Origin of the sequence: Halobacteriovorax sp. HFRX-2_2 (assembly GCF_043196705.1) — a bacterium.
Classification (GTDB): Bacteria; Bdellovibrionota; Bacteriovoracia; order Bacteriovoracales; family Bacteriovoracaceae; genus Halobacteriovorax_A.
The window spans coordinates 35,663-93,333 of the sequence record NZ_JBEBMT010000002.1; the positions used below are offsets into that span (position 1 = coordinate 35,663).

Genomic DNA, 57,671 nt, shown 5'->3' on the forward strand with positions numbered 1-57,671 from the left:
CGCTCTTTTTGAAGCAGGTAATACTGATATTCTAGGTCAACTTAAGTCATACCTTTCTAAAATAGTGGTGATGACGTTTACAAAAGAAGCGGCCGGAGAGTTACAGTCTCGTATGTTTGATCGTTTTTCAAATGTAGACGATATCACAAAGAAGAAAATAATTGATGAAGCACTAGAGTCTCTTGGAATTTCAACTATTCACAGTTTTTGTTTAAAGTTAATTAAACGTGGTTATATTTTTGGTGCACCTGCAAATCTTGATATTGTTGATCGTTTCAAAATTAATGTGAAAATTGAAGAACTAACCAAACAATGGTTCGCTCGTAACTTGAAAGAACAAAAGATTGAGATTTTCTTAAAGAATATCGATGCCCTAATCAGTTCGATGCAATTTGTTTTCGCTAGTCCTGAGTTAAGGTATGAATGGTCTAGTATCGATGTGAATGATGTCTCGTTCAATGAGAGTGAGTATTTCGATAATATATTAGGTTTACTTGGTTGTAACGAAGTCTTCAGTAATCACTATTCAAGCGATACATACTCTGATGAACATAGCAAGAAAGCTTGGTGGAAACACCTTAGTGCGTCTGAATCTTTTTTCTTGTCTAAAAATTATAGCTGGGAAAATATAAAACGTTTTTGTGAAATCTATAAGTCTAACAAACCTCGAAAATCGAAGGGAATACCTTTAGAGGTTGGAGAGCTTATTGATCAATGTAACTCTCTATTGAAGTTCTATGATAAGGAATCTGAAAACTACGATGCTTTCTTTGAAAATAAAGAAATATATCGTGAGTGGCTAACTCTATATAAAGAGTTATTTAATTATATTGAAGAGCATTATTATAATTATCCTGGTATTGATTTTTCGGATATTGAATACTTAACACTTAAGTCATTAGAAGAGAGCGAAGAGTCACGTAGGCTATGCCAAGAAAACTTTGATTATATTATTGTCGACGAGTATCAGGATACCTCTCCAGGCCAGTATCAAATTATTAAACATGTTATTGGTGAAAATTTTAATCGCTTAATGTGTGTTGGAGATAGAAAGCAGGCCATCTATGGATTTAGAGGTGGGGAAATTGCTGTTTTTAATCAAACTGAAAAAGTTATTCCTCAAAATCTTTATATGTCTAATAACTATCGATCTGAAGAAGCTGTTGTAAATTTTAATAACCAGTTCTTTGAAACGATTTTTGGCCTAGGGGAAAAGTATCAAGGTCATGATCAGTATAGTGTAAAAGTGGATTATCAAAACTTTCCAGATGTAAAAGAAGCAGGGCTTGGAACTGTAAAAGGTCACAAGGTAAATTTAGAGCTTGAATTAGAAAAGAAGTCTTCCACTGTATATGACAATATTGAAGCTGCAGCAATTTGTGAGCTAATTAAACAAAAGCAGAGTGAGAATCCTAGTGAAGAGATATGTATTTTGTATCGTACTCTTGCCCCCTCAAAGCAGCTGATCTCTAATCTTATGTCGGCTTCAATCCCATTTGTGGCCCAAGTTAAAATTCCATATGGTGAAGATCCTCTTGTTATTATTTTTAAGGCCTTTGTGAATTTCTTAATTGAAGGTGTTAAAGAAGGTGCTGACGAAAAGAGGCTTCAGGCAATAGCTCGATACTATAATTTTATTATTGAAGGTGTTTGTAGCCACTACTATGAATCATACAAAAGTGTAGATGTATCAAATTTAATAAAGATGAAAGATACTTATCTCAATAGTAATATTGAATATGCATTTTGGTCATTTGTTTTTGACCTAGGTCTATCAAGCTCTGCTTACAAGAATAACTCCGAAAAAATAAATGGAATTATTGGAGGAGCAAAGGGTGATATTGATCAAATATATAAAATTCTTAAATCTCTAGAGAAGGACTCTTACAGTGCGAGCTTTTCTTATCTTTCTCAACCGAAAGTGAGAATTATGACGACACACGCTTCTAAGGGATTAGAATTCGATACGATCATCTTAGGTGGTATTCACACAAATGGACGTACTGTTGTGGATAAATCAAAGTTTGGTGCACTACCTGGAGCATTGTCTTGGAGTGCTGATATCAATAGTAAAAAGTTGAATTCATCACCTAATCTGATTTTAGAGAAGTTAATAAAGAAGCAAAAAGAGTTCTCTGAATCGAAAAGACTCTTCTACGTTGCCTGTACAAGGGCCGTCGAAAATATTGAATATTTCGATATTAGTATTAATGGTGATGATGTTAAGCATTCGGATAATAGTTGGATTGTCCCACTTAGAAATTATCAAATGAAGGCAGTTTCTCTTGATAGCTTTGAGTTAGAATATAAAGTTGCTGAAGCAACGCGACCACCAATTTACTTTATGGATCCTTTAGGAGTTAAGAATATTGAAAACAAAGTGGATATCGGTCTAATTTCTGAGCTTTCAGTTACTAAATTATCAGAACTAGCTCTTTGCTCTAGAAAATTCTACTTAAATCAGGTTTTAAAATTAGAGGATGATCTCAAAGAGTTTGCAAAAGAAAAAGAAATTGAGCTACCACATATTCAAGGTATTTCAGATGTTGATCGTGGAAACCGACTTCACTTTCTTGTGGAAAATTTAATTAAAGGACGAGATTTAAAATTCAATAATACTGATGAGGTTGAAATTGTCGGTTGGGTAGGTGATGAGATTAAAAAATCATCCCACGATAAAATTTTAAGTGAACACCAAATTAAATTCTCTTTCTTTGGCCAGATGATCACTGGAATTATTGACGGACTCCTTTATCAAAATGGTCAGGTAATAGAAATTTGGGACTTTAAGTCAGGTTTAATTGATGATGATAAGTTACGATCATACTTCTTCCAATTAAAGACATATGCGCTTGGTCTGGTATTAGTTGGTGAGCAAGTTACTGAAAAAATTAAGTTAAAGGTTCTCGCTCTCGATCAAAAACGTGTGATCGAGGAAGAAGTTTCAGTGGCCGGCCTTGAAGCTGACTTATTTGCGACATGGCGAAACCTTACTGACTTAGTCGGAAAAAGGATTCCACACTGTTCATCATGCACGTATGGAAATTTATGCCACCAATAAGCGACTTAAATTGTAGTTAACATCTTATGTTAAAATAATCTCTGTAAATCCAACTATTTGAAAGGCAGGACGCTAAAATGATTAGGATGATCTTTGTATTATTTTTAACTTTTATGACGATTAAAACTTTCGCAGCAGAAAGTGATCTCTACAATTTTTCATGGCTAGATAAAGATAAAGAAATTTACGTACTTCAAAATCGTAAGTTCAAAAAACAGCAACGCTTCTTTGTGAGTGGGGGCTTTGGTAAGACCCTTTCTGGTGCATTCGTTGACTCAACTTCAATGCAGTTAAGAGCTGGTTATTTTTATAGTGAAGAACTTGGTGCCGAATTTATCTATTCTTCAAATTCAGGTGAAGAAAATGATACGGCCGCTTCAGTTAGAAATAGTAACGGTGGAGGAAGTGGTTCCATTCCATTTAGAAGAATTGTAAATGACTATATTGGTGTTATGGCAACTTGGGCACCTTTCTATTCTAAAATTAATACATTCAACACTATTTTATATGTCGATTGGATCTTTGGTCTAGGTTTCGCAAAACTTAACGAAACAAATAACGGTCCAGAGGTTAGGGCCGGATCTCCAAACCCTGGTCTAACGATTGACGAGTCTCACACAGGACTAATGTGGGATGTTTCAACTAAATTCTATATTAATCAATCTTGGAGTATTAGAGCAGATATAAACGGAATCCTATATCAAGCAGCACCTGCGAGGGAATCTGGTTCAGAGAGTGATCAACTATATTCAAATATTGATCTTACTTTCGCTGTTCAGTTTGACTTATAAAGGAAGCTATTGTGTTTAAGAAAGCGCTTATAACATTTCTAATATTGGGTCAGGCTTACGCTCTTGAGTCAATATGGACTGATTTAACGAAATCAAAGAATCGTATTACTCGTTATCCAAATATCATTAAGCAATTAATTGATAAAGAGATGTATCACACAGCAGTACCTTATGTGAAAGAGTACTTGGTTACATACAAAGGAAGAACGAATAAGAATTTCGAATATCTTTTTGAGCAAGTTGTATCAAAGGTAGGGGATAGACAGTTTATTCTGTTACCGGAGAGCTATCTTAAGAATATTGATTCCCCAACACTAAAGTACTTACTTGCAAAAAAACAACTTAAGAGAAGAAAGTATAAAGAAGCATTACAAACATTAAATGGAACAATCCCATCGGCCCACCCGGTTAAACCATTTGCCTTACACCTTGAAGGTGTAGCGTTTACGATGCTAAGAAGTTTTAAAGCAGCAGTTGGTGCATTTGAAAATTGTATTGATCAATCTACAAGTAGTAATGATGAAGTTCGTGCAAGGCAACTACAAATTAATCAAGACTACTGCTTGGCCGGTATCGCTCGAGTAAAGTATGAGCAAAGAAATCTAGAAGCTTCAGAACTTGCCTTTATTGATATTGATAAAAGATCATATATATGGCCTGAGTTACTAATTGAAGAGGCTTGGAATAGTTATTACAAAGGAGACTATAACAGGACTCTTGGTAAGCTTGTAACATACAAAGCTCCTGTTCTTAGTTACGTTGTAAATCCTGAGATTAATGTTTTAAAAGCGCTTAGTTATTATAAATTATGTCTTTATGATGATATGTCCAATATCATTGATGATCATTACAAAGAATTTGATAAGTCTAAGCAAGTTATTGATAAGATGCTTGCTAAGAAACACTCACTTGAGTGGTACTTCAAATTTATCAATAGTTATGTTGATGGAAAGAAGTATTACGATTCATTAACGAATAAACTTCTTGAGAACGTAAGAAAAGATCCAGCATTCATCCAGCTTTATAAGAGTTATAAAGATGGACTGAGAGAAATTAAATCAATTAAAAAAGTTAGAAATAGAAGACTGAGAAAGATTCTTGCAATCAACCTAAAAGATTCACTGTTTTTACAGCAGAAGCTTATCGGGTCATATGTAAAGAAGGTTTTTAAGTTAACTTCTGCTCAGTTAGAAAAATCATTTGTTGGTTTGAGTTACTTAAGACTCGAAGCTTTAAATGCAAGAAAAGCGCGTTTATATAGTGGAATTACAGATACGGGTGCAAGGGGTGACATTAAGTACCTTAAGAGAAACTCAAAACAATACTTTTGGTCATTCAATGGTGAGTTTTGGGCCGATGAATTAGGTGATTATGTATTTGCTCTTCGATCGGAGTGTCAGAAATGATTAAGGTTTTATTATTTGCAACTCTAATAAGTTTTAATTCTTTTGGTATCAAACTTAATACCAAAAGAGATCGTATTGTTTCAGTAATCGATATGGAGCTTAAAGAGCTTGTACGTATGAAACGATATTCAAAAAATGATACAATGCTCGATTTACGTATGGCCGAGCTAAACTTAGAAAAAGGGCGTATCATTCGTGAACAAGAGAATGAAAACTTCTTCAATTTAGACATTAAGGATAAGAAGCGTATTGATCGCAAGAAGTTCTTTGCTGAATCTAGCTCATACTATAATCGTGCGCAACAAATTGGTCTTGCAATCTTAAAAAAGAGACCAAATGCAAAGGCCCGCTCACATATCTACTATATCCTTGCCTATAATGAACTTGAAAATGTTCAAATGGATCGCGCAAAGTCATTATTTGTTAAGTCCGTTAAATCGGCGCCAAAGAATGACCTAATTGGTGTAAAGTCTCGTCTTGCACTAGGTGATATCTACTATCGAGAAGGGGACTTTAATAAGTCTAAGAGATACTACGATACTGTCATCTATAAAATTAAAGATGATAAATGGTATACAAAGTACTTATACAACCTAGCTTGGTCAAACTTCAGAGTTGGAAAGAAGAATACTGCGATTAAGCAGATGAAAGAAGTTCACAGCCTATCTAAGAGTCCAAAGTATATTGATAAGAAAGATATGGCCGGACGTGATGTCGGTTATTTCTATGCTGATAAAGGCGACACAAAAAGAGCTCTTCAGTTTTACCAGAATGAGAAAGGCACACCTGAGAAAAACTTCTATGATATGGGAATGTTTCTTCTTGATAAACAAAAGTACTCACAAGCCGCTGGCATGTTTAAGTCTGCCTTTAATGGAAAGAATGAAGAATATAAGGCGAAGTCTTTAGTTCAACTTCTACAAATTTACGATAAGTATAATAATAACAAGAACTTTCTTGTTTTCGCTCGAACAATTACTAAAACAAAACTGAATCCCGAACAAAGAAAAGAAGCACTTTTTTATGTAACAAAGAGGGCAGCTCATCTTCAAAAAGAATTAGGGATGTCACATAATAAAAAACGTCCAAAAGTTATGAGGTTTAAAGGGCGTATTGCAGCAGAACTCTACTTCATTTCTCAGGAAGTTGACCCTAGCTTAAGTGAGAGAGCTCTCTTCTACGCAGGTGAGTCTTACTATGCAGCAGCTGAGTATAAGCAAGCACTCTTTATGTATGACAAGGTTATTTCTTCGGATAAGACGGATAATGTATACTTTAAACGCTCTCTGGCAGGTATGATTGTCGTACTAAATGATAAGAAAACATCTGCATCAATTAGATCAAAGTACTTTGAAAAAGTTTTTTCAACATATATTAAGCATGAGGACTCAAAGGTAAAAAAGAATAAGGCCGTTGAAAAACTATTCTCTTATTATGTCGATGAACAAAAAGACGCGAAGAAGGCGCAGAACTTATTCTTTGTTTATGCCAAGGAAAATCCAAGAGCAATTTCAAAGAATGAGGCAATGATTGGCCGAATTGTTGATCTACATAAGTCTCAAAAGAATAAATCAGAGCTTATGGGCTTTGTTGGTGAATTAAAGTCAACAGGGATCCCTCTTAGAAGAGGCTTTATTACTCATTTAAATAAAATTATTCTTGTTGCTCAATTCTCAGATATTCAAAAGGCGAACCAAAAGGGTGATAAGGTAACGGCATTAAAAGGTTACTTGTTTATCTATAAAGATAAAGAGAGTACTGCTGAGGCCAAAAGAAATGCTGCTTATAATATTGCGGTTTTATTCTATGAATCAGGTAATGTGGATCTTATGTCTAAATGGTTAGATCGTGCAATTGATGAAATGCTTGTTTCTGAAATTACGAAGTTCTACGAATCATTTAATAGCATTATTAGTGAATTGTTTTTAAGACAAAGAGTTGATGCTGGTATGGGCCTAACTCAGAAGTTATTATCGAAAACATGTTCGATTAGAGATAAGAATAAAGAAGGCCTGCTTAAGAACTATATCGTCATGGGACTTGCTACTCGAAAAGATAGTGCTGCTGTTAGCTTTGTTGATGAACAATCTAAGTGTCGATTCAAGAATTCAACTTTGTTAGCATCATATGAGCAAATCTTTGATTACTATATTGATTTTAAATTACTTAGTAAGGCCGATACGATATATCGCCAACGTTTAAGTGCTTATACAAAGAGTCTATACAAAAAGTCGGAGTATGTAGGGAAACTTTCGAAGCTTTCGAGATCGCAGAAGAATAACTCACGTTATGCAGGAGAGCTAAGCTATATCTACCGTAAGGTGAAAAAGAAGAAGAGTCTAGCAATTGAAACAATTGATGAAGTCGCACTGATGGAAGTTGATAAGTTAGAAAATGAAGTTAATAACTTTAATTCTATCTCACTTAGTTTTCCAGAAAGTAAGTTTAACAACACGATGAAGTTAAAGTTTAATCGCTTAGATCGTATTCAAGGACAGGTCGCAGAAATCGTAGCAATGGGTTCTGGTGAGGCAATGGTTAAGAGTTACTCTCTTTTAATTAACTCTTTTGATCAATTCTCATCTGATGTAGGTACTTTCTCACCTACAGGTAAGTCTGCTGAATATGTGAAGTCTTTTAAGGCAAGTATGGCCAATGTTTCAGCAAACCTCGCAACCAAGTCACGTCAGTTAAAAAGAGAATTAGATAACCTAATTAATAAGAACGACGTTCTAACGCAAAATTTTGGGACGTTGTCTCGACAAGGCCTGGGTCTTCCAACGATGACAGGGCCTGTCTTAATGGATAAGAGGGGGAATCGTTAATGAAGTATTTAGCTATTCTTTCAATGCTACTAATGGTTTCTTGTGCTTCTTCGAAGAAGGGGACAACTCAGCAACTAGAAGATGGTGAGCAGATCGAAAACCTAACAAATGCTGATTTTAAACCAAAGAGTCAGATTCGCTATAATGCAGAAGCTGATTATCATTTAATTAATGACTTAGTTGATGATGTTCTAGAAGATGAGTCTCTGGACAAGGTTAAGTTAGATAAACTAGAAGAAATCGATTCTAAGAAAACGGGACTAGTTGGTCTTTGCTATATGGGAAATACGAAAGAAGGACTAGCTCAACTTGATCAAATGTATGAGAAGTACAAGGCCAATCCATCGTATTGGAATCAACAAGGTATCTGTTCTTATAAGTCTGGCAATAAGAGACTTGCAAAAGTGTACTTTAATAAAGCGGTTGCTTTAGACGATAAGTATATTCCAGCAATTAATAATATTGGTGTCGTCTATGTAGACGAAGATAAGGATGCGAAGGCCATTGCTGCCTTTAAGCAAGTTCTGATTCTAAAAAAGAATAATAAGACGGCAATGTTTAATCTGGCCAATATCTACATTAGATATGGACTGTATTCAAAGTCGATTTCACTACTTAAGCGTCTATATTCAGTGAATAAGAATGATCGTGATGTTATTAACTCATTAGTATATTCATATTTATTTGATGCTAAACCAAAGTATGCTTATACAATTCTTAAGGAAATGAATTCGGATTATATTGATATTCCAAGTCTTAAAATTGCTCTTTACTACTCTTTGAAGCAATTAAAGAGTGAACATGCAATTACAATACAAAGTGATTTAGATAGTACTGATATGAATGCTAAGGATAAGGCCTTCTATCAACAAGTTAGGAAGATGTAATGATGAAAGTATTAATGTCTGCCATTTTATTACTATTTGCTACTCATGCTTATGGACAGAAGTCTGTTAAGGAAAAAGTAGTTTATAAATATAAGAAGTTTGAACAATTTAATCTTGAAGAGATTAGTGTTGATGGAGAACTTGGAGCGCCAGGCGAGATCACTGTGTCGAGTCGCTACCTTCGTCAATTTAAAAATAAATTACCTTCAAAACCAAATTTTCATCTTGAAATGATGAAAGGTTTGGATCGTATACGCTAGGGAGTAGAAGTGGATCAAGGAAGATCATTTTATTTAAAAGGTAAAAAAGATATTCGTCTACCTCAGAAGAATCGTATTATTTTAGGAGCAAGTGACTCTTGTGATGTGCGTATGAGAGGTGCTGGGATTGATGATATTCATTGTCTAATTGAATTTGCTGACAAGGTATCAATCTATAGTATGTCTTCTTCAAAACCAGTATTAGTTAATGGTGAAGAAATTGTTACAACTGAACTTAAGGGTGGGGAGTCTATTACAATTGGTAATTACTCATTCACTTTTGATTCAACTGCTCAACTCCCACCACAGCAACTAATTCATCCACAAGAGGTTGTGAAGAATTTACCAAAGCAACCTAAGTTTAATGATGAGAGAATAAAAAAAGATGAAGAGTATCAAGTAAATTATCCTCTAAGTATTGATGATAATGTGAAATTCTCTGAGTATATATTTGAAGAACCAGATGAGATTTATCCTATCTTTAAATATAGTATTGATAAAGAAGCAGCTGAAGTCATTATTCTATTTAATGGGAAAATCGTTTCATTAGATTATATTCCTCACAAAGATGGGAAGTTCTATTTAGTTGGTTCAAATGCTCGTGGGAATGATATCGAATTCCCATACCTAGGTAAGAAAGATAAAGTTGAACTTCTCGATATTAGAAAGAATGATGTTGCAGTTGGAACTATTCCTGGATTTGAACATCGTACATTCTTAAATAATAAAAACGCTAAAAGCTCACTTCGTCGTGATGATATCCATATTTTTGAAAAGGATAACTTAAAGGTTTTCATTAGAGGAACTGAAGCTCCTCCAATCGTTAAAACGGCTCCGATCTTTAGACGTGATAAAGAATTAAGAAAATATCTTATTTTCTGTCTTCTTTTCTTTATCGTTTTTGCAGCTGGAATGCTGAATTTTAAAGTTGATAAAGAAATCGAAAAAGAGAAGGTTCCTGAAAGAATCGCAAAAATTCTTTATCGACCAAAACAGCTTCGTGTCACTAAGAAGAAGAATGTTGTTAAAAATGAAGTTAAAAAGAAAGTTGAAAAGAAAGCACCAATTAAGCAGGCCGTCTCTAATGTTGAGAAGCCAAAGAAGGTGACAAAGAGCAAGGGTGATCCAAGACAAAAGTCTACGTCCACTCCTAAAAAAGGGAAGGCAAGACAAGGGAAGCCAAATGATAAACAAGTTGTTAGGCAAAAGAAAAAGAAAGCATCTAAGCCTGCACGTACAACAAATAAGAAAACAACAGTGAAGAAATTGGCGACAAATAGAAAAAGTCGCGGGAAAGTTGATGTCTACAAATCAACATCTTTTACATCTTCAATGAACTCTCTTATGGCCAAAGGTGGTGCTCTAAATTCTTTTAAAGCAGGCTCTGGTGCAAGTGAAAGTTTTGCAGATGATAACTCTGCATTATCAACTGGAGATTCTGCACAAGTTCAAAAAGCAGATGTTAAGGCAGAAGTTGGATCACTAAGTAGTAAGACGAGTGGAAAACTTTCATCATCGTTTGGAACAGATGGACTTGTTCAGAAGAAACAAGTTTATATTGCAGGTGTACCATATCGTGAGGTAATTTTAGGTTCTATGGATCGAAATGATATCATGAGAATTCTTATGGAAAACGTTCCACAGTTTAGATACTGTTACCAAAAAGAACTTGATGTACAACAAAAAGGTATCTCGGGAGTTCTTGGAATGGAATTTGTTATCGGTGCCTCAGGTAACGTGACAAAAGCAAGTGTTGCCAAAGCTGACCGCGGTGTTCCGCCAAGTGTTAAAAATTGTGTTGTAAATCACTTAAAAACGATTCAATTCCCACGACCAAAAGGTGGGGCCGAAGTTGGTGTTCACGTACCACTTAACTTAAATTCAAGCGCTTACTAAATTCATCAAAAAATGCTAACGCCCCTTGTTGTAAAATAAGGGGCATATTTTCAATAATTTAATGAATCCATTGTCATTATCACGAGTAAATGTTCAATCATTGTGTTGTGAATGCTACTATCTGATGGGAAAACATACCGAAAAAACACGAGGTTTCTAATGAAGATAGTTAAACTTTTATTAATGTTATTAACACTTTCTGTATTTGCTAATGATAAAGGCCTAGAGATTGCTAGGAAAATGGATCAAGCGAATAAGGGTTATATTGGTGACACGTCAACGATGGAGCTTGTCCTAGTTGATTCAAGTGGTGTTGAAATTATCCGCGAAATGCTAGGGGCATCAGGGGAATTTGATGGTGTTGATAAGAGCTTAATGGAGTTTAAAAAACCATTAGATGTTAAGGGAACTAAGCTACTTACTTGGACATGGAAAAATGAAAAAGATGATGACCAATGGCTTTATCTTCCGTCTTTAAAGAGAGTTAAGAAAATCAATTCACGCTCAAAGGGGAGCTCATTCATGGGTTCTGAATTCTCGTTTGAGGATATCGGTGGTCAAACAATTGAAAAATACAATTATAAATATCTAAAAGATGACAAGGTTGCAGGACAAAAAGTTTGGGTACTTGAAAGAGTTGCAAAGGCAAAGAGTTCTTACTCTAAGGTAGTTCTTTATGTTTCTCAAAAGTACTTAGCACCAGTTAAGTCAGAGTATTACAACAAAAGAAATGAACATATAAAAACTTCTACAATGGATGACTTCAAATCTTACACTGTTGGTAAGAGAAAGATGTGGCGTGCTAATAAAATTCTTATGCTAAATCTTAACAATAAGAAGCAGTCGATTTTTAAGTGGAAGAATAGAGTTATTGGTAAGGCCGTTAATGAGAATGATCTTACTAAGAGGAAGTTAAAGTAAATTGAAAACACTAATATACGGATTAATCACAGGTGCACTTACTCTATCAAGTCTTAGCTCTCTAGCTGATGGTAGAGGAGAGGTTTCATTAAACTTTAGAGGTTATGTTGATGATGCTCAAACTCTTTTAGGAGAGGATCAACCAAATGAACTGGCCTTTGTTAAAGTTGCTCTAGAAGATAGAGGTGACTGGAGCGGATGGGAGTATAATCTTTCTCTTATCGGCCGTGCTGATGAGAAGTACCAAGACAATAGCTATGTTGACTTCAATGAGTTTAATATTGGCCGTAGTTTTGGGAATTGGCAGGCATCAGTTGGTCAGCATATGTTTATGTGGTCACGTCTTGAAGCATATCATGTTGTGGATGTTATCAATTCTCGTATCAACGACGGTAATATTGAGAGATTTGAAAAACTTGGTGAAACTTCTGTTGTTCTAAGTCACTACACAAGTATTGGGACGATGAAGTTTATCTATATGCCATATTTTAAAGAAGGTTTCTATCCTGATTCTAAAATGAGAATCTTTGATGGCCTTAGTCCTCAAAAACAAAATGTTGTTAAAGGTAATAAGATAACGGACTCAGACGAAGATAATCAATTTGATCAATTCGCAGTTTACTATGCTCATCAGTTTGGTGATCTAGACTTAACTGTCTTTGCAATGGATCATATCGATCGTACTAGACCTATCTTTGCAGCTGCATCAGTACCGGATCTCTTAGCAGGAAATATCAATGCGTATTATCTTGATGTTGCTGATTATGGTACTGCTGCTACTTATTTTTGGGGTGAGCAAACATTTAAATTTGAATACCTTTATTCAGACTTTAACGTAAATGATTCAGTGTCAATTATTGATTATACTGGTGGGCAAAGAGAGATCTTTAATTATCAACTAGCTTCTATTGGTCATGAGTATACTTATAATTACGATAATAACTGGAGTTCAGGGTTCTATACTGAATACCAACGTGTTCTAGGTGTTGGTAAGGATAAGAGAAGCCAAGCTCAAATCTTTCAAAATGATCTTTTTATTGGTCATCGCCTAGCTCTAAACGACGCGTACTCTAATGAGTTTATGCTAGGTCTTTATATTGACCTTGAAAGAGCAGGGGAGACTCTATACTACTTAAGTTATGAGCGTCGCCTAAACAATGCTTGGAAGATGAAGTTAAATTTCCGTGGAGTGACTATCGGAGATGATGCAAAAGCTGATAATCGCGGACTGTACGTCCTTGATGGGGATGATGAGTTTGGCGTTACATTAACGAGATTTTTCTAGTTTGAATAAAAAAGGCTCCGAATGGAGCTTTTTTTATTCTACTCTTGTCCTAAAACAACGAATTTATACTGTTGAAACCCTGCCTCAGCAGCAGTGTGCATAAGCTTCTTAACATAGTTATACTTCAACGACTTATCAATGACGAGATTCACAATACCCGAGAACTTTTTCGCATTAGGTGTCATTTTTGCAAGATCATCAATTTCTTTCTTCTTAGCAACGAGCTCATTATAAAGTGGAACAATAAGCTTCCCACCTTGAGAGTAGAGTTGTCCTTTGAAAGTCTCAGTATTAAGGACTTCTTTATCATCAACCCAAACGATCTTTGTCGAAACCTGGACAACAACACCTTGCTCATTGATAGACTTTGAAGCAGAGTGTGGGATTGTAATATCTTTTGGAATATTAAGAATTACACCTGTTGTATCATAGCTTCGAATTAGGAATACAAGAAGAATAACAAGAATGTCGAGAAGGGAAGTGATATCAATATCAAATGGTTCCTTCTTTCTTCTAATTCCTCTATTTCTAATTGAACGATTTCTCATAATAAACCTGATTCTTTATTTCTACGACTGCGTATCGCCAAAAATAATATTGTTAAATAGCTCAAGAACTTTTACGTCCTGTCCATCTCTCTTTGTCCAAACTTCTGGGTCTGTTTTCTTGATATCGCGAACAGCATCCATAATCTTAATTAATTCTTCGTAAGAGATATTTGCATTAGGGATAAAGATAACTTCTTTTTCATCCACATATCTCTTCTTAAGATCAATTAACTTTTCTCTTAGTTTGAATAGATCGTACTCACCATCAGCTGTTTTACCGGCCGTGAAAATACGTCTCTCATTTGGTCCAGAGTGAAGAGTGATATTACTCGTGTTAATCTTTAGAGTTAGGTCTAATCTTTCTTTTTGCTTCTTTGGTGGAGTTGAGTTTGAAATGATAGGAACATCAGAACCAATCTCATAAATTCTCACAAAGTTTGCAGACATTAAAAGAAAGAAGATAAAGATGAAGACCGAATCTAAAATTGGAATTAGATTCAGTCTCTCAACTTTCTTATTCTTATATTTTCGACTCGGCTTTCTATACATAATTACTTACTTTCTTCTGTATTTAAGATGTCCATTAACTTAACTGAATACTCATCGATCTCATTGATGATCTTCTCTGACTTTGAACTTAGGAAAGCGTGAATGATCATAATTGTGATAGCAACTAGTAGACCTAGGAATGTCGTGTTCATCGCTTGTGAAATACCTTTTGCAAGAAGCTCTGCTTTTTGCGTAGGGTCTGCAGCAGCAACGGCCGCAAATGAAGCGATTAGACCTTGGATCGTTCCCAGTAGTCCAAATAGTGTTGAGATATTTGCAATTAGCTGTAGGTAGTTAAGTCTTAGTTCTACTTTTGGAATGACTTCTAAAGCTGTTGCATCGATTGCATTTTGAATTTGCTCTGGTTTAGCAGAAGCTCTTTCAAGTCCACTTCTTAATACCTTTGGTAGGGCAGCGCTTGATCCTGAACATACACGTGAGGCACCCTCAACATCATTTGCCATAATATAGCGACGAAGTTCATTCATAAATGAAGCTCCATCAACATCAAATTTAAAGCTTAGTTTAAAGAATCTTTCTAATCCAATAGCTAGACCTACTGCCCAGATAAAGAGAATGATCCACATGAAGATTCCACCGTTTTGAAAAAAAGCAGCGATCGTGTTTACCGATGATACAGCTGTGCCTTCCATTTATAGCTCCTTAAAATTATGTACTAACTTAAGAATATTTTAACTCATATTCGCGTCAAGCACTTGATTTTAAAGACTTGGAATAAACTGCCGATTCTTTCTCGTAATTCTTTAGTAATTTTGAGGGAAAACTTGGCGCTCAATTCCCTCTATGAACGTATGAATAATTTTAATATGCATTTCTTGAATTCGATCAGAAAGATCAGCTTCAATAACGATAGGGAAGTCCACAAGATCCTTCATTTTTCCACCGCCTTTTCCAAGAAGACCGACAACTTTCATCCCTTTTTCATGAGCTGATTTTACGGCCTCAAGACAATTTGGTGAATTACCTGAAGTTGAGATGGCAAGAAGGACATCTCCTTTGTGTCCATGGGCCTCAACATATTTTGAAAAGATATATTCAAAACCATAGTCGTTGGCCACACATGTGATATGAGAAGAGTCGGCGATAGCAATAGCTGGCATTGCTGGGCGATCTTTACGAAAACGTCCTGTTAGTTCTTCTGCGAAGTGCATAGCATCGCACATTGAACCACCATTTCCACAACTAATAACACGTCCTCCACCTTTTATGGCCGTAACCATTTCATTAATCGCTTTCTCCATAGTGGCGAAGTTTTCTTCGTTAGCGATAAATTTTGTTAGAGTTTCTTGTGCGTGATTAAATGCGTGGGAAATAAAATTAGACATAAATTCCTTCTCAAAAAAGAAAAGCCTCTATCGTAGAGGCTTTTATTACATAAGTTCTTCTAAAGACTTCTTAATTTCTTCTTTTGTTTGAACACCAACTAGAGTCTTCGTTGCTTGACCGTCTTTAAAGAAGATCATTGTTGGGATCCCTCTAATTCCGTATTGTTGAGCAAGTTCTCCGTTGTCATCAACGTTCACTTTTAAGATTGTTGCAGTTTCACCAATTTCTGATGCTACTTCGTCAAGTACTGGTCCAAGTGTTTTACAAGGTCCACACCACTCTGCCCAGAAGTCTACTAGAACTGGCTTCGCGCTTTTTAGTACATCAGATTCAAAATTTGTTACGTCAGTTTTACCAACAGTACTCATATAATTATCCTCCAGAGCGTATGTGCTCTATTTAGTCTCAGTCTAAAGTTATATATTAAAATCCTATTTTTGGCTATTAATCAAAGTCTATTGACTGATAGAGAAGTTAAGCATTTCTTTAGTTAATATCTATTGTTTGGACTAGGTGCAAAAAATGCCTTGTTTTCTAATAAAATTCATAGGATAAGATAGTTATATGGATAGAAAGTACCTTTTAAAGTCGGCCATTAAGGTTGCACGTTATTCACGCATACTCGCTAAGGCAATTGACCTTTTTATTGTCGTCGTCTTGTCTCTATTCTTATATCCAATTGGTATTCTTCTTTCGATCGTCTATCTAACTTTTGCTGACTCAATTCAAAATGGACAGTCTGTTGGTAAGAAGTTTATCGGCTTTAGAGTAATTTCTTTAGTTGATGGAACACCTTGTTCACTTAAGCAAAGCTTTATTAGAAATCTCCCTTTTATCATTCCATTAGTATTTGCCATCATTCCTGTAGCTGGTTGGTTTATGGCCGTCATTGTAGGAATTCCAATTGTGGGGATAGAGCTATATCTCCTTTATAAGCTTGATTCGGGGCATCGCTTAGGTGATGTTATGGCCGACACTACTGTTATGGCAAATGACGATACAATGCTTGCAATTAAGAAGCGTAAAACAAATTGGTTTGAAGACCAGGGGACTCAGGCTTAGGCAAAAACAGTATTGATAATCTCTTCTAAATTAGATTTATCAATTTCATTGAAGCTTGCAAGTGAATCGCTATCAACATCAAGAACTGCAATTAATTTTTTATTTTCAAAAACCGGAATAACAATCTCTGACTGACTCTTTGGGTCACAAGTGATGTGGTTGGCAATTGCATGAACATCTTCAACGATTTGTGTTTCAAGAAGTTGAGCAGCAGTTCCACAAACCCCCTTACCAAAAGGGATGCGAAGACAGCCAAGAGTTCCTTGGTATGGGCCAACGACAAGCTCTTGTTCTTTATTTGGGTCAACCATGTAGAACCCGCACCAGTAATAATGGGAAAATGCCTGTTTCAAAACACAAGAGATTGTGGCCATTTTTGCAATTGTGCTACTTTCGCCTTCACAAATAGCAAAGATATCTCGCTTTACTCTAGTATAAATTTCGATCTTTTGTGCATTGTCCATAATCGATTCTCCACATTAATCATTAACAGATTCAACATAATTGGCTAGATTTATAGCATAAATTGGAGATTATATGTCAAAGAAAAGATTAATCGTCGTCGACGTCAGTAACTTTATATTCCGTGCATTTTTTGCAATTCGTTCAATGAATGCGCCAGACGGAACACCTGTTAACGCCACTTATGGTGTGCTTTCAATGCTATTGAAAATTATGGCCAATTATAGGCCAACTCATATGCTTCTTGCTCGCGATACTTCGGGCGGATCTTTTAGAAATGAACTTTATGATCAGTATAAGGCCAATCGTTCTGAGCCACCTGAAGAACTTGTCCCTCAGTTTGCACTCATTAAAGAACTTATCGACAAGATGGGTCTTCTCAATGTTGCAAATGAAACATATGAGGCCGACGATATTATTGGCTCAACTGTTGTTCAATGGAAAAATGACTTTGATGAAATCCTAATTGCCTCAGGTGATAAGGACCTTATGCAATTTGTTGGTGACAATATTAAGATGCTCGATACGATGAAGGATGTTACTTACGACGAAAAAGGTGTCTTTGAAAAGATGGGTGTACGCCCAGATCAAATCGTTGATTACTTATCAATGGTGGGAGACACTTCGGATAATATTCCAGGAATGCGTGGTATTGGTGCAAAGGGAGCTGCAAAGTTACTTGCGGAGCATGGAACTCTTGAGAAGTGTTTTGAAGTTTCAGATACATTTAAAGGTAAGAAATTAACAACTGCTTTCACTGAACATGTTGAGGATGCAAAGCTCTCAAAAGAACTAATTAAAATTGTTACAGATATTGATTTAGAATGTAAGGCAGAAGATTCTGAGATTAAGTTCTATCCTTCAGAGGAGCTTCTAACTTTTCTAAAAGACCTTGGTATGAATTCAATGATTAAGAGAATGGAAGATCTTAAATACCAACTTTCTATTGCTAATGGTGAGGAAGGGGAAGGTGAAGAGCTAGCATCTCCATTTGAGCATAAGGTTACGACTCTTGAGGAATTTAAGACGATTATTAAAGATCAAATGGCCCTTGCAGTCCAAACAGAGTTTGATAGTGAAGATATTCATGCTCGTAATCTTGTAGGCTTAAGTATTTCATTTGATAATAATTCTTACTTTGTCGAAGTTAATGATTCTAATGAAAAAGAGTTACTAGAGTTAATCTGGGGTAATGAGTCGATAGAAGTGTATAGTGAACACTCAAAGCGTGACTACTCTCACTTACTTCGACGTGGACTAGAGTTTAAGGCCAAGAATTTTGATGTTACTTTGGCCCACTATAATGTAAGCCCAAGTACGAGACATAATCTTGAAGTTATCGCATCTAATGTAAATGTAAAGGTAACGACTCTTGATAAAAAGACTCCTTTTATTACCTCACTTGAAACGAGTGAAGATAAGGCATCTTATTCGGGCCTAAGATCAATTGCAGTCTTTAGGCTTGCAAATCATTTAAAAGAAGAGCTTAAGGAAAAAGAACTCGTTAGTGTTTATGAAGATATCGACAATAAGCTTATTCCAATCTTAGCTGAAATGGAGTTTGAAGGTGTGCACTTAAATAAAGAATACCTTTATGAAATGGCAAAAGATCTACAAGAGTCTTTAGATAAAATTCAAAAGAAAGTTGATTCATATTCAATGAATGACACAATTAACTTGAATTCTCCAAAACAAGTAGGGGAGTTCTTATTTAATGAGTTATCATTCCCTGTTGTTAAGAAAACGAAAACAGGTTACTCAACGGATTCTTCTGTACTAGAAGAGCTTGATTCAAAAAATATTAATGAGGTCCCAGGTTTAATTCTTCAGTATCGTGAATTAGGAAAGATTCTTTCGACATATGTAAAGGCCCTTCCTGAAATCGTAAATCCTAAAACAGGCAAGGTTCATACAAGCTTTAATCAGCACGTTGCTCAAACTGGTCGACTTTCAAGTGTGAATCCGAACCTACAAAATATTCCAATTCGTTCTGAAACAGGACGACTTGTGAGAAAGGCATTTATAGCGACACCTGGTAACTTACTTTTAGCTGCCGATTATTCTCAAGTAGAACTTAGAATCCTTGCTCACTACAGTGAAGATCCAACAATGATTAAGGCATTCAATGAAGACAAGGACATTCACGCACAAACGGCAAGTGAAATTAATGGCATTGCTCTTGAGGAAGTTACAAGTGATGAGCGTTCAAAGGCAAAGGCCGTAAACTTTGGTCTTATGTATGGACAGTCTTCATTCGGTTTAGCTTCGGCCCTTAAAATCTCTAGAAAAGATGCTAAGGCCTATATTGAAAAATACTTTGAGAGATTTTCAAAGATCAAAGGCTTCTTAGATGGACTTAAGGAAGATGCTGAGAAAACAGGTTATTCAATTACAATGTATGGAAGAAAGAGGTTCCTTCCAGATATTCATTCTAATAATCGCACAGTCAAAGCAAATGCTGAGCGTATGGCAATTAACTCGCCAATTCAAGGGACTGCAGCTGATATCATCAAGTGTGCAATGATTAATATCGATGCAGAAATGAAGAAGCGTGGACTAAAGTCTAAAATGATTCTTCAGGTACACGATGAGCTTATCTTTGATGTTCTTGAGTCAGAGCTTGATGAAGTGAAGACTCTTGTCAAAGAAGGCATGGAAAACGTCGTCGAATTAAAAGTTCCACTAAAAGTCGATCCTGCATTTGGTGTTAACTGGTACGATCTAAAATAATTGTGCAGTATATATTTCCTCTCCGCAGTAAATAAGCTCTGGAGAGGAAAATGTATCAGCATATCCTCTTTTAAAAAAAATAATTGCATCGTGCTTATTCGGGCACAAATCTTTATAAAGTAATTTCTTAATTTCCATCGAGCGACTTGAGACAAGATCATAGGGAGAGTTGTAGTTGATTGAGATAAAATCTGCTGTGTAAAGGTAAGTGATAAATTCATCAAGAGTTATCAACTCATTTGGATGAAGATAGGTTGTTATATTATTGAAGATAAATGTAGAGTTAACTGAATCAGAAAAACATTCATCACAAATAGCTTCTTCAATAACGTCTGAGCTTTGGCCATCAAGACAGCCAATATTAGAACACTCTAGGTGTAGCTCTTTTGTAAAATCTGGTGTCCAAATAATATTAACACTTAATGCATAAGTACTAATAATTGGTAAGAAAAATAATAGTATTATTGCTCGCATGATGAAAATAACCTCGCAAAATTTTGCTCCACCCTAACAGTTAAATCATTTTTACATTCTCTGACTTTAAATTTGTAACCATTTACAACTCTCTTTGAGGCGAATATTGTTAAGTTTTTCTCAAGAACTGCCTCTATAGCTAGTTTCTCATCTTGATTACTTAAACAGTGGTTTCCATTTAAAAGAGTCGAACGGCACCTCTTAGGAATCTCACCAAAGCGTTGATAAGTCGTTTTAAGTTTTTCTAAGTCTAGCTCCCATCTTCTAGGGATATTATCAAAATCAGTTAGGCCCTTGTATAAGCTATATAAAGCTCTTGCTACATAGAAGAAGGGTCCAAGTTTTGAATTAAAATAAGTAAGTGTATTTGAAATACCTTCAAAGTTGATTCGACATGCAGCACATGCCGCTCTACGTGTTGGGTCTTGTGAAGACACGTCTGAGCCACTATTGGCAATGACGTCACCACCGCTACGATCAAAGCAAGCACCAACAGAGATGCCTCTGAAATGATATAAATTCGTTGGACTCTTAGTACTACCTGTAATTGAAAGGGCACAAGGAACTCCAATTAATGGCCCAAATTCAGTAATTAGTTCAACGTTAACTTTTGATTTTTCATAGTCTTTATTAAATTCAATTTGGCCATCTTTAATCATCTTATTAAAAGAAGTGACGTAGCCAGGTGTTAAGCTCACTCTTGTATATAGAACACCTGGTGTGAAGAAACTCATCAGTCCCTGGCCAATATCTGACACAAATTGAGTCATGACTTGCTTTGTCTTAAAGTAAGGATCATATACCTTGCAAGAGACACGATCTGCGTATGGGTTAAATAAGTCTGCCGAAGCTTGTGAGAACTTCGCCTTCCAGAAGAGATCACCATAGTAGCTAGCACGAGAAGTTTCAATAATATTGATAATAGATTTTCTTAAGCAATGACTTATTGAGCGACAAATAACGTCTCCATTCTCATACGTTATAAAATCTTGTGAGAGAGCATCACTCTCGTAGTGCTTTTCTGGAAATGTTTCAAAAGTTTTTGCTGCTCTGGTCTTATCGATATACCACTGATGAAAACCTTCGTATTCGATATCAAATTCATCATTCCAAATATTCTTTTGATCTAGACTCTTACAGTAGGCACGAGTTTCATCCATTAGGGATTTATAATAATCGATAACATCATCATAAGGCTTCTTTGAAAAAATAAGGTCAAGGTTATCGATGAGATCTGTTCCTTTAAGGCCTTCAATATGTTTCTTTGTGAAACTAAAGATATCATCCGAGATAACAGAAGCTTCTGCACATAAGTAATAAAGATCATTTTTGATCGTATTACCATCTAGATTTCTAAAATAAAATGCGAGCTGTTCTTTAACTTCTTCTGGCCTAAGGCGATTTCTCACGAGGGAGAAAAAAGTTAATGAATCAATAAGTTTATTTTTAACGTAGTTCTTTGTTTGAGTCTGATTCTTGAATATATGCTCTATCCACTTATCAGCATCGTTATACGAGGCGATATCGAGAATATCTTGATTGACACTGGCAAATGGATCTTTAAGAAGGTCATTTTGAACCCCCTCTGAAATAGGCGCTAAGATGTCGAGTTCTAGAGCATCCTTTTCAAAATTCTTGCGAGAGAATTCTCTAAATGAGTTTTCTGCGAGTCTCTTATTATTACAAGTAGGAATGATATCGCTCTTACATCCACTCGGAGAAAAGAGAATATAATCTTGGGTATTCGAATTTCTAATGATTTGTTCGTACTTAGAGTTTTCAACTTTCAAATTCCTCATTGCCCAAGCGAAATAGAGTTTCATTGAGTTCCAATAATCAAATCCAACTTCTTTTTCCCAATATCTTTCTTTGATTCCCTCGATATCAAACTGGTAACCAGACACTTGTAGGTTATCAATCTGGTCGATATCTTCTAAGCGACAATCAGATACTCTTTCATCTAAATCTAATAACTCTTGTGCGATACGGTTAAGGTCTTGAACTGATGGTTTTTGGCCGAAAAGATTTGCTTGTAGTGGACCAAATTTTTTTATCCTAATGCACTTAAACGTTTCATTTCCTTTGACATATTTTTTCTGAATATAATTACTGTCTTCAAAGCTATCATATAGTCGATGCTTTAACTTATGAGAGTTTGTCCAGAGGGCATCCATGTAATTATTGAGTTTTGGACACTCTAGCTTGCCATAACACTCTTTTAAGATCTTTTGATACTTGACGGGAATATTGTTTTCACTATCTAGGTAGGGGAGAAGTGGGAGTTCTTGATGAATTAGCTTTTGATGAATTTCATAAAGAAGTCGAGTTACTTTATTTCGATAATCCCTAATTAATTCTTTAATCACTTTTGTTTTGTCCTGACCTGTTCGATTTGCTAAGCGATATGCTGCTTTGGCCGGAATCGTATTATTTAAGAAAACAAACATTGATGTTGTTGGTTTCTTTGAATCGATTGCACAGGATGCACGGTTATTTAAGTCGATTGTTGTTAGTGGCGTAATCAAGTCATTTAGTTCTTGATGTTGCCAATCATGCCATTTGATTTTCGCATGGGCGGTAAAAGTAATTAAAAATAGAAATAAAAAACCTCTCATCATAGAGAGGTTTTATAACTTTGAATTTTCCTTAACAATTAAAGAAAAGCTTAATTTTTTTAGCTTCCATTATTTGCTGTACAGCCACTTGCTCTTCCTATGATCGTCGTATAGAAAAGGATCATTGCTTCGTCAGCAGGAGTGAAACCACGGCGTGTATTACCATCTGTGTCAAGTAGACCATACATATAACGATTAATAGCAATGTAAACAGATTTAGGTACTTTAATACGTTGAGTACACTTACCGTTGTAGTATCTAACGTTAACTCCCCAGTATTCTCCGCTGATCTCTCCACCGTATCCTCCAGTGTAGATATTTACACCACTTCCAGCTTGTTGATTCATTCCTTCGCCAATATTAAATCCAACTTCAAAACCGGCAAATTTATTCTCCGTAGAGAAGAGGGTACATTCTCCCTTACGGCAAGAAACTTTAATGTCTTCTTCAATTCTTAGTAGGATTTCTTCATTTGAAAATTTTTCAAACTCAAATTGATCCTCTCCGCCTCCAAACATGTTGTCGACATCATTTGCATACACAGAAGCTGTCATAATTAATAATACTAATAGTAATCTTTTCATCCTTGTTCTCCTCAATTCCATGCTGTTAAAAGTCTATGTCACCAATATCACCGTTATCATCCCAGTCATCATCGTCGTCATTAGGATCTGTACCTGGTTTCATACATGTCGAAAATGGTGGTTCATAAGCTTCGATTAATTTGTTCCCTTGTACGTTTGATAATTTGTTGTATGTCAAATACTCCACTTTAAATTTATTTTCATTCTTCGATACTTTGAATTGTACCTTTAATGTAAGTTGGTGATCTTTAGTTTTTATACATTTTTCATTATGGCAGTATCTCTGTATATATGGTGGCCATAAGAAGTCTTTAAATACTCGACTGATTGAATTAACACTATTCTTCACAGCTATATGCGTATTACCTGTAAATCTTAAATAGTCGAATACAGGAAATTCTGGAAGTGATTGAAGAAGTTCGATACTATTGAATTCGTTTAGTGATCTAAGTGCTCCAGCTTCTCTATCAATTTGAGGAATCGTTTTATTATTTAATTTTAGTCTACTCGTTATACTATTTTTAAACATGAGGTAGTAAAACTCTTGATCTTCTAGATTGATTTCTAACTCATATACTGCATCATCTTTGAAAGTTGACTTTGGTAGTAGATGTCCTGCTCCATTAAGTAAGCCGGACCAATTACTTGGTGTAATTCCACCATCATACCAAAGGCTAATAAACTCTCTTTCACCATCTTTTTTTACTTCGCTTAATAGGTACTCACCAACAACTGGTTGAGTATAACTACATGGTGATGAGCATAGGCCATTAACGCATGTTTTTTGACATGTGTTGTTTATGAAAACACTTGAATCTAGCTTTATTGATTCATTCCCATGTCCACTTACCTTAATTTTACCCATTTCTATATTGTTAACATGCCACTCAATTGGCCACTTCGGATCATTTTCGAGTACCGTTTTCTCACTCTTAATGATTCCTTCAGCAGTCGCAGTAAATCTTAGCTTGTAGTCTTCTACGAATCTTAGTTTTGGTGAACTACCACTATCATCTCCAGAAGTATAGAAGTCTAAAGTTGCAAGAACATCTTGTAGTTCGATTTTTCGTTCTCGGTAAAATTCTTCTTTTAGACACTCGTCTTTTACTGAGAAATCTAACACGAATTTCGAGTCATCATGAGGCTTTGCAAAACAAAAATAGCCTTCAAAAATTGCCGTTTGGTTATTGATTTTATTTACTATACATCCATTCTGCTTGAGAGAGATGTTTAAACCTTTTTTTGAATGATCTGTTATTCTAAGCTCAGTACATTTGCTTATTAATTCTCGTCTGTTTAGTAAACGTTTGTGTAAGAAATCAACGCTAACAGATAGGTTGTCATTGTATTTGTCTTCAATTCGACAATACTTTGTGTTTTTACTATTTATCGTGTTCATGTCATTAATACTGAAAGTTTGAACACTATCATCGAACATATTATTTTCAACACCTAAGCTTATCATAAGATATTCATCGTTTGCTACCGTTGTTGCACAGTCAGTTATATCAAACTTAATACCATCCTTAAGTTCGCTCCCCTTTTCATTGTAAATAAACTTTGAACTTTGAAATGGAGAGAAGGTGATATTTAACTCTTTATTAAGGGAGTTGACTTTACAAGCAAAGGCCATTGAAAATAATGTATGAATAATTGTTATGATAAGTATTTTCATTTCCCCACCCCATAGATTTTTTGAAAAAGAGGGCAAGGGGTTAGCCTTGCCCAGTGTACTTTTAATTAATTCTTAGATTAGTAAGATAAGTGTGTAGATGTGATAGCTGTATCAGTACAGATGTTTGCACCGTGAAGCTTCCATCTTCTTACTGTATCAATTGGATCTCTACCACGAGTTTTTTCTTTGAAAGTATATCTAACCATACAACCTTTTAGGTCGCTTTTGTTGAAGATATCAGTAAAGTCTGCAATATCATTTACAGAAAGATCTTTCTTAGCAAAACCTAGAGAGTAGTGACCACCGTAACCTTTATCAACACAGAAGATTTCTGATTTAACTTTTAGGTTAGCAAGTTCTTGGTAAGTTTGGTTTGCCCATACATCACCATAACGTGGGAACTTGTCACCAGTGTAGTCATATGGACTCTTAAGGTCTGTAACAGTTACTTTTCTTTCAAACTTGTATTTTGGCTTCTTGTGACCAAAGTCGATCTGAGTTGCTCTGTAACAGATGTCAACGAAGTACTCTGCACCATATCTTTCTGAAGATAGGTTAACCGTAAGTTCTTTGATTCTATGATCGAATTGCTTAACGTGTGGTAGAAGTGTTGCATAGTTACCAGTGTGATTGTTTGCAACAGCTTTCTTGTACCATGAGTAACCTTGTGGATCACCGTGATCCTTCCATTTTGTGATTTTTGCTTTCATGAAATCAATTGTTGCTTCATGATCCCCATTTTGTTCACCTGTACAGACACAGTCACAGCCTTCACCTGTTTGAGGGTCACACGAACCGTTGTAAGACTCTGGCTGAGCATCAAGTCCTGCAAAAAGATTGTCTAGCCCATCTCCATCTCCGACTAGAGGCTCTGCTACACCATAGCCACCACCGCGTTTCGGCGTACATGACTCATAGGTATTTGGGTTATAACAAACTTGTCCTCTTGGCTCTTTGTGCTTAATACCGGCATTACACGGATAAATTGATGAGCCTGATGAATATACATCAAAATTAAATTGTACTCGAGCCGCTTGCGTCGAGAAAGCTCCCATTAAAAGAGCCGAAGCTAGTAGTAATTTTTTCATTACCCTCTCCTTTTTAGTTAGGTTGTTAGACAAAAAATATTGATGAATAAATTTGTAGCAACCGAATTTTTGAAAGTCGAGAGGGGTCAAGGGGGGAAGGCCTGAATTTGTACTTAATTAACCGGCTTTTAAGAAAAGGTTAACTGTTGGCTTCGTTTTCTTTTGATTCTGTTATCTGATAACCGAATTGTTTTACGATATCTTTTGGTGTGAGAATACCAATGATTCTTTTTTCGTCAAGTCTCGAGACGACCGGTAGGCGGGAGATTTGGAATCTTTTTAATCTGTGAAGAGCAATATATAAACTTTGATCTGGATAGATTTTTATAATTTTTTTCTCGCAGAATTGTTCAATCCTTATGTCGCCATTTCCTTTTGCAAGTTGAACTCTAAGTTCTGACGTTGACATCATTCCAAGTAATCTTCCATTTTTTAAAACAGGAAAACCTTGAAGATCTGGATTGTATTTTTGAATGTCTTTTAATGTTTCACTAACTGTTAAAGTAGCACCGTATGTAACGATATCTTTTATCATTGCATCTTCAACATGAAGTTGATCAAGCACTTCTAAATCATCACGTGTTGGTAAGTGAATTCCATCTTGTGCAGAAATTTGTTCGTAGATTGATTCATTCTCTGTTGGTTTAGAAGAGAGCATATAGGCGATGATATTTGCAATCATCAGTGGCAGAATAATATTGTAGTCTCTCGTTAACTCAAACACGATTAGGATAGAAGTAAATGGAGCACGAATAACTGTTACAAAGAATGCTCCCATTCCAACAAGTGCATACGCACCCGTATTCGTCGTAATTTCTGGAAAGAAAACACTTGCAAGGGAACCAATTAAACTTCCTAGTGTTGCTCCCATTAAAAGTGTTGGCATGAAAAGACCACCAGAAATTCCGGCCGAGTAACATAGAGATGTTGCTAGGAATTTTAAACAGAACATTAGGAATAAAACTTTCGGGTCGAGAATAAGTGAAAGTAATGTGTCTTCTAAAGTTCCGTGTCCACTTCCAATAACACTTGAGTGAACTTGAGTCATCAATGCAATGATTAGAAAAACAATCATCATATAAGTTAGCTTGTGACTCTTCATATGTTTTCGATTGAATTCTCTAAAGGCCAAAACAGACTTCATCCAAAGTGGTCCAATGAAAGCGCAACTTATTCCTATGAGTAAATAGAAAAGAAGTTCACGATGATCGTGCATCTTATAATAAAGTTGCTCAAACATGTGATGCTGTCCTGTAAGCATTTGCCCTGTAATTGATGCCACTACTGATGAGATTACAATCGAACCAAGAACTTTGGCATTAAGATCACCAACGACTTCTTCTAATGTAAAAACAACTGCTGAAATAGGAGTTGCAAATGCAGCCGCAATTCCGCCCGCTGCTCCAACTGCAACAAGGGCCTTTACTCGCTTCTTTGAAATATGAAATGAATAACCAAGCCAAGAGGCGACACCTGAGGCAATGGTAACGGTTGGCCCTTCTCTTCCAAGAGAGACACCTGAGCCAAGTGCAAGCAGCGTTGTCACAGCTTTAGCAAAAGTATCTTTTAAACTAATTCTTCCGTGATCAACAACAAGGGCCGCGCGAACTTTTGGGATACCTGATCCTTCAGAGAAAGGAAATTTACGAGTTGTTAGCCAACCAGATATAAAGAGAGCAGCTCCTCCAAGAAGGACTGATTGCCATGTAAATGTTGTATCTGTTTGAAGGATTTGTTGAATCCAGTGAACACCTTTTTGTAGACCGACGGCGATAAGAGCTGATGTAACACCTGTAATTAGCGTAAGGACAAAAAATGTTCTTTCCTCTGCGGCTTCATTTTGCAGGAATTTACCTAAAAGTTTTTCATTAAACTTTAGTTTCATATGCTAATTATCGGAGCGACTCCTTATAAAGATAAGTTAACTGGCTAATTTTTTTGGAATATCTCACAGTTTTAAGCTTCCGTGAAGGATAATTTTGCTTTGCGCTAAGATAAATGTGAAAAAATATGATTTTTTCGCTTTGGCAGACCTTGACATGTATCCGTTCACTACCACCTTGTGTATAAATAATTAGTAATTAAATAAAAAATGTATTTAACTGGAGGATTTATGCAAGTTAAACCATTACAAGATAGAGTTCTAATCAAAAGAATTGAAAATGAAACAAAGACAGCTGGTGGAATTTATATTCCAGATAACAACTCTGAAAAGCCAAGTGAAGGTGAAGTTATTGCAGTTGGGCCAGGATATCGTCTAGATAATGGATCAGTTGCTGAACTGGCAGTGAAAGAAGGTGACAAGGTTCTTTTTGGTAAGTACGCCGGAAGCGAAGTTAAGCTTGATGGTGTTGAATACATTATTATGAAAGAATCAGATATTTTAGGAATTTTAGTTTAATCAAATTGATTAATAGATAGGAGATAAAAATGGCAAAAGAATTAAAGTACTCAGAAGAAGCAAGAGGACTAATCTTAGAAGGTGTAAATCAACTAGCGAATGCTGTTAGAGTTACTCTAGGGCCTAAAGGTAGAAACGTAGTTATCCAAAAATCATTTGGTGCTCCACACATCACTAAAGATGGTGTTTCTGTTGCAAAAGAAATTGAACTAGAAAATAACTTCCAAAATATGGGCGCTCAAATGGTTAAAGAAGTTGCTCAAAAAACAAACGAAGATGCAGGTGACGGTACGACAACTGCAACAGTTCTTGCTCAAGCAATTTATACTGAAGGTGCTAAGCTTGTAACTGCAGGTCACAACCCAATGGATCTTAAAAGAGGGATTGATACAGCTGTAGAAAAGATCGTTTCTGAACTAAGAACTGTAGCTAAAGAAATCAAGACTAATGAAGAGATCGAGCAAGTTGGAACAATTTCAGCTAATAATGATAAAGAGATCGGAACTCTACTTGCTGAAGCAATGGATAAAGTTGGAAAAGATGGTGTTATCACTATTGAAGAGTCAAAGACTGCAGAAACAACTCTAGATGTTGTTGAAGGGATGCAATTTGACCGTGGTTACCTTTCTCCATACTTTGTAACTAATTCAGAAAAAATGGAAGTTTCATTTGATAATGCAAATATCCTAATTACTGATAAGAAAGTTTCTAATATGAAAGAGCTTCTTCCAATCCTTGAAAAAGCTGTTCAAACTTCAAGACCACTTCTAATCATCGCTGAAGATGTAGAAGGTGAGGCGATCACTACTCTTGTTGTTAACAAGCTAAGAGGAACATTAAACGTTGCTGCTGTTAAGGCTCCAGGTTTTGGTGATAGAAGAAAAGAAATGCTAAAAGATATCGCAGCACTTACTGGTGGTACTGTGATTTCTGAAGAGCTTGGAATGAGCCTTGAGACTGCTGCTCTTGAGCACCTAGGTTCTGCTAAGAAAATCTCTATTGATAAAGAAAATACAACGATCGTTGATGGTGCAGGTGATGAAACAGCTGTTGAAGCACGTGTATCTCAAATCAAAGCACAAATTGCGGAAACAACTTCAGACTACGATAGAGAAAAATTACAAGAAAGACTTGCTAAGCTTTCTGGTGGTGTAGCTGTTGTTAACGTTGGTGCTCCAACTGAAACAGAAATGAAAGAAAAGAAAGATCGTGTTGAAGATGCACTAAACGCAACAAGAGCCGCTGTTGAAGAAGGTATTGTTGTTGGTGGTGGATCTGCTCTTGTAAAAGCAGCTCAAGTTCTAGCTGATCTAAAAGCAAATAGAGAAGAAGAAATGCACGGAATTAAAATCGTTCAAAGAGCTGTAGAAGCTCCACTAAGACAAATTGCAACTAATGCAGGCCTTGAAGGTTCTGTTGTTGTTAACGAAGTGAAGAAGAACGAAGATGCAAAATACGGATTTAACGCTCGTGACGAAAGATACGAAGATCTAATCGCTGCAGGTATCATTGACCCTGTTAAAGTTACTCGTTCAGCTCTTCAAAATGCTGCTTCAGTTGCAGGTCTTATGCTGACAACTGAAACAATGATTGCTGATATTCCTAAGGAAGACGGTCCAGCGATGCCTCCAATGGGTGGCGGAATGGGCGGAATGCCTGGCATGATGTAGCCTTTTGAGCAAAGCTCAAAAGTCTAATCAGCCAGGCAGTATGCCTGGGAAGCGACCGCGAAATTGACTGGCTAAGGCCAGTCTATTGTTCGCGGCGCTAGGCCTCATTGCAAAAGAAATTAAACTATTTCAACAAGCCGGGTTCAAGCCCGGCTTTGTTGTCTCTAGGCCAATGGGAAAGCCACCGCAAAAAAGAAGCGACACTTTAGCGGAGCTAAAGTTAGCAGCAGACTTTCTCACATGACCGAAGTGAAAGTTAGCAACAGACTCTCTTATGGAAAAAGCCAACTCTTCAAGGCGCCAATTTCCAAACCCTCTCCGTCTTACTCTTATAATTTTCAATCCCTTACACCGCTTATCTTAAGTAAATAAAGTATTTTAATCGAATTCCGATATAATATTTATTACGAAAGAGTTCACTTTAAGGGGAAAGTTCATGGAGTATTCAAGTATCAAAGCACTTGTTGTTGATGATCTCGATTATATTAGAAACTCAGTAAGAACCATTTTAAATGATATCGGTGTTGAGAATATTCATGAAGCAGTTGATGGTGCTTCAGCTTTGAGCAAAGTTGTTGAGGCACATGAAAACGGCTCTCCTTATCAAATTGTATTCTGTGATGTTCATATGCCAAATTCCGATGGCCTAGACTTTTTATTTCAATTAAGAGCGGATGAGAGATTGGTAGATCTACCTGTTGTCATGGTTAGTTCAGAGAACTCTGTTTCTATCATTAAAAGAACAATCGAATTGGGTGCAAATAATTATTTATTAAAACCTTTTTCTGCAAATGTCCTAGAAGATAAAATGAAGTCGGTTCTAAATATAGAAGCGGCCCTTTAGGCCGCTTGTGATATGAGTAATTTCTACTGTTCTTGTTTTCTCAATTCATAGCTAATGTCACTAAAGTTGCGATTTACACAGCTTATGAAAGAGTAGCTTACACCTCTTCCAATATTCATACAGTGACTTAGAAACATTCCAAGCTCACTTTCAATCCTTCTGAAATTATTATTTACACAACTTTCAAATGAGAAGCTCAGGTCATCTCCAAAATTATTGCAGTATTGGAGAAATAGGTTCGGAAGTTCAAATTCGGCTCGCCTAAAATTTGAGTTGATACAACTTGTGAATGAGTAGCTTACTTTGTCTCCAAAATTTGAGCAATGTGACGGGAAGTATGCCTCCTGTTCACTTGATGCACTTACATTGAAAATAGTAAAAACTAAAAATACAATCGATACTAAAGTTGATTTCATAATTCCTCCCTACAGTTATATGAATAATATTATTTTATGCAGTTTTATGAAGGATGTGCAACCAAAGTGTCTAACGCAATTAGCCTTATACTTTTTAGAGACAACTCGTTATAATTTTTTAAGTTAATAAAGTGAGGAAATATGTTTAATAAAACGCAAGAAGTTGAGGAGCAGAAACCTGCTTTTCTTTCAGGTCAATGGTTTAAAGACGAAGCACTATCATGGATTAAAATTATTTTAATCGTTTTTGGTTTTAGATCGACTTTTATTGACCACTACCACATTCCAACAGGATCACTACTTCCAACAAATGCGATTGGTGACTCGATTGTTGTAAATAAGATGTCTTATGGATTTAAGGTTCCATTTACTGAATTTTTTAATCCGATCTACATCGGTGGACAATCTCTTCCTGAGCGTGGTGATATTGTTGTTTTCGAATATCCAATAAATCCTTCAATTCTTTTTGTTAAAAGAACAATTGGTCTACCTGGGGATACAATTGAAGTTTATGAAAATGAACTGTTCATTAATGGTAAAAAGGTTGAGAAGACAGCAGTCGAAGCTGAAGAAGATAAAGAGCTAAGAAGTCTATATGATAAAGAGCCTTCACTTAACCCTGAAGATATGAAATTTTATCATCAAACAATTGGTGAGAAGAAGTTCACTGTAGGTGAGAACCCAACATTCTTTAGACACCTAAATCAAGAAAAGGTAACTGTTCCTGATGGACACGTTTTCGTTATGGGTGATAACAGAGATTATTCAAGTGATTCTCGTGTTTGGGGATTTGTCCCAATGAAGAATATTCGCGGTAAGGCATTCATGGTTTGGATGTCGATGGTGTACCCTTGGTCAGATAAACCATTCCACTTTAGACCAAGTCGAATCGGTACATCTCTTTAAATTTTCCTGACAATAAATTTGCTATGGGGCCACAAAGGAAAGTACTCAGGTACTAGTTCCTTTTTGGTCCTATGCTAAGTGGCTGTTTTTGTAGGACCACTGATCTTTCTATAGTGCGGCCTGTGGGGCATTTTGCACACTTCAATTGTAAAGTTTTTGTAAGTTATTGAATCTATTATTTGCCAGTTTTGGCACGCTACCTGCTTATATATAAGTATCCAGAGGCCAGGGGGCCTCCCCAGGATTAGGACGATTTTGGGATTTAGCAATAGGACGTTGCTATGGAAACTGAGAGTTACACTTATGAATGTAAGGTCGCTTTCAGGAAAAAATGGGCCTAGAGGAAAGGGCAACAGAATTGTAAAAAGCAAGAAGCTTAATCAAAACCACCTCTAGGCCCCTTTTAAAAATTTGTTGTTTATTTAGAGTGTCCACGGAAGGACACGAAGAAAACATGGAAGTTTATAGATAAGCTTTGGAGACATCCCTCTCTCCCTATGATTTGACCCAAAGCTTATAGAGGCCGAGAGTAACGTGTGTGGTTTTAAGAAAGGAGTACTCTCGGCCTTTCTACATTCTAGGGAATTATTTTCCTCCATCTCTTTCACCTTTAACTAACACTTGCAATGAACCGATGGGATCATTGTGAGAAAATCAAACTATGTCATCTATTTACAATTTGAACGAGCACTAGGAGAAGAGTTTCTCTATATGTCTCGCGTGTTTTCAGAATTTGGAATGAAGCTTGTACCAATGAAGCTTGATGATTTTAAGTCCATAAGAATGAAGGAACATCAATTTGTAATTTGTTGCGTTCGTGATATTCGAGCACTGATCAATTATCAAAAGTTATTAAAAAGATATATGAACTTCATGCTTAGGCAGGGAAGTATCACTTTATTTGAATATAGCTCATTTGCTATTACTCACGACGATGCCATCCTAAAAACTAAGAAGGTCTTTCAAGAAAGACTTCCTGTCAGTATGTTTCGTATGGCCGATCGTGCAGGACAAGAGATGTTCAGCAAACTTGTGACAAACTCTTCTCGCTGGCCAGGTGGGAAAAGAGCAAAATTACCTGAGTATTAAAAGGGATTGAGAGAGAATGAGAGTTTCAAAGGAAGTAAGTCGTTTACTTATTATTCTAAGGCAAGATGCTGCCAGACTTGCTGATAAAATCATTCACCGCGAAAGAGAGTATCTGCAAATCTTATCGATGAAGCGCACCCGTGAACATTTCAATGCAATTTTTAGATCAAATTTTAAAACCATAACAGTTGCACAGCTTATGCTTCTATCTGAAGAGCTGATTGTTAATCTTGAAGATTTCTATAATACCGTGGATGATCTCCATTGGTACCTTGCGCATACAGAAGATATGCCCGCAACTATTGAAGATAAAGTCCATGCTATGGTAAAAATGGTGAAAAACAAGTATGAACAATTAAATCTTTATCTAAATGCGGAGCTTGAGACTCATGAAGAAAGCGCTAGTGCTTAAATTCATCATTATATTATCTTGTCTATTTCAGGATGCTTTCGCACGCCAGAGTATTTCTGGTTCTCGCTATGAATTACTGACTGGTCAAAGGGTCCAAGAAAAAGCCTCAAATATGTGGGATAAGAAATTTGCCCAACATGACTATATCTATGGAAAGTCCCCAGCTCACTTTCTAGCAAAAAACTATCAGCAGATCCCTAGAGGTGCGACTGTTTTAGATATAGGAATGGGTGAGGGGAGAAACGCTGTCTTCCTTGCTTCAAAAGGTTATAAAGTAACAGGCGTCGATATTAGCTCAGTTGCTATCGATAAATCCCTAAGACTTGCGAGACAAGCAGGTGTTCGTATTAAGACAATTCACAAATCAGTTGATGATTTAAAAATTGCAAATAACTCACTCGATGCAATTATTTGCTTCTATTATGTTGATAGAGAAGTTTCTGAAAAATTGAAGAAGTGGCTTAGACCTGGTGGAGTTATTATTTATGAAGGCTACACGACAGATCACAAGAAGAAATTCAAAGAGCAGAGCGTAGATTCTTATTTCTTAAAACCAGCAGAACTATTAAGTATGTTCAGTGATTTCAAAATCCTTAAATATGAAGAGCCACGTCACAATGCCGAGCTAACTCAATCAATCATCGCTCAAAAGCCCGAATAAAAGGCATCTCTTTCCCGCAACTATCTAAAATAATTTAATATGGCACAATGGAAAGAGTGAAGTACTTCATCTTAGTTGCTACATTCTTGAGTGGAATTGTTTGTTATGCAAATATTCTCGAATTCAATAAAGACCTAGGTTATTTTTCCGGCAGGGTTTCACATATTGAAGGGAGTGCGAGACTTGTTCGCTTTAAGGTTGATTTTGATAATATCAAATACATTAATAAATTAGATGAAGTCGACCTATGGGGACTTCATCAAGAATCCTCAAAATGTAAGGCCATTGTTATGGGCCGTACGAGTCATTATTTACTACTACGCATTTCAAGATATGATGAGTGCAATCGTAAGTCAGCTTTTTCAACTGGAAGATACTATAACTTTTATTCACAGGATCTCGTTAATAATGTTGCAATGGGTAATGAGTTAATAGAAATTCTTGCTAAGAAAAAATTGGCCCTTGAGTCAAAAATTAGCCGCAATAAACAAGATATTACGACCTATACGCAAAGAGTCGAAACTATCAATGCACGATACGATTTGTTGCGTCAGAAACTTGAGAAGGAGTGGCGTGATGAGCTGCGTCGACTCGAAGATGACCATCAACAGCTCGTTCGTAACACCGAAGGCATTCAAACTCGTTTAAATGAAGTTGATTATAAATTACAGCAGTATCGCATCGAGTCTAAAAATCTCAAAGAAGACCGATGGTCTTTAGATCCAAGGAATTACATCACAAAATAATTATCTCTTTTGTAAATAATTTTAGCATCTAGACAGACGAACGCGTACGTCCTAATGTGCATTCTAGCCATTTGGTGTAAAATTTTATATTGTGACTCGCTAAATATAAAAAGGATAAGTTTATGAAAAAAGGAATCTTTTTACTTCTTTTAAGTACACTTCTATTGTCTGTAGTAGGGTGTAATAAAAGCGGTGGAGCTAAAAAATCAAACAACACTTTTTACTACAATCTAAGTGGTACTCCAACAACTCTGAACCCGTTATCATCAACTGATGCATACTCATCAAATGTTCATAGTTATGTACTTGAAGGTCTTTTAACTAAAGACATTGAAACAAATGAGTGGCAACCAGGTCTTGCTGAATCATGGTCAATTGAGAACGATGGTTATGATTTTGTTTTCAAAATTAGAGAAGGTGTTAAGTGGCATGATGGAAAGCCTTTCACTGTAGAAGATGTAAAGTTTTCTTTTGATGCGGTAACTCATCCAGAGAATAAGTACAAGACTGCTCACATGAAGTCTTACTTCGCAAACTTTAAAGAAGCAGTTGTTGAAGGTCCAAGAACAATTCGTTTTAAGGCCAGCAAAAAATACTTTGGGAACCTAATGTCAATTGCTAGTGGTGGATACCTTGCAATCGTTCCAAAGCACATCTATGAAAACCCAACAAAAGAGCAAGAAAAAGAACTTAATAAGACTCTTATTGGTACAGGTCCTTATATCTTTAAAGAGCTTAGAAGAGGTAAAGGTATCTCTTTAGTTCAAAATAAAGATTGGTGGGGATATAAAACTGATCTTCATAAAAACGAATACTCATATGGTGAGATCTTCATGAGATTTATCAATGAGTCTTCTGTTGCTATCCAAAGACTTGAAAAAGGTGACTTAGACTTCAATTCTCTTTCACCTGAAGAGTATGAGCAAAAAACAAATGGCCCAAGATGGGGTAAAGATGTTTTAAAAGTTAAAACAGAAAATAAGTCAGTAAAAGGTTACGGATTTGTTGGTTGGAACTTTAAGAGCCCAATCTTTAAATCAAAAGAAGTTCGTAAAGCAATGAACTACCTAATGAACCGTGAAGAAATGAATAAGAAATTCCGTTTTGGATATTCTGTTCTAGCAACTGGTCCACTATACGTTCAATCTGAATATGCAAATAAAGACGTTAAAGCGATTCCTTTTAATGTTACAGAAGCAATTAAGATCCTAAAGAACGATGGTTGGAAAGATTCTGATGGTGATGCTGTTCTTGATAAAATGATTGATGGAAAGAAGACGAAACTTGCTTTCACAATCTTAAACCCTTCAAAAACTTTCTCTAAATACCTAACGATGTATCAGCAAGATGCAAAGAAAGCTGGTGTTGCGATTGAAGTTAAGTATATCGAGTGGAACTCATTCATTAAAGCTCTTGATGAAAGAAACTTTGATGCTGTTACTCTTGCATGGTCTGGTGGATCACTAGATTGGGATCCAAAGCAAATCTGGCACTCAGATTCAGCTGCTAATAATGGATCTAACTTTATTTCTTATTCAAATAAAGAAGTTGATAAGCTAATTGATCAAGCGCAACTTACTCTTGATAAAGAAGCAAGAAAGACAATGCTTAAAAAAGTATACAAGCTAATTGCTGAAGACTACCCATATATTTTCCTATTTAATGACCGTTACACTTTCTACGGACATACTAAGCGTATGCAAAAAGAGAAAGATACTTATACTTACGGCGTTGGATACGGAAGTAAGTGGTCGATTAAACCAGCTAAGTAAGTAGGAGAGACGACTTGTTTAATTATATCCTAAGAAGATTAATGATTATGGTCCCGACGTTGCTCGGGGTCAGTATCCTTATGTTTGTTATGGTTAACCTGGCACCAGGTTCTCCAATTGAACAAAAGCTTCAACAAATGAGATTTGGTGGAGTTGGTCAAACAACAACTGATACAAGCTCTAACAATGGGGCAGTATCTCAAGAAGTTGTTGAGGCACTTAAGAAACAATATGGTTTTGATAAACCACTTCACATTCGTTATGTGATTTGGCTAAAGAATCTTGCAACACTTGATTTTGGAGAGTCATTTACATATGAAGAGCCAGTAATTGATGTTGTTATGAGTAAGCTACCTGTATCAATTCAATTTGGTTTAGTGTCCTTTATAATGTCCTATCTGATATGTATCCCTCTCGGGGTCATTAAGGCCGTTAAGGCAGGAACTAAATTTGATGCAGCATCATCGTTTATTCTATCTGCACTTTATTCAATTCCACCATTTATGCTAGGTATCTTACTTCTTGTTTACTTTGCTGGTGGGACATTTGTGGATTGGTTTCCGATTGGTGACCTCGTTTCAGATTATTACGATGACCTTGGTTTATTTGGAAAGATCACAGATAGAGTTTGGCACTTTGTCCTTCCGCTTATTGCATATATGGTAGGGCAGTTTACAGTTCTAACTCTTCTTATGAGAAACTCTATGCTAGATGTTATCTCTCAAGATTATGTTCGTACTGCAAGAGCGAAAGGTTTATCAGATAAGATGGTTTACTATAAGCACGCTCTTAGAAATGCCTTGATTCCAATTGTAACTGGATTTGGACATTTCTTATCTCTATTCTTTGCTGGATCTCTTCTTATTGAAAGGATCTTTAACCTAGATGGTATTGGTCTACTTGGTTACCAATCACTACTAGAAAGAGATTATAACGTAATTATGGGACTGTTCTTTATTCAAACTGTCCTAATGTTCTTAGGTAACTTAATCAGTGATATTCTTTACACTGTTGTTGATCCAAGGATTGATTTCTCATGATTGAAAGATTTATTGAAAACGAACTTACACTTAAAAGATGGAGACGCTTTAAAAAGAGAAAATCTGCTGTTGTTGCAGTAGTTCTACTTTTCGTTTCTGTACTTTTAACTTTATCGGCACCAATAATTGCTAATAGCAAGCCGGTTTATATGACTTACCAAGGAAAGTCTTACTTTCCAGTATTCAAGGACTACCATCCTAAAGAGTTTGGAATCACTAACGTTTACGTTACCAATTATCGAACTCTAGAAATGGATAGTGTTGTCTGGCCTCTAGTTCAATGGGATCCATTTGAATCTAATAGAGACGTATATGAGTATCCTGCACCTCCTAGTGATGAAAATATCATGGGTACAGATGATAGAGGGCGTGATGTATTTACTCGTCTTCTATATGGATACAAGTATTCGATTGCTTACGCATTTCTAGTATGGCTACTGTCTACTATTATGGGAGTCTTTTTTGGTGGTATCATGGGATACTTTGGTGGGAAAGTGGATTTCTTCGGACAGCGTGTTGTTGAAATCTTTAGTACTGTACCAGTATTCTTATTACTACTTACGATGATTTCTATCTTTAAGCCGACTTTAACGCTTCTAATTTTCATCTCTTCTATCTTTGGATGGATGGGTGTTAGTTATTACGCTCGTGGTGAGTTCTTAAAGAATAGAAAACAAGAATTCGTAGAAGCTGCACGTGGTATGGGAGCATCAACTTCTCGTATTATCATTAAGCATATTCTTCCAAACTCTCTTGGTCCGATTATTACTTTCGCACCTTTCTCTATTGCGGCAGGGATCTCTGGTCTTGCTTCTCTAGATTACCTTGGGTTTGGTCTTGCAGTTCCAACACCTTCTTGGGGAGAGCTTTTAAATCAGGCCCACCAGAACTTTAGAATTGCATGGTGGCTAGCTGTTTATCCATCAGCAGCACTATTCTCAAGTTTATTCTTACTCGTACTTGTTGGAGACGGGGTAAGAGATGCACTTGATCCAAAAATGAAATAATGAGGTTGGCGTGAGAATATTCATCTTAATATTCTCCGCCATTCTTTTCTTTAATTCTCACGCAAAAAATTATCGAGTTCTTTCAACACTACCAAGCTTTACTGAATCGATGTATTACCTTGATGCTGGTGGCTTACTTGTTGGTGTTTCTAACTATTGTAATTATCCAGAAGAGGCAAAGAAGCTTCCTCGCTATGGATCTTCCTTTGAAATCAATCTAGAGAAAGTCGTAAGTGATAAAGTCACTTCTGTGCTCTTAGCAGAGGTTCAGGGAGTACGAGTCAAAAAGAACTTAGAAAAGCTTGGTGTTGATGTCATCACTACTCCTTATAAGAGACTGGGTGATGCAGTTGAAATGCTTAAGATTTTTAATAAGAAGTTTAAACTTAATAAAGACCAAAAGATTCAAGACTTTGCTAATAAGTTAAAGGCCCTTCTAAAACCTATTTCAAAAGGAAAAAGGGTTTTGATGGTCATCGATGAAAAATTCAAAGATGGTAAGTTGCATGAAGTAAGGGCCATTGGGACAGATAATTATTATCATGAGATATTAACAAAGTTAGGTGCTGAAAATATCGTAGCTGAATCCGGTTACCCGCTTAGAAGTCTCGAAAGCTTACTGACTTCAAAATTTGATTTAATTCTTCGTATTTCAGATCGAAAAGTTAAAGCTGAAGTAGATTGGAAGAATTCTTTATTTAAAGATAAAATCTATCTATATGAAAAAGATTATGCAGTTGTTCTAGGTCCTAGAACATTGTCACTAGTGAAAGACTTTAGGGAGATTTTGAAGTGATTCATTGTGAAAATTTATCAATTCAAAATAGGTTATCTGTTAAGGAATTCTCGTTTGAATCCGGGCACTGTGGTGTCATTGGACCAAATGGTGCGGGAAAGTCGAGCTTTCTTAAGGCAGTTGCTAATCTTGTGGATTTTCAAGGAAAGTGCTTTGTTGAAGGTGATGTTGCATATTGTGGTGATAGTTCTTCTATTCAAAGTGATATGGCCGCACAGGAGGTTTTGACCTATGCTCGTGGTAGTAAGGCACAAGACTTAGAATATCTTAAAAAGTTAGTTTCACATTTTAACTTTGAGGGTCTTTTATCAAGAAGGGTATCAACTCTTAGTGGTGGCGAGAAGCAAAGATTAAATCTTATTTGCACTTTCTATTATGATTGTGAATTAACATTATTAGATGAACCAACGAATTTCTTAGATCCAATTTATGTCGAGAGCTTAAGTCATTTTCTTCAAGAGTTTAAGAAAAGTTGTTTCGTTGTTTCACATGACTTTAACTTTATCATCAATATATGTAGCCGACTTGTGGCATTTGAAAATTCAAAATTAAGTTTTGATTCGACTGTGGATGAGGCATTTCAAAATAAGGTGTTTGATAAGGTTTTTCATAAGAAGTTTAATTACCATGTCATGGATAATAAGAGGTATATTCTGTGAAGAAGACAATTCTCTTATACCTAGTCGTTATTATTGCTGTGGCACTTACACCATTCTTAGGTCGTGAGGGAGTAATTGATTTAGATGTACAGGGCCTTTATATTTTAGAAAACTTAAGGCTTCCACGTGTTTACTTGGCCTTTCTCGTGGGGGGAATACTTTCTGTCATCGGAAGCACCACTCAGGTCATCTTTAGAAATCCTCTTGCTACGCCATATACGCTGGGGTTCTCAAGTGTGGCGGCCCTTGGGCTTGCTATTGCTGAATTAGGGTTTAACTCTTTTTCTTTAGGAGCCTATGTTGCTCTTTCATCAATTTTTCTACTCATCTTATTATTTCTTTATCTTAATAAGTTTTCATCTCAAAGAGTCCTACTCTTTGGTGTTTGCCTTTCAATCTTTTCATCTAGTGCAATTGTCTTTGTACAAAGTATGCTTGGTAATGAAAGTATCGCTAGGTTAATTCGTTGGATGATGGGAAGCCTATCTATTGTAGGATTTGAGGGCATCTATTATACAGCTCCTATATACATCCTAGGATTAATCTTCTTTATCATACACAAAAGAAGCTTAACTCTCATTTCTATTGGGGAAGACTTTGCTCAAACGAGGGGAGTACCAACCCGTAAGGTCAATGCAACATTAATTCTTATCTCGAATATTCTTATTGCCGTTGTTGTCTGGCAATGTGGGCCAATTGGTTTTGTTGGTTTAATTATTCCACATATTACAAGAAGACTTGTTAGTGCTAATTATGAGAGAAGCTTAATGCCAACGTTTATCTTAGGTGGTGGCTTTTTAGTGCTTTGTGATTTTATTTCAAGAATTGTTTTAGAGAATAGTATTATACCGATTGGTGCAATTACAGCATGTGTTGGAGCACCAGTGCTGGCACTCCAACTATTTAGAAAGCAGTAAGCTTAATTTCTTTTTATTTCTTCTAGTTTGACGATGGCCTTTTTAAGAGCTGAACCTCTACGGTAGAGAACTTCGACCTTATCTCCAACTTTGTATTCGTATAGAGTATTGAAAATATCATCAAAGTCATTAATCTCTTTTCCATCGATCTTTAGAATAACATCACCAAGAATAATACTTCTGGTACGTGGATCTTGAATTAGACCTTTTAGGCCTGCTTTTTCAGATGGTCCACCTGGGCGAACACTTTGAATAGGAAGTCCTTTTTCAACATCAATGCCATAAAAGTATGAAAGCTCTCTTTTTTCTGCAATAGCAATTCCAAGGCCTGGTCTTTTTACCATTCCATACTTAATAATTTGTGGAACTACTTTACTGACAATATTGATAGGGATAGCGAAACCGACACCTGCTGATGATCCTGAGTTTGAAAAAATCATTGTATTGACGCCGATGACATTCCCAGAAGAGTCAAATAGTGGCCCGCCAGAGTTTCCTGGGTTAATTGAAGAGTCTGTTTGGAGCATCCCACGAATTTCAACGCCTCCAATTCCTTGGATTCCACGATTCTTTGCTGAAATGATTCCTGTTGTAACCGTCGCATCAAGTCCAAATGGTGAACCAATAGCAATGGCCTTTTGACCAACTCTAACTTTGTCAGAATCTCCTCGATTAAGAGGTTTAATATCTCTTGGGACTTCAATTAATTTTAATACGGCAATATCCTTTGCAGGCTCTGTTCCAACTAATTTGGCCTTGTATTCTTTCTTATTATTGTTGAATCTTATAAGAAAGTTATCTCCACCTTCAACGACGTGATAATTTGTAATGATATGGCCCTTGTCATCCCAGACCCAACCAGATCCTTCTCCTTTGACAACTTGCTTATTTGTCATTGAAAAGAAAAATCCTCTTCTGGTTCTCATGCGACCAAGTGTTGAAATATTTACGACTGAGTTCACTGAACGATCAAATACTGAAATCGTATTTCGTTCACTTTCTAAGACGGCCTTATTTTCATCAAACAAAGCCTTTGAATTAAAGGATGTTAATAGAATAAGAATTAAAAAGAATGGCCTTAAACTGCTTTTCATAATATTCCTCATTATCTCTTTTTGACGCTCATCTCATTATACATATATAATCATAGTATAAAAATTTTGTAACACAGAAATGTCAAATTTCTGTAAGAATTCTGAGGTCACCCGTGGATATTAATTATTTTAATCGTTATACAAATCAAATGGAAGTGGAGAAAGTTTACGGGGATGCCGCAATCAATTTCTTGTATGGAAATCCGCTTGGAAAGCTGATCTCTGGTGCAATTACTTCATCAATCGTCTCTTGTATGTATGGCGAAATTCAAAATATGAACTTTACTAAGAATAAGGTTCCAAAATTTGTTAAAGATTACCAGATCAATATGGATGAGTTTTTACCAACTGAAGGGCGCTCTAAGGATGACCCCTATGGAAGCTTTAATGAATTCTTTATTCGTAGGTTTAAAGAAGGAAAGAGGCCATTTCTTGATGAAGCTAATTCGATGTCGGCTTTTGCTGAAGCTAGATACTTTGGATACGAGTCAATTACGAACCAAGTAAAGATTCCAGTTAAAGGTAAATTCTTAAATTCAACTGAATTACTACAAAATACAAAGTGGGAAAGAACTTTTGAAGATGGGCCACTTTTACTCGCAAGATTGTGTCCTGTTGATTATCACAGATTTCACTATCCCCTTGATGGTGAAGTTATCGACTATTATAAAATTGGTGGAGGCTATCACTCTGTCAATCCACTTGCACTTCGTAAGAAGAATGATATTTTCAGTACTAATATTCGCGAAGTGACAGTAATGGAAACTAAAGAGTTTGGTAAAATTGCTTATGTTGAAGTTGGGGCAACAATGGTTGGCCGCATTGTTCAATCAAGCGATTTAACGACATTCTCAAGAGGTGATGAAAAAGGTTACTTCTTATTTGGTGGATCAACAGTTATCGTTATTGGTGAAAAAGGTAAGTGGGCACCAACATCAGATATTTTAAATAATACAAAGAATGGAATTGAAACTTATATTCATTTAGCAGATAAAGTTGCGCAAACTGGAAAATGATCTGATGGGTAAACCCCGTCAGAACTTTCCTTATGTAGATGTATCTGCTCACATTTCAATGAATCTTTTGAGTGAAGAATCCAGTCGATGCGAGAACCATCTTCACGAAAGCCTTTAAAGCTATGGTGACTCTCGCACTCTTCGTGTCCCAGATCAATCCAAGGGTCAGTAAGGTTTAACTTACTTTCGTTTAGCTCTTTTCTAACACTCTCAAATGGAGACTCATTAAAGTCACCGGTTAAAATTAACGGATAATCTGCTCTGACTTTTTCAATTTCGTTAATAAGAACTTTTATTTGTTCCTGGCGTGTGCTTGATTCGAGATGATCTAAGTGTGCATTAACAAAGAAGTAGTGTTTACCATTTTCTTTTGCTTTTAGAACTGCCCATGTACATAGTCTTGGAAAGGCACTTCCAAATGATTTTGATGCTGCAATATAAGGTGTTTCAGAAAGCCAAATATCTCCAGAGTTAATCAATTCAAATATTTCGGGACGATAATACAGAGAAGGATACATTCGATCTTCAATCCATTCTCGATTTGTATCAATAATCTCTAGGCCATCGAGGAGTTCTTGAAAGTCTCTTAACTGAGGCTCCCATCCTTCTTGGGTTCCGATAACTGCAGGACGGTAAGTATTTAGCGCATTGGCAAGAATGACACGTCTTCCATCCCATGAATGAATTCCATCGGCCGGGTTATTAAAGCGAATATTTGAAGAAATTACAGTGAAATTAAACATATTCCATTAATGAAAACATATTTTTCATCAATAGAAAAATAGAAAACTCCAAGATCGACACAAGTGGTTAAAAAATAACTTCTTTATTAAAAACAGGCTTGTTAAGGAGGTCTTATGGTTCAACAAGAGCAATTAGTTAAAGAAGTTAGAAAACGTTTCCCAAAGCACACATACAAACAGCTGGGAGAGATATTTCAGATGCAAACGACACGTCTATTTAGACTGATGAATGGTGCTGAGATGAGAACAAGTGAGTATTTTAAAATCAAAGAAAAATTAGAAATGAACTCTTCAGAGTTGAGCTTACTAATACAATTCTTGGAAAAACATTCATTTAGCTTAAGTCGAAACGATTGTAATGAAATCGTGAGTGATTTAGAAGAAAAGTTTTTTATTAGAAAGTTAGCAGGGTTATAGGGAGAAGAGATGTCACGTTTATTAATGGTTGAAAGAGCAATACTAGAAGTTTGTGGAAAATCTCAAAAGACGATATTTCAAATTTCTGATGAAACAGGAATGGACTTATCTTTAGTAGGAAGTCTTTGTATTCGTTTAAATAAGAAAGGTATTTTGCAGAGACAAAATAGTTCATATTCAATTAATAAGGATGCAAAGAGTTTATTAATTGCAAATACACCTGAAAATATAAAAAAAGAAGTTAACGAAGTATCAAACTCGATGGTCGCTAATTACTTTAATCAAAAAAATAATCGCTCTCTAAAACTACAGAAAGTATATGTTAACAAAACGGAAGAGTTAATTCTAAACTCAATGCTTGACCAGTTAAATAGCTTTGTTGAAGAGCTTCAGCGTAGTCACAAAAAGAGTTCTAACAATGTTGTCAAAAAACAAAAAATTCTTATGTGGGGTCATGGGAATTATAGTGATTTGATCAATAGCTCTCTCAGTTTAGCAAGGTAAGTCAAACTAACCAACATAGCCGAACTCGTTAAGCATTTTGGCAACGAGTTCTTTTAATTGATATTTTAAAATCTTATTTTCGGGAGACAGAGTAGAACATTCGATATAGCCAATCATTGTTTTAAAATCTGTCTCTCTTTCATTTTCCTTTAGCCATGAATCAAATGTGAGGATGGCCTCAATCCAAGCACGAACAGAGTATTGAGTTTTATCGATAAGGCTAAATAAGAGTTCACCATTTTCTTTCTGACTTGGTGAAGATTTTAGATGCTTTTGTAGGTAACTAAAGATTATTTTCAATTCTTCTTCTGAGTGAATATTCTCCAATAGTAGACTTAGCCTTGCATCTGAGAGGAAGGCCACTGGGTATTGTGCTCTGAGTCTTCTAAAATACTTTTCAATCATAATGCCTAACATGGTGTGCAAACTAGTTATTTTGTTCTAAACTAGCAAAGTTAACTATATCTAATTTAGCAAGGGTTTTTCATGTTTGAAACTATTAAAAATATATGGCCATTGATTCATCGCCATCGTGCCAGAGTTATCGGAAGTATGATTTTCGGTATTGGTATGGCGCTTATTAAAGGTGGTCAAATGGCGCTAATCAATCCTCTTTTTACAAAGGGGCTTTCTCCAGAGTCGACACTTGAAGAGATCCTAGGGATTGTGGGCCTTGCTTGTTTACTTGCACTTATTAATTTACCAGTTCGTTTCTTCCACTTTTACTGGATGCAATTTGCAATGAACGATGCAGTTTGTGAAATTAGAACGAAGATCTATTCAAAGATTCAAGATATTCCAATTTCTTTTTATACAACAACAAAACAAGGTGATGTTATTTCAACGATCTTAAATGATACGATGATTTACTCTCAAGGTATTAGTGGCCTTCTTACTTTAATTAGGGAGCCAATCACATTAATTGTTTTATTAGGATATGCATTCTACTTAGATTGGCAGCTTACTCTTGTCACATTTGCACTTCTTCCAATTATGCTTTTAATTTTTGGATTCTTTGGAAAAAGAGTTAAGGCACACCAAGCTGATGTACAATCAAGACTTTCAGATATGACTCATGTTATTGGCGAAGGTGTTGGTGGACAAAAAATTATTAAGGCCTTTAATCTTCAAGATTATACAAGAAATTTCTTCAAGTCTTACCAAAACGACTTCTTTACTTTTCAAATGAAAGCGGAAGTGATGAGACAGTTTTCACATCCTCTTGTTGAGTTTATGACAACGTTAATTCTTTCTTCTGTCATTGTCTTTGCTCAGGTAAAGATCACTGGAAATGCAATGACGACAGGAGAGTTTATTACTTTTATTGCTATTATGGCCATGATCCAGGATCCGATCAGAAAAACTAATGAAGCGAATCTTAAGATTAGCCAGGCCCAAGCAGCAGAAAAGCGTATCTTTAAATTTTTAAAGGTAGACAATGAAGAAGACTCGGGAACAAAAGAGCACTCTGAGTTAAGTGATAAGATTTCATTTAAGAACTTAGATTTCTCATATGGTGATCATCAGGTAATTAACGATTTAAGTTTCGATATTAATAAGGGTGAGAAGGTTGCGCTAGTTGGGCTTTCTGGCTCTGGGAAATCAACGCTAATTAATGTTCTTCTTGGCCTATACCCAGTTAAAAAGGGAAGTTATAAGATTGATGGTGCAGACTCAAGTGAGTTCACTTTAAAGTCCCTACGTCACTATTTTGGCCTTGTATCACAAGATATCTTTCTATTTAATACAACGGTAAGAGAAAACTTAACTCTTGGAAAGGAAGTAAGTGAAGCGCAAATCCAAGAAGCATTGAAAGTTGCTCATGCGACAAATTATATAAATGAGCTTCCAAGTGGACTTGAAACAGTTATTGGAGATCGTGGCCTAAGACTTTCTGGAGGACAGGCTCAACGTCTGACAATTGCTCGTGCATACCTACAAAATAATGATGTCTTCTTATTCGATGAAGCAACTTCTGCTCTTGATAATGAATCAGAAAAGGTTGTGCAGCAGTCACTTAATGAACTTGCTAAAAATAAAACAGTTGTAGCAGTTGCACACAGGCTTTCAACGATTCAAAATTATGACAAAATCATTGTCTTAAAAGATGGAAGAATGATTGAACAAGGTCGCCATGAGGAGTTAATGACTCTTGGTGGTGAGTATAAGAAATTATATGAGTTAAGTGTAAAATCTTAGAAAATACTAAAGGCTACCTTAGAAAGGTAGCCTTTTTCCTGCTCTAAATGGGTGAATCCACTCAGGCTCTACATCATTAAGTTTTTTTCCTGACATAACAATTTCATACTTTTCAATAAAGTCAGAAGTGAATCTTTCCATTGAGAAGTTCTTGATTGCATAGTCTCGAATAAAGTCACGATCATAGACATCCTTTGTTGTATTAAAGTATTCAATGATCTCTTCGTGAGAGTAGAATGTACGACCTGTGCCAGGGGCAATTAAATCAGGTAGTGAACCAAAGCTTGAGCCAAAGACTGGTAGCCCTTGAGTCATCGCTTCGATGATAGCAAGGCCGAAAGGCTCATGCCAACGAACAGCAAAGAGTAGGGCATCACACTGTCGCATATAATCTAACTTCTCTTGGCCACCAACCATACCATGGTTGTGAATTAAAGGGTGCCAACCAAAGAACTTAGAACCACCACCACAAATGTGGAGATGCTTATTAGTTTGTCTTGCAATCTTTACAGATTGTTGAAGGTTTTTCACTCGCCAAGAAGCCTTTGCAAGAAAGAGTAGGCTTTTGATTTCAGTAATCTTACTTTCTTTATAAATGGCCGGGTATTCACTCATATCAAGACAGTTATTTACATAGCTTGTAGAACCGTGATGGCGAGCATGCGATTTTGAAACAAATACTGTATTTAAGTCGAACTTTTCACCTGGGAAGCCATTGCCTCCGATATTGATAACGTAAGGAATATCAAGATCAACTTTTATGTTATCAAAGCCATGTATAACATCGATATTATCTGGAACGAATTTTTGCCACTCTTCAATCTTTTCACATGCAATATGGTTGATACCATATTCTGCTACTTGGCTTTGCCCTGGTCCGATAAAGGTAACCTGGTGACCAAATTTAATTAATTCTTTCATATGCCAAAAGACGAGTCTTTCAACACCGCCATAAGTTTTTACTGGTAATACTTTGTGGTATGGAATACATACATGCATTTTATAATCCTATAGTATTGGCCTTAGCCATTTCTTTGTTGTTTCGATGTCCTGACCTTTGGCCTTTGAGTAAAGCTCAATTTGGTCTTGGGCAATATTTAAAATATTAAAGTACTTAGCACAAGGGTTAAAGAATATGTAGCCAGAAACTGAACTTGCTGGATACATCGCAAAATTTTCTGTTAAATATGCTCCTGTATTTTCTCTAACATTCATATAATCCCATAGCTTTGCTTTTTCCGTGTGATCTGGGCATGCTGGGTAGCCTGCAGCAGGACGAATCCCTGTGTATTTTTCTTTAATGAGCTCATCAAGTGAGAACTTACGTTCTTCTTCAATTCCACACAACTGACGTGCTCTTTCATGAATTAACTCTGCGTAGGCTTCTGCGAGACGATCACCAACGGCCTTAACCATAATTGATGTATAGTCATCGCCCTTGTCTTCAAAACTCTTAGCATATTTCTCTACTTGATCACCCATTGTGACAACAAATGAACCGATAAAGTCCTGTTTTTCTCCCTGAGGTAGGATGTAGTCAGCAAGCGAGAGATAAGGACGATCTTTTTGTGTCTTTTCTTTTTGTTGTCTTAGAAAATTTAAAGTACCAAATTCATTCTTATTTTCATCGAGAAGAGTCACAGTTTCATCTTTTGCATAAGCTGGCCAAAAGCCTAAGACCGCTTTTGGCGAGAAACGATTATTTTCAATAATATCATCAAGAATATTTTGTGCTTCATCGTATAGCTTCTTGGCCTCTTCTCCATAATCTTTATGAGATAAGATATGAGGGTAGAGCCCTTTTAGTTCCCAAGTCCAAAAGAAAGGAGACCAGTCGATATACTTTGCAATTTCAGAAACGCTGATATCATCAAACTTCTTAGCTCCAATAAATGGAGGAGTGAAGTCGACGAAAGTTTTCGTTGGGTCAACTCTTAAGTGGTCACGGGCCGCTTCGATTGAAATAGTAGCTTGGCCACTGTCTTTTTTATTTTCAAAATATTCTTTTGTTCTTCTTTGTGAATCTTTTAAATCTTTTAAGAAGTCGTCCTTTAGCTTTTCACTTAAAAGACTATTACAGATTCCTACCGTTTGCGAGGCATCGCCAACGTGAACAACTGGACTAGTACATTCTGGTGCAATCTTAACTGCAGTGTGAGTTTTAGATGTTGTTGCTCCACCAATTAGTACAGGGACTTCAAGGCCTTGACGATTAAACTCAGCTACGTTGTGAATCATCTCATCAAGAGAGGGAGTGATAAGCCCACTTAGGCCGATGAATTTAGCCTCATGTTCTTTTGCTGCTTTTATAATATCTTCACAGCTTACCATGACACCTAAATCAACGACGTTATATCCATTACATGCCAGTACAACTCCAACGATATTCTTTCCAATATCGTGAACGTCACCTTTTACTGTCGCAATAACAAATGTGTTCTTCTTACTTTTCCCGTCTGCACCTTTTTCCATATATGGCTCAAGATAAGCTACTGCCTGCTTCATTACGCGGGCACTTTTTACAACTTGAGGTAGAAACATTTTACCGGCACCAAAGAGGTCTCCGACAACTTTCATACCGTCCATCAGTGGACCTTCAATTACATTTAAAGGAATACCTAGTTCTTGTCTTGCTTGTTCGACATCTTCTTCGATGAATTTGCCGATACCCTTTACAAGTGCGTGAGTGATTCGCTCACCAAGGCTTCCTTCGCGCCAAGTTAAGTCATCTTCTTTGGACTTTGATTTTACGCCTTTGAATTTTTCGGCATATTCAATTAAGTCATCAGTTGCACTCTCTGAGCGATTAAAGAGCACGTCTTCGATCTTTTTCATAAGCTCAGGTTCAACATTTTCGTAAACTTCAAGCATTCCTGCATTTACGATTCCCATGTCAAGGCCCGCTTTAATTGCATGGTAGAGGAAAGAGGTATGCATTGCTTCGCGAACAATATTATTTCCGCGAAATGAAAAAGATATATTCGAAATTCCACCACTTGTTAAAGCGCCTGGGCAAGTCTCTTTGATTTCTCTTACGGCCTCAATGAAGTTGATTGCATAGTCGTTATGTTCTTCAATTCCTGTACCAACTGTTAGAACGTTTGGATCAAAGATAATATCTGTTGCAGGGAATCCTACTTCTTCAGTGAGGATCTTAAAGGCACGCTGGCAAATTGAAACCTTTTCTTCCTTAGAAGCCGCTTGTCCTTTCTCGTCAAAGGCCATGACAACAACGGCCGCTCCATATTGAAGGATTTTTCTTGCATGTTCTTTGAAGACTTCTTCGCCTTCCTTTAGTGAAATTGAGTTAACAATCCCTTTTCCCTGTATACACTTAAGTCCTTCTTCGATGACATCCCACTTAGATGAGTCAATCATAATTGGGACTTTACAGATATCAGGCTCAGAAGCGATTAGGTTTAGAAATTTCACCATACAAGCTTTAGAGTCGAGGAGACCTTCATCAAAGTTGACATCAATAATATTAGCACCGTTTTCAACCTGTTGACGGGCGATATCTAAAGCTGCTTCAAAATTCTCTTCACGAATTAAACGTGCAAATCTTGGAGAGCCTGTTACATTTGTACGCTCTCCAACCATGATAAATGGACGCTCACCAGTAAACTCAAGATTAAGAGGCTCTAGACCTGATAATCGTTGAGTCTTAGGTAGATCGTGTTTTTCACGTGGTTTGATTTCTTTTAAGTGGTTATAAATTGCATTGATATGATCTGGCGTTGTTCCGCAACAGCCACCAACGATATTGACGAGTCCTGACTCAGCAAATTCTTCTAACAGCGATGCTGTTTCATTTGGCTTTTCATCATAACCTGTATCACTTAGTGGATTAGGTAAACCTGCATTTGGGTAACAAGAAATTAAGCAATCTGATACTCTTGATAACTCTTCAATATATGGGCGCATCTCTTTGGCACCAAGAGCACAATTAATTCCAACACTAAAAGGTCTAGCATGTTCAACCGAGTTCCAGAATGCTTCAACAGTTTGACCTGAAAGCGTTCTTCCAGAAGCATCAGTAATCGTTACTGAGAGCATAATCGGAGTATCAAGATTATGATCATCAAGATACTTTCTCATGGCAAAGATGGCCGCTTTTAAATTTAGGGTATCAAATGAAGTTTCTGCTAAAAGAAGATCCGCTCCACCATCAATAAGCCCCTTTGTTTGCTCATAGTAATTATCGACGAGCTCATCAAATGTAATTCCTCTAAAAGCTGGGTTATTTACATCTGGAGAAATTGAAGCCGTTTTATTCGTTGGTCCCAGAGCTCCTGCTACAAAGCATTTACGCTCAGGGTTTTCTTTCATAAAATCAAGGCAGGCCGCTTTTGCAATTTTGGCCGCCTCTACATTAAGCTCATAAGCAATTTCACTTAAGTGATAATCATCTTGAGCAATACGAGTCGCCGAGAATGTATTTGTTTCAATAATATCTGAACCAGCAGCTAGGTACTTCGTATGAATTTCTTTAATAATTTCTGGCTTTGTCAGGTTCAGTAAATCGTTATTTCCTTTCAAGTCGATTTTTGTTTCTTGAAATCGTTCTCCTCGAAAGTCTTCTTCTGTTAGATGATACTGTTGAACCATTGTTCCCATTGCACCGTCTAAGAAAAGGATTCTACTCTTTAGTGTCGATTCTAGCTCTTTACGAATATCGCTCATTAAAATAAACCTTTTAGAACTTCAGTCACATTAGCACTGTCATTCATGACATAGAAGTGGACAGAAGGAACATTGGCACTTAATAATTCTTCAGTTTGCTTTCTTGCCCACTTAATACCAATTTCCTTAATATGTTCTGGATTCTCAGTTGCTTCATTAACAAATTCGTCAGGGAAGTCGACATAGAAGTGTCTTGGAACATTGGAAAGTTGTCCCATGCTTTTTATCACTTTAATTCCCGGAACGATTGGGCATGTAATGCCGGCCTCGCGACATTTATCAACGAATTCAAAATACTTTGAGTTATCAAAGAACATTTGAGTAACGATATAGTCGGCACCAGCATCAACTTTCTCTTTGAGGTACTTAATATCAGTTGCAAGATTTGGTGCTTCAAAGTGCTTTTCAGGATAACCAGCTACACCGACTGAAAAGTCTAGCGGTAAGCTATTAGAAATCTCATCAAGGTAGATTCCTTTTTTTACGTTATCAATTTGTTCGACTAAGTCTTTAGCGTAGAAGTTTCTTTGGCGAGAAAGGTCGTACTTCTTATTATAGTTAAGAGCATCTCCACGAAGTGCAAGTACGTTATGAATTCCAAGGTAGTTTAGCTCAATAAGAGCATCTTCAGTTTCTTCTTTTGTAAATCCTTGAGTCAGAAGGTGAGTTACCGTATCAATCTTAAAGCGATTTTGAATGACTCCACAAATACCAACTGTACCTGGACGCTTTTTATAAATTTTTCTTTCTACCGAACCATCATTCTTTTCATTGTAATAAGCACCTGCTGAGTGGGCCGTTACATCAATCCAGGCCGGATTGAATGGCAAAAGCTGCTTAACAATATCTGTTACGGCCGAAATATTTTTGCCTCTTGGTGGTGGTACAATCTCAAAACTAAAAAGTGGGTTTGTTGCCTTGTCGATATGCTCGATAACTTTCATTCGTGTATTTCCCTATGTGTAAATTTGTTACCTTATTTTAATCATTTATGAGCAATAAGAAAAGGCGAGGGCCCCTTTTTCTGGGGCCTTAGGTTAATTCGAATGAATTGGGTAAATGGAATATTTAGATAATTTTGAAGGAAGGATATTAGTAAGTTTTTAAGCATCAGCTATGCTTCAAACTTGTAGAGTTTTTAACCTAGGGGATAATATATTTGGACTTTTTTCACATTTGAAATGAGGGATCTATCCCACAATGAAATATATTGCCTATATTCAATTGCTTATGAGTTTCACGTTGGGCCAAAAACTGATATCATTATGTAGTAGAGGATAATTTGATGAATAAGGATCAGATTTACCATTTAGAAAGTGAGTTCATTAGAGTTTCTGTTACTAAGCAGGGAGCTGGACTGTTATCAATATTTGATCTTGAATCATATGTTGAATATCTATGGCAAGGACATCCAACGCTAAATCCTTGGAAGCCACAGCTTACCTTTCCAATTGTAGGAAAGCTTAAGGATGACCAGTATTGGCTAGGGCGTAAGTATTATCACATGCAAAAAGATGGCTTTTTAAAAGACTTCCAATTTGAAGTGAAGAATCAACGCAAGGACAGAATCACTTTTGTTCATACGAATAACCAAGACACTGAGCTTATCTTTCCATTTCGCTATAGTATCGAAGTAACCTATATGGTTTATGGGCCAAAGCTTACAGTCTCATTTGTTATAAAGAATTTAGATAAGAAAGAAATGTTCTTCTCTCTAGGTTTTGCTCCGACTTTCAATGTTCCACTAGGTCCAGAAGGTCACGAGGATTGCTTTATTGAGTTCTCTACTCAAGAAGAGCGTGGAGCCTATTTCTTAGAAAATGATCTTGTTAACTTCCATGATGCCGATAATAAGAAGGTTGTTCAGGACTGTCGTGTTTTCTTCACTCAAGAAAATTTTAGAGGTGGGGAGATGGTGTTTAAGGATATTAAGTCAAAGAGCGTTGCTCTTAAGAATATTTTAAACGAGAAGTCGGTTAATATAGACTTAGGAAATATTCCTTATCTTTCAATTTGGACTTATCCTGGTGCTAATTTCGTTAGGATTGCGCCGGCATTTGGTGTGACAGATGCACTAGACTCTAATAATGACTTCTACACGAAAGAAGGCCTGATTGATTTAGAGCAAGAAAAGACTTTTAAACACGAGTTTGTCTTTCACATTCGTTAGGCATGTCCGCTAGGATCAATAATGTATCGTAAAGAATTAGAAGAAATAAAAAACAGTATTCATACTAAACTCGACACTATGGTGTGGGGAGATATGTCGATTGAAAGAAAGGCCGACAAAAGTATTGTGACAGAGTTTGATATCTTTGTTTCTGACCAAGTTAAAAAGGTCTTTCATGAGTCTAATTTTGACTTCAATTTCTTTTCGGAAGAAGATCAAGAGAGTTTTGAGTTTCCTGTGATTGTCTTAGATCCAATTGATGGAACTCGTGAATTTGCAAAGGGCTATGGTGAGTGTGCAGTCTCCCTGGCCATTTTATTTTCAGCAGATATTAACGATGATCGAAGCTTTGGCTGGATCTATAATCCATTTACTGGGTTTGAAATCACGAGTGATGTTAAGTACCCGCTCGGAAGTCGTCATGCTCACGCTGAGGCGGTCAATATTATGATCTCGCGCTCAGAGTGGGAGAAGGGTGCTAATAAATTAGACTTTAAGCACAACTTTAGAATTACTCCACTTGGATCTATTGCCTTTAAGTTAGGACTACTTGCTGCTGGTGCAGCTGAATGTGTTGTCTCATTTCGTGATAAGAATATTTGGGACATCGCTGCTGGAGTGATTATTTGCCATTCCAGAGGGATTCATTCTGATGAAATTAAGGATCTTTCCAGCAAGAAGCTGACAGGGCCTTTTATTTTCTGTCGAGATGAATTAAAAGTAGCGGTTCATGAAGAAGTTAATCGCTTAAAGAAGTCCTAGTTAAATAAATCTTCAAAATCCTTCATTGTGAGTTTTCCACTGAATAATTCTTCATCATCTTCAGGAAGAAGTTCTTTGAAAAGTTCACGTTTGATTTCTTGAAGTTTTAAAACCTTCTCTTCAACAGAGCCTTTAATAATAGGTCTAAATACGTTTAGAGTATTTTTCTGACCAATACGATAAGCTCTATCGATTGCTTGCGATTCAACCGCTGGGTTCCACCAAGGGTCCATAATAAAGACGTAGCTTGCTGCTGTTAAGTTAAGACCAACACCCCCGGCCTTAAGAGAGATTAGGAAGAGTTTTGTTTTACCGCTTTGGAACTCGTCAACTGCTGCTTGGCGCTTTTTAACGTTCATCGATCCATCAATTCGAGAGTACTTCCAGCACTGGCCATCAAAGGCCGTTCCAATGATATCAAGGTATGTTGTAAATTGAGAGAAGACGATAACTTGGTGACCTTCTTCAACAATTTGCTCTAAACTTTCAATTAGATAATCAACTTTCGTTGATGAAAGACTTCTGATGTCTTTTGTTGTTTTATTATTATGGTTTTGCCATAGACAGCTCTGGCGAAGTTCGAGAAGTCCCTTAAGGATTTCACCATACTTCTTATTCTTAGGAGCATTTTGAATATTGTCTTTAATTGATTGTAATTTATTTTTGTAAAATTCTTCTTCATTTTCATCAAAGCTAAGAAGGACACTGTTTTCAATCTTAGGAGGCAGATCAGTAAGAACTTGGTTCTTTGTACGTCTAAGAATGAACGGTGCGGCCGTTTTTCTTGCGTATACTCTCGACTTAGGAGTAGAGCTTGATCTTAAGAATCTTAAATCTCCCCAGATGCCAGGAATACTTAGATCAATAATATTAAAGAACTCAGCAAGATCATTTTCTACAGGTGTACCTGTTAAGCAGATTCTAAAGTCGGCATTGATCTTTCTTGCGGAAGAAGCCCCTAGAGAACGCATATTCTTAAGGTGCTGAACCTCATCAAGAACAAGAACATCATAATTAGTTTCTTCAAATTGTGCTTCGAGTTCTCTTTTAAGAATCCCATATGAAGTTAGAATTACTTTTGCTTTACTATCTTCTGGAAGCTCTCTATCAGCTCCGTGGAAGATGTGAACATCGATATCCGAGAATTTCTTAAATTCATTTTCCCAGTTTAGTAGTAGGGAAACTGGACAAACAATTAGAACTTTATCAATTTTATCGTAGATACTTTCAATAAAGGCGATAGTTTGGATAGTCTTACCAAGACCCATGTCATCGGCAAGACAAGCACCAAGCTTATTTTCATGAAGGAATTTAAGCCAGTTATAACCTGTCTTTTGGTATGCTCTAAGAGTTGAGCCAAGATGTTCTGAAATAGGGTAGTCAGGGATACCTTCAAGGTTTTGAAGTCTTTCGCAAAGTGCGATTTCTTCATCCGTTAGGGCACCTTCGAGTCCAATCTTTTTAAGTTCAAATAATTCAAAGATTCTGGCACGAGAAAAAGGTAGGATGAATTTTTTAAATTTTCCGTCCTGAACTTCTTCTTTTGCTTCAAATTTTGTGTATTTTTGAACAAATTTCAAAAGATCTTTTTGTTCATTATTTAATAAGATGACACCATCTTTAGTAATAGCAATATTATTGTCGAGGTCGACATTCTTAAGTACTTCTTGGTCAACGTCATTGATTTCTAGTTCAAGATCAAACCAACCCGAGCGTCCAATTTGCTTTCTTTCAAAGCGAATACGAGAGTTCCAATTTTTAATTTCATTATTATTATAGAAAATCTCAACACCGTAAGGCTTCGTTACTGTAAATAGTTTCGATAGGCCTTGAGTGATTTGGGACATTGAAACTTGGAAAATAACTTCGTTTGTATCTCGATATAGGTAAGAGTAGCGGAAGAAGTGGTCTCCAAATTCCGTTACCATGACTTTAAATAGAAGACGTTGAAGCTTATTGTCGTATTTGTAAAGCTTGTGATTTTCGTGATCAAAGCTAAGTGTATAGTCTTTGCTAACAACTTCAGAAATTAGACGAATCCATGAAGACTTTTTCGACTTTCCAGAAAGGGACTTCTTATAGCCGTCAACACCAGTTTCAAAGTAGTGCTGAACTTCTCTTAGGAAGTGGTAGGCTTCAACCTTTTTGCGAAATAAATCGAGATAGCCACCTTCAAATGTAAGAGAGGCCATAAACTGTGGAGGCCTTGTTCTCTTTTCTTCTTTATTGAAGAACTCGACTGAAAAATTGTTATAACCCTTTCTTTGAGAGTTATTGATAT

The 57,671-nt window shown here is 36.4% G+C and carries 51 protein-coding genes (1 of these 51 cut by a window edge); 31 read left to right on the plus strand and 20 right to left on the minus strand.

All coding sequences use genetic code 11. The features are described 5' to 3' along the window. The 9 genes from ABMA79_RS05345 to ABMA79_RS05385 form a co-directional block, all read left to right on the plus strand. On the plus strand, window positions 1-3,061 hold a 3,061-nt coding region (locus tag ABMA79_RS05345; protein ID WP_393090903.1), incomplete at its 5' end, for a UvrD-helicase domain-containing protein. Window positions 3,062-3,138: 77 nt separating this feature from the next. Further along, window positions 3,139-3,852 carry an outer membrane beta-barrel domain-containing protein gene (locus ABMA79_RS05350; RefSeq protein WP_393090906.1) on the plus strand — a complete coding sequence of 238 codons (714 nt, stop codon included), beginning with the start codon at window positions 3,139-3,141 and terminating at the stop codon, window positions 3,850-3,852. An 11-nt stretch (window positions 3,853-3,863) separates the two neighbouring features. After that, a complete protein-coding gene (locus ABMA79_RS05355; RefSeq protein WP_393090908.1) occupies window positions 3,864-5,258 on the plus strand; it encodes a hypothetical protein in 1,395 nt (464 codons plus the stop codon). Further along, window positions 5,255-8,083: a hypothetical protein gene (locus ABMA79_RS05360; RefSeq protein ID WP_393090910.1), complete on the plus strand. Its 2,829-nt coding sequence runs from the start codon at window positions 5,255-5,257 to the stop codon at window positions 8,081-8,083. The genes ABMA79_RS05355 and ABMA79_RS05360 overlap by 4 nt, the downstream gene beginning before the upstream one ends. Further along, entirely contained in the window at window positions 8,083-8,970 is an 888-nt protein-coding gene (locus tag ABMA79_RS05365; protein ID WP_393057128.1) for a tetratricopeptide repeat protein, read from the plus strand. Before ABMA79_RS05360 ends, ABMA79_RS05365 begins: the two co-directional genes overlap by 1 nt. After that, a complete protein-coding gene (locus ABMA79_RS05370; RefSeq protein ID WP_392858094.1) occupies window positions 8,970-9,230 on the plus strand; it encodes a hypothetical protein in 261 nt (86 codons plus the stop codon). Before ABMA79_RS05365 ends, ABMA79_RS05370 begins: the two co-directional genes overlap by 1 nt. Before the next feature lie 9 nt (window positions 9,231-9,239). Continuing rightward, on the plus strand, window positions 9,240-11,126 hold the full coding sequence (locus tag ABMA79_RS05375) for an AgmX/PglI C-terminal domain-containing protein (RefSeq protein WP_393057130.1): 1,887 nt from the start codon (window positions 9,240-9,242) through the stop codon (window positions 11,124-11,126). 159 nt (window positions 11,127-11,285) lie between these two features. Then, window positions 11,286-12,047 carry an outer membrane lipoprotein-sorting protein gene (locus ABMA79_RS05380; RefSeq protein WP_392858100.1) on the plus strand — a complete coding sequence of 254 codons (762 nt, stop codon included), beginning with the start codon at window positions 11,286-11,288 and terminating at the stop codon, window positions 12,045-12,047. A gap of 1 nt (window position 12,048) precedes the next feature. Next, the gene (locus ABMA79_RS05385; RefSeq protein ID WP_392858102.1) at window positions 12,049-13,332 is read left to right on the plus strand and encodes a hypothetical protein; all 1,284 of its coding nucleotides are present in this window, start codon (window positions 12,049-12,051) and stop codon (window positions 13,330-13,332) included. A 38-nt stretch (window positions 13,333-13,370) separates the two neighbouring features. Here the strand turns inward: ABMA79_RS05385 and ABMA79_RS05390 are convergent, their stop codons facing one another. The 5 genes from ABMA79_RS05390 to trxA all read right to left on the minus strand — a co-directional run bounded on the left by ABMA79_RS05390 (window position 13,371) and on the right by trxA (window position 16,144). Then, window positions 13,371-13,880, minus strand: coding sequence for a biopolymer transporter ExbD (locus ABMA79_RS05390; RefSeq protein ID WP_021268040.1), 510 nt, complete (start codon window positions 13,878-13,880; stop codon window positions 13,371-13,373). A gap of 21 nt (window positions 13,881-13,901) precedes the next feature. After that, a complete protein-coding gene (locus tag ABMA79_RS05395) occupies window positions 13,902-14,429 on the minus strand; it encodes an ExbD/TolR family protein (protein ID WP_392858104.1) in 528 nt (175 codons plus the stop codon). A gap of 2 nt (window positions 14,430-14,431) precedes the next feature. After that, entirely contained in the window at window positions 14,432-15,082 is a 651-nt protein-coding gene (locus ABMA79_RS05400; protein WP_021268125.1) for a MotA/TolQ/ExbB proton channel family protein, read from the minus strand. Window positions 15,083-15,193: 111 nt separating this feature from the next. Then, window positions 15,194-15,775: a D-sedoheptulose 7-phosphate isomerase gene (gene gmhA / locus ABMA79_RS05405; protein ID WP_392858107.1), complete on the minus strand. Its 582-nt coding sequence runs from the start codon at window positions 15,773-15,775 to the stop codon at window positions 15,194-15,196. A gap of 45 nt (window positions 15,776-15,820) precedes the next feature. Then, window positions 15,821-16,144 carry a thioredoxin gene (gene trxA, locus ABMA79_RS05410; RefSeq protein WP_103217620.1) on the minus strand — a complete coding sequence of 108 codons (324 nt, stop codon included), beginning with the start codon at window positions 16,142-16,144 and terminating at the stop codon, window positions 15,821-15,823. A 196-nt stretch (window positions 16,145-16,340) separates the two neighbouring features. Between trxA and ABMA79_RS05415 the strand changes: the two genes are divergently transcribed. Next, window positions 16,341-16,838, plus strand: coding sequence for an RDD family protein (locus ABMA79_RS05415; RefSeq protein ID WP_392858109.1), 498 nt, complete (start codon window positions 16,341-16,343; stop codon window positions 16,836-16,838). Here ABMA79_RS05415 and ABMA79_RS05420 read toward each other — a convergent pair. Next, window positions 16,835-17,302, minus strand: a complete 468-nt coding sequence (locus ABMA79_RS05420) for a GAF domain-containing protein (RefSeq protein ID WP_393090913.1) — start codon at window positions 17,300-17,302, stop codon at window positions 16,835-16,837. The genes ABMA79_RS05415 and ABMA79_RS05420 overlap by 4 nt on opposite strands. Window positions 17,303-17,375: 73 nt before the next feature. Between ABMA79_RS05420 and polA the strand changes: the two genes are divergently transcribed. Then, complete coding sequence (gene polA / locus ABMA79_RS05425) at window positions 17,376-20,030, plus strand: DNA polymerase I (protein WP_393090916.1); 2,655 nt, start codon at window positions 17,376-17,378, stop codon at window positions 20,028-20,030. Here the strand turns inward: polA and ABMA79_RS05430 are convergent. The 6 genes from ABMA79_RS05430 to ABMA79_RS05455 all read right to left on the minus strand — a co-directional run bounded on the left by ABMA79_RS05430 (window position 20,022) and on the right by ABMA79_RS05455 (window position 28,351). After that, window positions 20,022-20,504, minus strand: a complete 483-nt coding sequence (locus ABMA79_RS05430; protein WP_393090919.1) for a hypothetical protein — start codon at window positions 20,502-20,504, stop codon at window positions 20,022-20,024. The two genes, polA and ABMA79_RS05430, sit on opposite strands and share 9 nt — an antisense overlap. After that, complete coding sequence (locus ABMA79_RS05435; RefSeq protein WP_393090922.1) at window positions 20,492-23,122, minus strand: hypothetical protein; 2,631 nt, start codon at window positions 23,120-23,122, stop codon at window positions 20,492-20,494. The genes ABMA79_RS05430 and ABMA79_RS05435 overlap by 13 nt, the downstream gene beginning before the upstream one ends. A 56-nt stretch (window positions 23,123-23,178) precedes the next feature. Continuing rightward, a complete protein-coding gene (locus ABMA79_RS05440) occupies window positions 23,179-23,703 on the minus strand; it encodes a hypothetical protein (RefSeq protein WP_393060560.1) in 525 nt (174 codons plus the stop codon). A gap of 25 nt (window positions 23,704-23,728) precedes the next feature. Beyond that, window positions 23,729-25,378: a hypothetical protein gene (locus ABMA79_RS05445; RefSeq protein ID WP_393090923.1), complete on the minus strand. Its 1,650-nt coding sequence runs from the start codon at window positions 25,376-25,378 to the stop codon at window positions 23,729-23,731. A gap of 77 nt (window positions 25,379-25,455) precedes the next feature. Continuing rightward, the gene (locus tag ABMA79_RS05450) at window positions 25,456-26,466 is read right to left on the minus strand and encodes a hypothetical protein (RefSeq protein WP_392910654.1); all 1,011 of its coding nucleotides are present in this window, start codon (window positions 26,464-26,466) and stop codon (window positions 25,456-25,458) included. A gap of 139 nt (window positions 26,467-26,605) precedes the next feature. Continuing rightward, on the minus strand, window positions 26,606-28,351 hold the full coding sequence (locus ABMA79_RS05455; protein WP_393090926.1) for a chloride channel protein: 1,746 nt from the start codon (window positions 28,349-28,351) through the stop codon (window positions 26,606-26,608). A 228-nt stretch (window positions 28,352-28,579) separates the two neighbouring features. On the opposite strand from ABMA79_RS05455, the gene groES reads away from it, so the two are divergent. The 3 genes from groES (at window position 28,580) to ABMA79_RS05470 (ending at window position 31,381) form a co-directional block, all read left to right on the plus strand. Further along, window positions 28,580-28,867, plus strand: coding sequence for a co-chaperone GroES (groES, locus tag ABMA79_RS05460; protein WP_392858125.1), 288 nt, complete (start codon window positions 28,580-28,582; stop codon window positions 28,865-28,867). A 29-nt stretch (window positions 28,868-28,896) separates the two neighbouring features. Further along, the gene (gene groL / locus ABMA79_RS05465) at window positions 28,897-30,537 is read left to right on the plus strand and encodes a chaperonin GroEL (protein ID WP_392858127.1); all 1,641 of its coding nucleotides are present in this window, start codon (window positions 28,897-28,899) and stop codon (window positions 30,535-30,537) included. Between the two features lie 436 nt (window positions 30,538-30,973). Next, window positions 30,974-31,381, plus strand: a complete 408-nt coding sequence (locus tag ABMA79_RS05470; RefSeq protein ID WP_393090929.1) for a response regulator — start codon at window positions 30,974-30,976, stop codon at window positions 31,379-31,381. A 23-nt stretch (window positions 31,382-31,404) separates the two neighbouring features. On the opposite strand, the gene ABMA79_RS05475 is transcribed toward ABMA79_RS05470, so the two are convergent. Then, window positions 31,405-31,797, minus strand: a complete 393-nt coding sequence (locus ABMA79_RS05475; RefSeq protein WP_393090931.1) for a hypothetical protein — start codon at window positions 31,795-31,797, stop codon at window positions 31,405-31,407. A gap of 141 nt (window positions 31,798-31,938) precedes the next feature. Here ABMA79_RS05475 and lepB point away from each other — a divergent pair, with 141 nt between their 5' ends. The 11 genes from lepB to ABMA79_RS05530 all read left to right on the plus strand — a co-directional run bounded on the left by lepB (window position 31,939) and on the right by ABMA79_RS05530 (window position 41,802). Further along, window positions 31,939-32,703 (plus strand): signal peptidase I, encoded by a 765-nt coding sequence (lepB, locus tag ABMA79_RS05480; RefSeq protein WP_393057132.1) that lies wholly within the window; start codon window positions 31,939-31,941, stop codon window positions 32,701-32,703. A 645-nt stretch (window positions 32,704-33,348) separates the two neighbouring features. Beyond that, window positions 33,349-33,792 (plus strand): hypothetical protein, encoded by a 444-nt coding sequence (locus ABMA79_RS05485; RefSeq protein ID WP_392858136.1) that lies wholly within the window; start codon window positions 33,349-33,351, stop codon window positions 33,790-33,792. 16 nt (window positions 33,793-33,808) lie between these two features. Further along, window positions 33,809-34,204 (plus strand): hypothetical protein, encoded by a 396-nt coding sequence (locus ABMA79_RS05490; RefSeq protein ID WP_392858138.1) that lies wholly within the window; start codon window positions 33,809-33,811, stop codon window positions 34,202-34,204. Further along, window positions 34,182-34,865 (plus strand): class I SAM-dependent methyltransferase, encoded by a 684-nt coding sequence (locus ABMA79_RS05495; RefSeq protein ID WP_392858141.1) that lies wholly within the window; start codon window positions 34,182-34,184, stop codon window positions 34,863-34,865. Before ABMA79_RS05490 ends, ABMA79_RS05495 begins: the two co-directional genes overlap by 23 nt. A gap of 47 nt (window positions 34,866-34,912) precedes the next feature. Next, window positions 34,913-35,611: a hypothetical protein gene (locus tag ABMA79_RS05500; RefSeq protein WP_393090934.1), complete on the plus strand. Its 699-nt coding sequence runs from the start codon at window positions 34,913-34,915 to the stop codon at window positions 35,609-35,611. Window positions 35,612-35,733: 122 nt separating this feature from the next. Then, window positions 35,734-37,383, plus strand: coding sequence for an ABC transporter substrate-binding protein (locus ABMA79_RS05505; RefSeq protein ID WP_392858146.1), 1,650 nt, complete (start codon window positions 35,734-35,736; stop codon window positions 37,381-37,383). Window positions 37,384-37,397: 14 nt separating this feature from the next. Continuing rightward, a complete protein-coding gene (locus ABMA79_RS05510; RefSeq protein WP_393090936.1) occupies window positions 37,398-38,423 on the plus strand; it encodes an ABC transporter permease subunit in 1,026 nt (341 codons plus the stop codon). Next, on the plus strand, window positions 38,420-39,430 hold the full coding sequence (locus ABMA79_RS05515; protein ID WP_393090939.1) for an ABC transporter permease subunit: 1,011 nt from the start codon (window positions 38,420-38,422) through the stop codon (window positions 39,428-39,430). Before ABMA79_RS05510 ends, ABMA79_RS05515 begins: the two co-directional genes overlap by 4 nt. A gap of 10 nt (window positions 39,431-39,440) precedes the next feature. Beyond that, on the plus strand, window positions 39,441-40,226 hold the full coding sequence (locus ABMA79_RS05520; RefSeq protein WP_393090942.1) for an ABC transporter substrate-binding protein: 786 nt from the start codon (window positions 39,441-39,443) through the stop codon (window positions 40,224-40,226). Next, window positions 40,223-40,885: an ATP-binding cassette domain-containing protein gene (locus tag ABMA79_RS05525; protein WP_393057134.1), complete on the plus strand. Its 663-nt coding sequence runs from the start codon at window positions 40,223-40,225 to the stop codon at window positions 40,883-40,885. Before ABMA79_RS05520 ends, ABMA79_RS05525 begins: the two co-directional genes overlap by 4 nt. Then, window positions 40,882-41,802 (plus strand): FecCD family ABC transporter permease, encoded by a 921-nt coding sequence (locus tag ABMA79_RS05530; RefSeq protein WP_393090944.1) that lies wholly within the window; start codon window positions 40,882-40,884, stop codon window positions 41,800-41,802. Before ABMA79_RS05525 ends, ABMA79_RS05530 begins: the two co-directional genes overlap by 4 nt. Window positions 41,803-41,804: 2 nt before the next feature. On the opposite strand, the gene ABMA79_RS05535 is transcribed toward ABMA79_RS05530, so the two are convergent. Beyond that, on the minus strand, window positions 41,805-42,896 hold the full coding sequence (locus ABMA79_RS05535) for a S1C family serine protease (protein ID WP_393057136.1): 1,092 nt from the start codon (window positions 42,894-42,896) through the stop codon (window positions 41,805-41,807). 149 nt (window positions 42,897-43,045) lie between these two features. Here ABMA79_RS05535 and ABMA79_RS05540 point away from each other — a divergent pair, with 149 nt between their 5' ends. Further along, window positions 43,046-43,912: a phosphatidylserine decarboxylase gene (locus ABMA79_RS05540; RefSeq protein ID WP_393090946.1), complete on the plus strand. Its 867-nt coding sequence runs from the start codon at window positions 43,046-43,048 to the stop codon at window positions 43,910-43,912. Here ABMA79_RS05540 and ABMA79_RS05545 read toward each other — a convergent pair. Further along, window positions 43,876-44,655 (minus strand): endonuclease/exonuclease/phosphatase family protein, encoded by a 780-nt coding sequence (locus tag ABMA79_RS05545; protein WP_392858165.1) that lies wholly within the window; start codon window positions 44,653-44,655, stop codon window positions 43,876-43,878. The genes ABMA79_RS05540 and ABMA79_RS05545 overlap by 37 nt on opposite strands. A gap of 114 nt (window positions 44,656-44,769) precedes the next feature. Between ABMA79_RS05545 and ABMA79_RS05550 the strand changes: the two genes are divergently transcribed. Together ABMA79_RS05550 and ABMA79_RS05555 are read left to right on the plus strand one after the other, a co-directional pair. Further along, window positions 44,770-45,072: a hypothetical protein gene (locus ABMA79_RS05550; protein ID WP_393057140.1), complete on the plus strand. Its 303-nt coding sequence runs from the start codon at window positions 44,770-44,772 to the stop codon at window positions 45,070-45,072. 9 nt (window positions 45,073-45,081) lie between these two features. Continuing rightward, a complete protein-coding gene (locus tag ABMA79_RS05555; RefSeq protein ID WP_393057142.1) occupies window positions 45,082-45,576 on the plus strand; it encodes a hypothetical protein in 495 nt (164 codons plus the stop codon). A gap of 6 nt (window positions 45,577-45,582) precedes the next feature. Here the strand turns inward: ABMA79_RS05555 and ABMA79_RS05560 are convergent, their stop codons facing one another. After that, a complete protein-coding gene (locus ABMA79_RS05560) occupies window positions 45,583-45,993 on the minus strand; it encodes a hypothetical protein (RefSeq protein WP_392990059.1) in 411 nt (136 codons plus the stop codon). 69 nt (window positions 45,994-46,062) lie between these two features. Between ABMA79_RS05560 and ABMA79_RS05565 the strand changes: the two genes are divergently transcribed. After that, window positions 46,063-47,775 carry an ABC transporter ATP-binding protein gene (locus ABMA79_RS05565; protein WP_393090949.1) on the plus strand — a complete coding sequence of 571 codons (1,713 nt, stop codon included), beginning with the start codon at window positions 46,063-46,065 and terminating at the stop codon, window positions 47,773-47,775. 18 nt (window positions 47,776-47,793) lie between these two features. Here the strand turns inward: ABMA79_RS05565 and ABMA79_RS05570 are convergent, their stop codons facing one another. The 3 genes from ABMA79_RS05570 to ABMA79_RS05580 are packed head-to-tail and all read right to left on the minus strand — an operon-like array spanning window position 47,794 to window position 53,402. Continuing rightward, complete coding sequence (locus ABMA79_RS05570; RefSeq protein ID WP_393090952.1) at window positions 47,794-48,774, minus strand: glycosyltransferase; 981 nt, start codon at window positions 48,772-48,774, stop codon at window positions 47,794-47,796. Window positions 48,775-48,783: 9 nt separating this feature from the next. Then, window positions 48,784-52,458, minus strand: a complete 3,675-nt coding sequence (gene metH, locus ABMA79_RS05575) for a methionine synthase (protein ID WP_393090954.1) — start codon at window positions 52,456-52,458, stop codon at window positions 48,784-48,786. After that, window positions 52,458-53,402: a methylenetetrahydrofolate reductase gene (locus tag ABMA79_RS05580; protein WP_392858179.1), complete on the minus strand. Its 945-nt coding sequence runs from the start codon at window positions 53,400-53,402 to the stop codon at window positions 52,458-52,460. The genes metH and ABMA79_RS05580 overlap by 1 nt, the downstream gene beginning before the upstream one ends. 341 nt (window positions 53,403-53,743) lie before the next feature. Here ABMA79_RS05580 and ABMA79_RS05585 point away from each other — a divergent pair, with 341 nt between their 5' ends. Both ABMA79_RS05585 and ABMA79_RS05590 read left to right on the plus strand, forming a co-directional pair. Beyond that, window positions 53,744-54,628, plus strand: coding sequence for a hypothetical protein (locus ABMA79_RS05585; RefSeq protein WP_392858182.1), 885 nt, complete (start codon window positions 53,744-53,746; stop codon window positions 54,626-54,628). 21 nt (window positions 54,629-54,649) lie between these two features. Continuing rightward, complete coding sequence (locus ABMA79_RS05590; protein WP_393090957.1) at window positions 54,650-55,390, plus strand: inositol monophosphatase family protein; 741 nt, start codon at window positions 54,650-54,652, stop codon at window positions 55,388-55,390. Here the strand turns inward: ABMA79_RS05590 and ABMA79_RS05595 are convergent. Then, a protein-coding gene (locus tag ABMA79_RS05595) for a DEAD/DEAH box helicase (protein WP_393057146.1) crosses the window boundary here: on the minus strand, window positions 55,387-57,671 show its 3' portion. 850 nt of this gene lie beyond the right edge of the window; only the last 2,285 of its 3,135 coding nucleotides appear in the window; its start codon lies off the right edge, out of view — the gene reads right to left on this strand; its stop codon occupies window positions 55,387-55,389. The genes ABMA79_RS05590 and ABMA79_RS05595 overlap by 4 nt on opposite strands.

Excerpts from the sequence above, each read along its gene's own strand:
- ABMA79_RS05350 (WP_393090906.1), top strand. The coding sequence starts at position 3,139 with ATGATTAGGATGATCTTTGTATTATTTTTAACTTTTATGACGATTAAA.
- ABMA79_RS05360 (WP_393090910.1), top strand. The coding sequence starts at position 5,255 with ATGATTAAGGTTTTATTATTTGCAACTCTAATAAGTTTTAATTCTTTT.
- ABMA79_RS05365 (WP_393057128.1), top strand. The coding sequence starts at position 8,083 with ATGAAGTATTTAGCTATTCTTTCAATGCTACTAATGGTTTCTTGTGCT.
- ABMA79_RS05370 (WP_392858094.1), top strand. The coding sequence starts at position 8,970 with ATGATGAAAGTATTAATGTCTGCCATTTTATTACTATTTGCTACTCAT.
- ABMA79_RS05380 (WP_392858100.1), top strand. The coding sequence starts at position 11,286 with ATGAAGATAGTTAAACTTTTATTAATGTTATTAACACTTTCTGTATTT.
- ABMA79_RS05390 (WP_021268040.1), bottom strand. The coding sequence starts at position 13,880 with ATGAGAAATCGTTCAATTAGAAATAGAGGAATTAGAAGAAAGAAGGAA.
- ABMA79_RS05395 (WP_392858104.1), bottom strand. The coding sequence starts at position 14,429 with ATGTATAGAAAGCCGAGTCGAAAATATAAGAATAAGAAAGTTGAGAGA.
- ABMA79_RS05400 (WP_021268125.1), bottom strand. The coding sequence starts at position 15,082 with ATGGAAGGCACAGCTGTATCATCGGTAAACACGATCGCTGCTTTTTTT.
- gmhA (WP_392858107.1), bottom strand. The coding sequence starts at position 15,775 with ATGTCTAATTTTATTTCCCACGCATTTAATCACGCACAAGAAACTCTA.
- trxA (WP_103217620.1), bottom strand. The coding sequence starts at position 16,144 with ATGAGTACTGTTGGTAAAACTGACGTAACAAATTTTGAATCTGATGTA.
- ABMA79_RS05415 (WP_392858109.1), top strand. The coding sequence starts at position 16,341 with ATGGATAGAAAGTACCTTTTAAAGTCGGCCATTAAGGTTGCACGTTAT.
- ABMA79_RS05420 (WP_393090913.1), bottom strand. The coding sequence starts at position 17,302 with ATGGACAATGCACAAAAGATCGAAATTTATACTAGAGTAAAGCGAGAT.
- polA (WP_393090916.1), top strand. The coding sequence starts at position 17,376 with ATGTCAAAGAAAAGATTAATCGTCGTCGACGTCAGTAACTTTATATTC.
- ABMA79_RS05430 (WP_393090919.1), bottom strand. The coding sequence starts at position 20,504 with ATGCGAGCAATAATACTATTATTTTTCTTACCAATTATTAGTACTTAT.
- ABMA79_RS05435 (WP_393090922.1), bottom strand. The coding sequence starts at position 23,122 with ATGATGAGAGGTTTTTTATTTCTATTTTTAATTACTTTTACCGCCCAT.
- ABMA79_RS05440 (WP_393060560.1), bottom strand. The coding sequence starts at position 23,703 with ATGAAAAGATTACTATTAGTATTATTAATTATGACAGCTTCTGTGTAT.
- ABMA79_RS05445 (WP_393090923.1), bottom strand. The coding sequence starts at position 25,378 with ATGAAAATACTTATCATAACAATTATTCATACATTATTTTCAATGGCC.
- ABMA79_RS05450 (WP_392910654.1), bottom strand. The coding sequence starts at position 26,466 with ATGAAAAAATTACTACTAGCTTCGGCTCTTTTAATGGGAGCTTTCTCG.
- ABMA79_RS05455 (WP_393090926.1), bottom strand. The coding sequence starts at position 28,351 with ATGAAACTAAAGTTTAATGAAAAACTTTTAGGTAAATTCCTGCAAAAT.
- groES (WP_392858125.1), top strand. The coding sequence starts at position 28,580 with ATGCAAGTTAAACCATTACAAGATAGAGTTCTAATCAAAAGAATTGAA.
- groL (WP_392858127.1), top strand. The coding sequence starts at position 28,897 with ATGGCAAAAGAATTAAAGTACTCAGAAGAAGCAAGAGGACTAATCTTA.
- ABMA79_RS05470 (WP_393090929.1), top strand. The coding sequence starts at position 30,974 with ATGGAGTATTCAAGTATCAAAGCACTTGTTGTTGATGATCTCGATTAT.
- ABMA79_RS05475 (WP_393090931.1), bottom strand. The coding sequence starts at position 31,797 with ATGAAATCAACTTTAGTATCGATTGTATTTTTAGTTTTTACTATTTTC.
- lepB (WP_393057132.1), top strand. The coding sequence starts at position 31,939 with ATGTTTAATAAAACGCAAGAAGTTGAGGAGCAGAAACCTGCTTTTCTT.
- ABMA79_RS05490 (WP_392858138.1), top strand. The coding sequence starts at position 33,809 with ATGAGAGTTTCAAAGGAAGTAAGTCGTTTACTTATTATTCTAAGGCAA.
- ABMA79_RS05495 (WP_392858141.1), top strand. The coding sequence starts at position 34,182 with ATGAAGAAAGCGCTAGTGCTTAAATTCATCATTATATTATCTTGTCTA.
- ABMA79_RS05500 (WP_393090934.1), top strand. The coding sequence starts at position 34,913 with ATGGAAAGAGTGAAGTACTTCATCTTAGTTGCTACATTCTTGAGTGGA.
- ABMA79_RS05505 (WP_392858146.1), top strand. The coding sequence starts at position 35,734 with ATGAAAAAAGGAATCTTTTTACTTCTTTTAAGTACACTTCTATTGTCT.
- ABMA79_RS05515 (WP_393090939.1), top strand. The coding sequence starts at position 38,420 with ATGATTGAAAGATTTATTGAAAACGAACTTACACTTAAAAGATGGAGA.
- ABMA79_RS05535 (WP_393057136.1), bottom strand. The coding sequence starts at position 42,896 with ATGAAAAGCAGTTTAAGGCCATTCTTTTTAATTCTTATTCTATTAACA.
- ABMA79_RS05540 (WP_393090946.1), top strand. The coding sequence starts at position 43,046 with ATGGAAGTGGAGAAAGTTTACGGGGATGCCGCAATCAATTTCTTGTAT.
- ABMA79_RS05545 (WP_392858165.1), bottom strand. The coding sequence starts at position 44,655 with ATGTTTAATTTCACTGTAATTTCTTCAAATATTCGCTTTAATAACCCG.
- ABMA79_RS05550 (WP_393057140.1), top strand. The coding sequence starts at position 44,770 with ATGGTTCAACAAGAGCAATTAGTTAAAGAAGTTAGAAAACGTTTCCCA.
- ABMA79_RS05555 (WP_393057142.1), top strand. The coding sequence starts at position 45,082 with ATGTCACGTTTATTAATGGTTGAAAGAGCAATACTAGAAGTTTGTGGA.
- ABMA79_RS05560 (WP_392990059.1), bottom strand. The coding sequence starts at position 45,993 with ATGTTAGGCATTATGATTGAAAAGTATTTTAGAAGACTCAGAGCACAA.
- ABMA79_RS05565 (WP_393090949.1), top strand. The coding sequence starts at position 46,063 with ATGTTTGAAACTATTAAAAATATATGGCCATTGATTCATCGCCATCGT.
- ABMA79_RS05570 (WP_393090952.1), bottom strand. The coding sequence starts at position 48,774 with ATGCATGTATGTATTCCATACCACAAAGTATTACCAGTAAAAACTTAT.
- metH (WP_393090954.1), bottom strand. The coding sequence starts at position 52,458 with ATGAGCGATATTCGTAAAGAGCTAGAATCGACACTAAAGAGTAGAATC.
- ABMA79_RS05580 (WP_392858179.1), bottom strand. The coding sequence starts at position 53,402 with ATGAAAGTTATCGAGCATATCGACAAGGCAACAAACCCACTTTTTAGT.
- ABMA79_RS05585 (WP_392858182.1), top strand. The coding sequence starts at position 53,744 with ATGAATAAGGATCAGATTTACCATTTAGAAAGTGAGTTCATTAGAGTT.
- ABMA79_RS05590 (WP_393090957.1), top strand. The coding sequence starts at position 54,650 with ATGTATCGTAAAGAATTAGAAGAAATAAAAAACAGTATTCATACTAAA.